This is a genomic window from Kaistella sp. 97-N-M2 (assembly GCF_021513235.1).
In the GTDB taxonomy this organism is placed as follows: domain Bacteria; phylum Bacteroidota; class Bacteroidia; order Flavobacteriales; family Weeksellaceae; genus Kaistella.
This window is the reverse complement of the sequence record NZ_CP090976.1, coordinates 1,498,557-1,556,227: the sequence shown is the minus strand read 5'-3', so window position 1 is coordinate 1,556,227 and position 57,671 is coordinate 1,498,557. Positions and strand designations below refer to the sequence as shown.

Genomic DNA, 57,671 nt, shown 5'->3' with positions numbered 1-57,671 from the left:
ATTTTTGTACGATCTCCATCGGTTCCAGTTTTTCCAAACGCGACTGCTTCACAAAACGGTCGTTGTTCACATCGCCATCATCGGTTAGATGCCCGGCGTCGGTAATATTTCGGACGTAGCGAACGTTGTAGCCCAAATGCACCAAAGTGCGGTAAATGAAATCGAAAGACATAAAAGTCCGCACATTTCCGAGGTGAACATTGCTGTAAACCGTCGGTCCACAAACGTACATCCCGACGCTGTTTTCGTGAATGGGTTTGAAGATTTCTTTTTCTCCGGAAAGGGAATTGTATAATTTAAGATTCATTTTTGGATGTTTGAGATATGTCGGATGAGGGATGAATATGGGTTTTAATCCAGTTTGGTGTGACTTCCAACGTAATGCAGGAATTCCTGACGCGTAATTGGATTGGTGCGGAAAATCCCGCTGAGTTCGGCGGTAATTGTGGAACTTGCGGTATCTTTAATTCCACGACAATTCACGCACAAATGTTTTGCATCGATGATGCAGGCAACATCTTTTGTGCCGAGCGCAGATTTTAAGGCATCGACGATCTGCATTGTCAATCTTTCCTGCACCTGAGGGCGTCTGGCGTAATGATCGACGAGTCTGTTGATCTTTGAAAGGCCAATTACTTCCCCGTTCGAAATATACGCAACATGCGCTCGGCCGATAATAGGCAGGAAATGATGTTCGCAGAAAGAATAAACAGTAATGTCTTTTTCGACCAACATTTGGCGGTATTTGTACTTATTGGAGAAGGTTGAAATCCCGGGTTTATTTTCGGGAAGAAGACCACCAAAAATCTCATTCACGTACATCCGCGCGACGCGTTTTGGGGAATCTTTCAGGGAATCGTCTTCCATATCCAGACCCAGAGTTTGCATGATCTGGTGAAAATGGTGGGTGATAATTTCTATCTTTTCGTGCGGAGATTTTTCGAAAGCATCGTCGCGCAAAGGAGTATGGTCCTTGCCGGTAAACACATCGTCGTCGTTATCGATATCGTGATTCATAGTATATGGTAATGAAGCCACAAAATTAACGATTTAATTTTTATATCAAGGACGTATTGGGTTGGATGTTTTGGGGAGGTAATTTGAGTCCTCACCCTAAATCCCTCTCCAAGGGAGAGGGACGTTGATTAGGAAAAATATTGAGGTTTTTGTTTTGTATTTGAGGGACTGGTTTTCACGAAAAATCCCGCTCGGGAGCGGGATTCGATAAGAAATTTATAACTTTTTAGAAACCACCGCTGCCCGCGAAAGTGAAAGTTGCAGTTAATCCGGCTCTTATGGTAGAAAGAGGAAAGGCTGTGGAGATCTTATATTTCGTCATGAGTTGGTCGTAGAAAAAGCGAAGATTAAAATTTTGCGACATGTTATAATCTGCGGAAAATTTAAAGCTCATCATTCTTTGTCCGCCCGTAATCTGCGAGTCGTTTTGCAAAATATTGGTAATTCTTGTCTGGCTGTCTCTCAGGGAAAAGTCGCCGCGAATATTTAAGTCGCTTTTGATGGTTCGGGATTTTCCTTTGAAATTCATCTTCATTTTCAAATCCTTCAGAATATATCCAAAACCAACGATGTATTCGTTGCCGGAATCTTCCGTTAAAGTCTGATTAACCAACCCCAGCATAAACAACCTGTCGCGGTTATATTGGGCACGGAACTGCATATTGTTTCGCATCGTAACATCTGCCCCGATCAGTGGTGCAAAAGCTTCTACATAGCCCACCTGGGAGAACGTATAAGGATTGAAATCGTTCCCAAAAGTATCGGCTGCAGGCGCAGATGGATTATTCTGTTTGTTGTAATAATCAACGCTGGACTGAATTCCGGTAGCGGTATACGTTGAGGAATACCCGTGAAGAATATCAAATTTGGAAAACTGGCTGTTAATTAAAGGAATGTTCTTCAAGCCCGAATACGTCACGCGCCAGTTTGGAAGTGGGAATCCGGATTTTTTCGGATCTGAAAGCCGTCCATTTGGCGATCTTCCTTCAACGGCCGCCTGAAAGGCCGGAATCAAAACATACGCATCGGCTAAACCGCGGCCACTTGCAAAATCGGCTTCATTATAAACTCCGCCAGATTGGCGATAAATCTGTTTCGCATTCTCATACATCGTATCGTAAATGCTTTTTCCGTCTTTAAAAGCTGTATTAAACGTCCAGGTAGTTTTGGAATAACTGATTAAATCTGTACCAAAAGAGTTCTGGAAACCGTTTGCCGGGTTCGAATCTGCATCTACATTATAGCCGCCCTGAATAAAATTGCTGTTATAATTTTTCAGGAAATTCACATCAATCCGGAAATCGTTGATTGGCGCGATCTGTACATTTGCGAGGAAGTTTTGGTTTTTCATCTGCGAGTAAGGATCGTTCATATAGGTTGAATTAGATACCCACCCGTTTTCGATGATCGTTCTGCGGATATCTGCCTGCGAGCCTAAAAGGAAACCGTAGGTTGGTCCGCCCAAAGTTTGCCCGTAACCATACCAGTTTGGTGCGGAAAGCAAGCCCGGCAGCACCGTACCATTATTTTCGTTGTAGGAAACATCGATCTGCTTGATGGACGTTAAAGCGTAGGCAATTCCCTGCACAGGATTTAACTTATTTTTGAATTTATAGCTTTTGAAACTTTTCTTTTTACCCTTTTTCTGCCAGGCTAAATTATAGGCGTTGTTAAGGGAATCAATTTCCTGCTTGCGTTTTTGCATGGTGGTATTGATCTTCTGGAAATATTTGAACTTACTAAAGAACTTAGGCACATCCACCGCCGCGGTGGCCACCACATTATTCGTGTTTTGGCCAATATTTCCTAAACTTTCAGCCTGGTTTGTATCGGGATTTACAAAATTGGTCTGCACGGTACTTCTGGCATTCCAGTTATAAGTAAAACCGTAGCCGAGTTCTGCATTAATAAAATCTAAATACGGCAAATACTCGAACGGAAATTTGTAGTTTAACTGAACCCTGTGGTTATAAAGAACAGGTCTTCCGGCGCGGAACGGATTCGCAAAGATGGATTTATTGTTCAGATCATACACATTCAGGTTATCATTCAGCGTTCGCATTGCCGAATTAATTTCAAGTTTTAAAGATTTAGTAAAATTAAAGCCAAGACCGTATTGCCAACCGAAATAGAAATTTCTGTTTTTAATAACGTCGAAATCCTGTCCCGTGTTTCCATTAAGAATAGACTCAATGTTTCGGAACTGAAGCTCGTTATAATTTCGGTCGATTTCTGTACGGAAGGAAACCCTTGTTGGAACAGGATTAAAGTTTACCTCTTTCACCCATCTTAGATATTTGTAAGATTTTGCCGTGTCGCTCACCAATTTATTAAAGGGACGAATAACAAACGGTTTGAAAGAATAGTTGTAATCTGCATAACCGCGTAAATACTGGCGGTAATTTTTCTTGGTATAAACGTCTCGGAAGTAGTCGTCGTTGTAAACCGCAGTCACAGAAACGTTTTCAATATCGTAGAATTTTGGCTTACGGTTCGGGTTCATTCTTTCTTTTCGCATATTTACTACGCCCAAACTTCTCTGTTGCGTATATGTTCTCGCAACTTTTTTCAGTTCCTCTTTGTTCGGCGCCTCATCAAAAGTAACATCGTTATCCAAGGGATTGTATTTTGGATCTTCTATGGTTTGCGTGTAGGAATAATTCACGGGAATCTTCATCCCAATTTTTTCCGGTAAAAATTTATCCACGTTCACCGTCGTATTGATGTTGAATGCTGAAAGTGCCGACTGCGCTCTTTCCGCGGGCTTTTCGGTAATTCCCCCAAAACCGATGGTCGAATAAGATCCGTTCGCATTCACCAAAGCGAAATCTCCAAGGTTGAAATTCACACTCGCGTTTCCTGCGTAACCGCCTTTATTTTCAATTTCCGACAGACGGATTTCATTAACCCAAAGGACTAAATCTTTCGAATTGATCTGATCTTTGTTTCGAACCCCCAACATTATGGTGGTCACATTGCCTAAACTTGGACGACCTTTAATGTAAATTTTCTTGTTCGGATCCAGCGCGGCGTATTCGGAATCTTCGGTACGTTCATCGATTTCGATCACCGAATTTTGATCTCTTCTCAATTTCGCATCTACAAATTTTTGAATTTCCAGATTCACCGTGTTTTCCGACGGCCAAATCTCCAGCGGAGAAGTTGCATTTTTCGGTGTATATTTTAAAGAAGTTTCATATTCGTAATAGTTATCGGTCGCATCGCTTCCGAAACGGATAAAGAATTTCGCATCCGGATCCAGACTGTTGCTTTGCGCACCCGCTCTTACATCTTCTGCATGGACAAAAAGTTCTAAATTTTTGTAACGACGCATGTCCAAAGCTACATTTTTGAAAACCCCTTTTGAAGTTTTTGCCTCAATAGGCGCGGTTTTAATGTAAAGTGAGGCTTCGTTTTGTCGCTGTGCGCCCGCATTTCCGCTTAAAATTTGTCGGTCGATTCCCGGAGGCAGCACATACGGCGGCTGGCTGAGTCCGTTTTCTTCCAGATTTACACTTCCCACATCAACAAATTGATTGTCGGCAGGATTTACACCTTCTGTATCGGTAATGTTTGTGGCGATATCTTTTGTATATTTTCTCCAGTCGCTGCGTACCAGATCTAAAGTTCCGAAACGAATGGTGGAGGCCTGATCGAACCCTGTTAAAAGCATTCTTGCAAACCGAACGTTGTTCAAAATGGAAAGGTCTTTCACGCCGCCTTCATTAGCGCCCTGATCGAATTGGGTTACAGGAACGCGGAACAAATACCACTTGTTTTTTCCGGCCTGTCCGTTCTGGAATTTCACATCCACTTCTTTCTCATCAACGATAAATTTCTGACCTAAAGCTAAACTAGCTTTATCTAAATTAATGGTGTACTGCGTATAGTTCTCGCTTTGATCTAAGTTATAATCTCTGTTAACATCTTCTGCATCCGGCGTTTGGGTGGCGACTTCCAAAGTATTGCTCTGGGAATTGCCTTCGGGACCGCGGAAATATTTATAACGTTCTGTCAGCGAGGAAGCCTGAGTGCCTTGAAACTGATCCGAGAGATAGAATACAAAGTCGTCGGAAGCCGGATCCTCTACGTTTTTAACCGGATTAACGAAGTTGGTCCCGAATTTTGCTGCTTCTCCCGCCGCATCCAAACCGTCATAGCCTAAATCCTGCGCGGTTCTTTCTTCGTTCTCCGTAGAAAAAGCATATAAAATTGGAAACTGGTTCGGCTGTGTGCCCCAATTTGTTGTCGTCGTATTGGCGGGAACATTAGGCGTTGGCAAGCCGTTTTCGTACTGTAGTTTTCCGTCTTTCAGCACATCTTCGCTCACGTTTCCTAACTGGAGCAATAATTTCGGATTCGCTCCAAGATTATTTCCGTCCGCATAAGGATCCATCATCCAAAATTCAACATATTCGATATTGGAGTTAATAAAATTGGAAACCGAAATCGGGCGCATAATTCCACCCCATCTGTCCTGTGTAGATTCGGTGTTTTGGTTTACGTTGTAAGGTCCTCTTTCTGCGGGAAAATAACTGATGTCGAACGTATTCGTAAATAACTGCTCGCCTGCAACAAAATCCCGCGAATTGTATAATTCTTTGGTTTGAACTCTTCTGGATGCGTGGTTGGAAACTGCCTGCGCATTAATTCCATTCGGTGCTTTACCGCCGATGCCATAGAATCGAGGGTCGATATTGTACCAGGTCATCAACCCTCTGCCGTTTCCAAAAGCAAGATCATCGTTGAGATTTGCATTGGAGAAGTAAGGCTCCGGATTTTTCTCCGGTTTTGAAGCAAGACTCCACATCGCGGGTTCCTTTAACGAAATTTTCGACGTAGTTTGTTCGAAATCATCAATATAAGACTGGTTACCAATGCCGTTGCTTTGTCCCGGAATCAGATACGCGCCTTCCGCCATAAAATTAAGATTAGACGGTGCTTCGGTATTGACGAGCGGAATTTTATCGGTTAACCGCGTCAGGAACGGCAATTCGTTATTGTATAAAATATTGAATCCTGCCATCGTATTGTTCACCGCTTCCTGCCCAAAATTCACTTTCTGCGTTAAAGGCGTTTCTGCATAATTCACCACGGTTCCGCCAACCGTTAGATGTTCATTAAACCTGCGTTCTAAATTTAAACCTAAAAATCTTTTTCGTTGGGTATTGAAGGTTAGCTGATTTTCCAAAGAAATATTAATGGCCTGACCCGATTGCTTCACGGTTTCGTTAATAATATTTACGGTACCAAGCATATAATCTACGGTATAATCAATGCCTTCCTGAAGCTGAACGCCATTCGCCGTCACTTTCACTGACCCTTGTGGAACATTGATGGCTCCTAAAGAAATGCCGCTTCCCTGCGATCCTTTAAAGCGACCCTCGAGTGTGTATCCCAAAGCCAGCCTGTTTTCGGAGGCTACATTTTTAAATTTGTCGTAAAGATCATTGAAAACATATTTCGGATCACTGCTGCCCAAGACGTTTTGCAGATACGCGCCAAAAGGTTTTGCCTTTGTAAAGATGATTTTTCCGTTCTCCGGATCCACTGTTATCCCCGGCACAAAATCGAAAATTCCGTCGCCGGTGGTGTTTCCGTTCTGCTGCAAATCGTTGTTCATGTTCAGCCGATCCCAGTTGAACAGTTTCAGGAGGTTTATATCCTGAACCGGCGTATTCGGCAGATAATTTACTTTTCCGTTTGTAGGATCACGCAAATAAACATTTAGTAAAAAACCGTCGCTATTAATTTGGTTGGAGTTTAAAGAATAAATATTCTTCATCATCAAATCCCACATCGGGGTGGTTGTGGTGGTTTTGATATTAGATTTCAGCAATTTCGTAATCAGGACAGGACTTTCCTCGGAAAACTCCCCTACTTTATATACTTTGTTATCGCCGTTCAACGTAAAAGTGTACGCAATGGATAAAAGTTGATTATCATTTAAACGTTGATTAAGGGAGATATAACCCAATTGCGGATGATAGGTAAATTCGTTTTGATTTAATTTTCGGGCTTTTCGGTTAAAAATAAACTGTTCCCCGTCCGTATAAGTTTCCGGTGAACCGTTCGCGTTTGGAAAAGATTGCCCGTTGATCGCGTTATACGCCGTATTAACGTCCCGAATTGACGCTCCCAAATTTACAATCCCCTGATAAAGACCATTTTGAGAATTATCGGGATAACCCGAAGTTCCCTCGCCTAAATCGCGAATCCCCAAAATCCCTTTCTGATCCTGAAGATTCCCCGAACCCTGATCTAAAACCCAGGCTTCAATTCGCGTAATGTTGACTCTGGAATTAATTTGTGGATAATTTAAAAGCGATTTGTCGTAATTATCCAAAAAGTAGTGTCCGATGTAGTAATGCTGATTATCCTCGTAGTCGATCGCATTCAATTTAAAGGTGTTCATGACCCCGCCGCCTTGCGCGATAATGTTTCTGGATTCGCCCTGCTGCTGGGAAAAGACCAAAGTTCCGTAGGTTTTTCCGAGTTGAAATTCAGTTTTCAACCCGAAAAGCGATTCGGAACCCCGAATTAAACTTGTTGAAAGTGGCATATTCACGTTTCCGAACTCGACTCTTTTAATAATTTTATCTTCGCCGCCCGTGGTTTTATCGGCTAAACCTTTGCTTTGCAAATCTTTCCACGTTCCTTTTGCCTGCCAAACCAAATTCATTCTGTTTTCGAAAGCGAAACCGCTTTGGGTATCGTAATTTGCTTTTAGCTGTAGATTTTCGCCCACTTTCCCGAGCAATCCGAGTTGAATTCTCTGTTGAATGTCGATGGCAAAACTCGTTCGGTTCTGCGGTAAAATTAAAGGGTTATCTATTTTTTGGTAAAGACCGCCAATATCGAAGGAGGCGAAACCCTGCGGAATTATTTCAATTTTATTGCCGCCAAAGAGGGATTCGAAAAGCTTGTTTTTTATGTTAACACTGGGAAGTAAGCCTTTTTTAATGGCATCACTTTGGTCTTTTCGGTACCCTAAATTATTGGTAGAAGATTTTTCCTTGTAATATGCACTTAACTGATTGTTTAGCATGTACTGGTTATATTCCGCGGAAGTCATGGAAACGGGATTTCCCACGACCATATTGCCAATTTTGGGATACAAAAAATACATTCCGCTGGCAACATCGTAAAACGCTTCATATCTTGTAGGATTCGGAAGCGAGTAATCTTCTCTGATGGAAGTGCTGTCCTGCGGAATTACCTGTGCAAAAATTCCTGTGGTAGATAAACACAGAAAAATTAAGACTAAAAAAATATGCTGAAAAAAATTATTCTTCTCCAAATGTTAAATGTTTTTTAAGATTTGCTTCACTAACTCTTCGACAGAAAATTCCGGATTTTGTTTTAAAATTCGGTCTGCAATCTTCTCGCTCATCTTTTTTGGAATGCCCAAAACTTCTAAAGCAGATAACGACTCTTCTTTTATTTTATTATTTGCAAATGTAGAAATATTTTCTGCCGAATTCTTGAATTTTTGGACTTTATCCCGCAGATCAACGATGATCCTTTCGGCTGTTTTGGTGCCTATTCCCTTCACCTTCTGAAGCATTAAACTGTTGTTGGAAAGGATTGCAGAAGCGATCTCTTCTAGGCTCACAGAGGAGAGCATAATAATGGCAGACACGGGTCCAACGCCGTTAACACTTATTAACAGATTAAACATTTCTTTTTCTAAAATTGTGTTAAAACCAAAAAGCAAATGCGCGTCTTCGCGGATGATTTGCTGTATATTGAGAAAGGTTGGTGTACCCGGCGATAATTTCTCCGATGTCTGCAAACTGATGCCCACAAAATAGCCCACGCCGTTCACGTCGACAATCACAGAAGTCGGGTTGAGTTCCTGCACAATACCTTTCAGAGAATAAATCATTTTTACTGTTTTTTTGAAAGAGCCAAAGTTAATAATTTGAATGAAACAAAAAAAACAGTCTTTTCAGACTGTCTTTGTAATAAATACTGCTTTTTTTTAAGATTTGAAGGGTAATTCCTGCCATCGCATTTATAATCAGAAATAACTGTAGATACGGTTTTATCTAATCTTTTCCCCTTCTCTGCGCATCCAAAACGGCGATTGTTGCCAAATTCACTATTTCGTCGACGCTGGCACGCATCTGTAAAACGTGGACCGGCTTTTTTAAGCCCATTAAGATAGGCCCGACCACCTGCGCGATTTTCAAGCCGCGAATGATCTTATAGGAAATATTGGCGCTCTCCAGATTCGGGAAGACAAAAACATTGGCCGGCGTTGTCCCGAGTTTTGAAAAAGGATAGTCGGAAAGGTGATCTGCATTTAAAGCAAAATCGGGTTGAATTTCGCCATCCACAATCATATTCGGAAATTTCTCGTGGAGCACCGCAACTGCCTTCTGTACTTTTTTGGAGGTTTCGGAAATTCCTGCGAAATTCTCAAAAGAAAGCATCGCAACACGCGGTTCTACGGCAAAGGTTTTTACCGTCATTTCCGACATTCTCGCAATATTCACCAGATCTTCCGAGGTGGGATTTTGATTGATTGACGTATCTGCAAAAAACAGGGGTTTTTTACCCGTCATAATCATCATCATCGAGGCGATTTTTTCCACGCCTTTTTCCTTTTCGATGATTTTTAAAATTGGCTTAAGCGTAGACGAATAATTTTTAGAGAACCCCACAATCAAAGCATCGGTATCGCCATGATGAAGCATTAAAGGACCAAAATAATCTCGCTGGCGAACATATCTTTTTGCTTTGTACTCGTTCATTCCCTTTCTCTGGCGAAGTTTCCAAAGTGTTTCGCGGTATTTTACGCGGTTGTCTTCCTGATCATCATCCATTGGATCAACAATAGGCACATCCAGTTCAATCCCGAATTTTTTCATCTGTTCCTGCACGTATTTTTTTCTCCCAACAAAATGGGTTGCGCAATGCCCTCTTCATAAAGAATTTGAGCCGCTTTTAGAACATTATATTCTTCTGCATTTCCCAGGGTTACGCGCTTCGGGTTGGATCGCGCTCTGTTCTGCATCATGCGGATCAACTTCTCGTCCCGACCCATCCGGTCGAGCAAGGCGTTTTCATAATCTTCGAAATTTTCGATGGGTTTACCGGCGATTCCACTTTCCATGGCAGCTTTTGCCACAGCGATGGAAACTTTGGTGATCAGGCGGTTATCGAACGGTTTTGGAATAAAATATTCTCTGCTGAAGTTTAAATTTTTAAGATTGTACGCCAAAATTACAGCTTCCGGCACGGGTTCTTTTGCCAAATCGGCGATTGCTTTTACCGCAGCGAGTTTCATGGCTTCGTTAATTCCGGTCGCCTGTACATCGAGTGCACCACGGAAAATATACGGAAAGCCAAGAACGTTGTTCACCTGATTAGGATAATCGCTTCTGCCTGTTGCCATAATAGTATCCGGGCGCGTTTCCATGGCGAGTTCGTAATTAATTTCAGGATCTGGATTGGCCAACCCGAAGACAACGGGATTTTCTGCCATGCTCAAAAGCATTTCGGCAGTCATCACATCGGCTTTGGAAAGTCCAATAAAAACATCGGCGCCGTCTAAAGCTTCAGCCAGGGTCTCCATGTCAGTTTCTGCGATAAAATCGAGTTTTTCCGGCGTAAGATTTTCTCTGTTCTGATTGATGATGCCTTTGGAATCGCACATCAAAACATTTTCTTTTTTTAAACCCAGTTCCAGATAGAGTTTCGTACAGGCGATGGCTGCGGCTCCGGCGCCATTAACGACTACTTTTACGTCCTCAATCTTCTTGCCGGCAATTTCTAAAGCATTAATCAAAGCAGCTGCAGAAATAATGGCGGTTCCGTGTTGATCATCGTGCATCAAAGGAATATCGAGCTCTTCTTTTAATCTTTGTTCAATGTAGAATGCTTCGGGCGCTTTGATGTCTTCTAAATTAATTCCACCAAAAGTAGGCGCGATTCCTTTTACAATTTCAATGAATTTATCGGGATCTTTTTCATTGATTTCAATATCAAAAACATTGATGTCGGCGAAAATTTTAAATAAAAGTCCTTTTCCTTCCATCACCGGTTTCGATGCTTCTGCGCCGATGTCTCCTAAACCTAAAACTGCAGTACCATTAGAAATAACGGCAACTAAATTTCCTTTTCCGGTATATTCGTAAGCTAATTTAGGATCTCTTTCAATTTCCAGACACGGTATGGCAACACCCGGCGAATATGCTAATGACAGGTCCCTCTGAGAGGAATGTGGTTTGGAGGGAATGACTTCGATTTTTCCTTTTGGTTCGATACTGTGATAATCCAGAGCGGCCTGTTTAAAATTCTTTTCGTCTCTGTTCGTTTTGCTTGACATAATTTTCTATTTGATGATAAGTGAAAAGTTTTTTAAACTTTTTAAATACCTGTTAATGAATTTTTGAATTAATTTAAATTCAAAATATATTTTTTGTGATAATCTACAAGACTTTCAATAGGTTTCTGCACAACTTTTCCAATTTTTAGGTTGAGTTCCGCTGCGGCAGACCGCAGAATATCTTCGTAAATAAAAGCGATGTACCCGATAAAATTAATTTCGGTTTCACCGGCTTCCGGATAAGGAAGCACCTGATAATCTAGGAAATTCTTTAATTCGTCGAACACCATATTCTGAAAGTACGGATGTTTTTTGCGCTCCGCTATAAATTTATTAAACTCGCCTAAATAGGCATTTGCCCGCGGATTATGATACATTCTTCGAATCGCTTCTTCGATGGTAAGGTTATAAGTGGCGCGGAAATCATTTTCTAAATCCTGCGGAAGTTTTTTCATAAAAAACCGTCGCAAAAGATGCTTACCCAAAGCGCTGCCACTGCCTTCGTCGCCGATTAGAAAACCCAGCGAAGGCAAATCAATGCGTATTTTATCGCCGTCGAAAAAACAGGAATTGGAGCCCGTTCCGAGGATGCAGACGATGGCGGGTTTGCCGTTATATGCCGCATAAGCCGCAGCGGTCATATCTTCTTTGATGGAAACAGCGGCGTGTGGAAAGGTTTGTTTAAATTCGTTTTTCACTTTTAGCGCATTATCGGGAGTGCCGCAGCCTGAACCGTAAAAAAACACCTGTTCGATGTGATTTTTCAGGAAAAAAAGTTCCGGATTTTTATCGATTTCCTGCAAAATAAAATCGGGGTTGATGATATTTGGATTGAAGCCCAGAGTGGTGGTTTTCAAATGAATTTTCCCGGAGTTTTCCAGTATCACCCAATCACATTTTGTGGAGCCGCCGTCGACAATGGCAATCATATTTTGTTGAATTTAATGCGCTAAAATATCAATTTAATTTTAAACGCTTTGTTTTTGGTAACACAATTTTTTTGCGCACCGGCCCGGAAAAGTATGAAGCTAAAAAAAAGCAATCCGTCAATGAATTGCTTATTTATTATTGAGCGCGATCTTAATCGACCTCCATTACTTCGAGAATTTCGGGAGCGTGTTGTTTTATGGTATTTTCCACGCCTAATTTCATCGTAGAAAAACTCATGGGGCAGCCGTTGCAGTTACCTTGCAACTTTACGTATACAATTTGGTCTTTTACATCGACCAATTCGATATCCCCGCCATCCTTGTTAAGAAAGGGACGAATACTCTCCAGCGCATAAAGAACTCTGGTAACGGTTTCTTCGTGTTTTATTTCTGTTTTCATTATATTTTTATGATGTCACGATCCATTTGTAGATCTTCAACCGGTCTATTTCTTTGTAGAGCAACCCGCCATCGTCGTTATTTTTACGGCTTCGGTGGGCGGAAGCAATTTGTTTCTTTCTACCAAACTTTCGATCATATTCTGTGCGGTTTTAATATAAATGGCTTCAATTTGCGAACCTTCCTGCAAAACTGCCGGCCGGCCAACATCACCCGCCTCTCTGATGCTTTGGATGAGGGGAATTTCGCCCAACACAGGAATTCCTAAATCTTCTGCCAAATATTGCGCGCCCTGATTTCCGAAAATGTAGTATTTATTATCCGGCAATTCTTCCGGAGTAAAGTACGACATATTTTCAATTAAACCCAATACCGGAATATTGATACTTTCCATCTGGAACATTGCAATTCCCTTTCGGACATCGGCGAGCGCAATGTGCTGCGGTGTGCTGACGATGACCGCTCCGGTAACCGGAACTTCCTGAATGATGGACAAATGAATGTCACCCGTACCCGGTGGTAAATCGACCAGAAGAAAATCCAGCTCGCCCCACGCAGCATCGCGAATCATTTGATTTAAAGCTTTACTGGCCATAGGTCCGCGCCATACCACTGCCTGGTTGGCTCCGGAGAAATAGCCGATGGACAGCATTTTCACGCCGTAATTTTCCACAGGTTTCATTAAACTTTTGCCCTCTACTTCTACAGAAACCGGTTTTACACCAACAGTATCAAACATCGTCGGAATTGACGGTCCATAAATATCGGCATCTAAAATACCCACTTTGAAACCCATATTGGCCAAAGTTACTGCAAGATTTGCTGCCACGGTCGATTTGCCCACACCGCCTTTTCCAGACGCAACGGCAATAATATTTTGGATTCCCTTAATCTGTTTTCCTTTGATCTGGCTTTGCTGAACGACTGAAGGTTCCGGCGAAGCGATCTTCAATTTCAGCACGATTTCTTCACCAAATTCAGAGGCAAAAGCCTGTTTCATGGCAGCTTCGAGCTTTTTCTTTTCGTGCATCGCGGGCGAATGCGCGGTCATATCGATATAAACATCATTTCCCATCACCTGGAAATTGTGTACCAAATCGTCTACTTCTATTTCTTTTAAAAAGGCCTGAACTTTTTCTTTCGTCAACATAATTTCTTGTAATAAATTGAGTTACAAATTTAGGCAATTTTTTACTATTTAGAATGAGTAAACTTTATGAGATATATTTGGTCGCAGCAACCGGCGGCGAAAAAAAGAGGGATTTGCAGTGGGATATTAAATTTTTTAATTTAATCCTAAAATGGGCAGCTGCCTGATAAATAATTGGAAACAATAGCCGAATTTCTAGCGATTTTGGTAAGGAACGTTACATAAAAATTAAAATTTGGCAAAAAAGTTGCTTCAATACCTTCGCTTGAAAAACAGGTAAACATTTTATAACCAACATTTTAAATTTAATTATTATGAAAAATTCAATTTTAGCCCTTCTTATGGTAGGTGCACTTGTAAGTTGCAAAAAGAACGAAACCACCGTTGTCTCCGATTCTACCGACAGCTTAAATATGGCTGCACCCGTAGATTCAACCATGATGACGAATGATTCTACTTCAGTCTCCAGTGACATGAGCAGTATGAGCGATCAGGACAAAACATTTGCAAACGACGCCGCAAAAGGTGGGATGATGGAGGTAATGATGGGCGAGCTGGCAGAAAGCAATGGAACAAATGCGAAAGTGAAAGCTTTAGGTAAGATGATGAAAGAAGACCACTCCAAAGCGAACAGCGAATTGAAGACTTGGGCCGCCAGTGCTAATTATACATTACCGACTGCGATGGAAGCAGATCAACAAAAAATGTATGATGATCTGAAAGCGAAAAAAGGTGCCGATTTCGATAAGAGTTATACCGACATGATGGTTACAGATCACAAAAAGGATATCGCAGCTTTTAAAAATCAGGCTTCCGACGGAACAACTGCAGACTTGAAAGCCTTTGCAAGCAAAACGGTGCCGACATTAGAGCACCATTTAACCGCGTCTCAGGAAGCGCAGAATGCAGTAAAATAAGCTGCTGAAATTTATAAAAATTAAATCCCGCTTTTCGGCGGGATTTTTTTTGAACTTTTCTTGAAAGTCACTTGCTGCCTTATCAATTTGGGATAATTATTTCTTAATGAATTTTACAAAATTTGTTACTGTACCTGAAGAAGTAAGTCTTAGTAAGTAAATTCCGGCTGGTAGTGTGGACGCTTCGATTTTTTTACCTGAAAGAACTTTTTTCCAAATGATTTCCCCGCTAGGTCGATGATTTCATAGGTTTGAAAATTGATGTCGGATTCGATAGTAATAAAGTCCGTTACAGGATTCGGAAAAAATTTCAGGACCGCTATGCTCTGGGTGGGATCGCTCACCGCCAGTACGCAGGCAGGGGGATTTGTAATAGGACCTTCGGAATAATCGTAATAAACGGTATCTTCTGTTACGATATTAAAATGTTGATAAACAGGAGGAATTTGAGGATATATACAATTATCAAAAGTTACTGATCCAACGAAAAAAGCAGAATTTCCGCTGTACCAACCTTCACAAACCGGCGTCATTTGCGGTCCGGAGTAAATATCCAACGCTAATTCCGGATCGTACGAATTACTGAAGGAACACACGTTGGCCCACGTTGGTGGTTTTTTAAAATAAACAGTTTTGTGTGGAAATGGCCCAAAATAATATTTTTTGGTAAAAATCGGTGAAAATTCGCCGGATAGATTTTTCAGCATCGCTTTAACTGTAGTAACTGCTGAAATGCTCAGGTCGAGATTGTACATCACCGAAGACGAATTCACCGTTGGATCTGTACCATCGGTCGTGTAATAAATGGTGCCCTGGCCGGAAATATGGGCTGTATAAGGATCTGGCCCGAAGGAATACGTATAAGTGTCGAAAGTAATCTGGGAGCTGTACCATTGAAAAATCGGGAGCAATAATAATAGTAAAAGTTTTTTCATCATGTATTCTTTTGATAATTAAAGATATAGAAAAAACTTAAAAAGGGAAAATAAAATTATTTGCTTACAGTTTTTGCATAGTCCGCTCCACTTTTTACAGGTTTTAACAGCACCTAACCCGGAAGTGCGCCGGGATTACATGTCGCCGCCATGATTTTCGAGCTGTCCTTCCCATTTGGAAACGGAAGACGTTGCTAAGGCATTTCCCAAAACATTCGTCATACTTCTGCCCATATCGCAAAAATGATCAATCGGCAAAATTAAGGCAATCCCCTCGGGCGGAATGCCAAACATGGTACAGGTTGCGACAATAATTACCAAACTTGCACGCGGAACACCGGCAATTCCTTTAGAGGTCAGCATTAAGACTAAAAGCATGGTGATCTGTTGGCCCAGCGTCATATCGATGCCGTAGATCTGAGCGATAAATATTGAGGCGAAAGTCATGTACATCATACTTCCGTCCAGATTAAAAGAATATCCTAAGGGTAAGATGAAGGAGACAATTCTGTTATTACACCCAAATCTTTCCAGTTCTTCGACGAGTTTCGGGAACACTGCTTCGGAACTTGTTGTGGAAAAAGCGATGAGCAAAGGTTCTTTAATTCTTCTTAATAATTCAAACAAACGGTTGCCTAAAATTAAATAACCAACCAGACAGAGAACGAGCCACAAAACGCCCAGTGCGAAGAAGAAGTCGCGCAGGTAAATGGCGTATACTTTGAAGATTTCGAAACCATTTGTGGCTACAACGGCTGCAATGGCGCCTAAAACTCCAAATGGTGCGAACCACATGATGTAGCCTACCATTTTCAGGATGGCGTGGGCACAAATATCCAAAGCTCGTACGATGGGTTTTGTGTATTCTTCGCCCATATTGGCCAGGGCAACACCAAACATGATGGAGAAAACCACGATCTGCAGCACTTCGTTGGTGGCGAAGGCTTCAAATAAACTTTTCGGAATTATATGTTTTACAAAATCTTCGAGGGAAAATCCTTTGGATGTTTTTAAAAGTTCGTCGGCGGAGGAAGCATCCTGAATGGGAAGTTGGGTAACGTGCCCCGGCTCTAGCCAGTTCACAAAAATTAACCCGATAAAAAGGGAAACCAGGGAAGCGGTAATAAACCAAAGCATGGCTTTGGTGCCTACCCTGCCAATCATTTTCATATCGCTCATTTTGGCGATGCCCACCACCAGAGTGGTAAAAACAAGTGGAGCAATAATCATCTGCACCAACCGGATGAATATGGTGCCTAACAATTTGATGTTATTGGCAAATCCTTCGGAACTTTCGGGATATTGAAGATGAACGACGCCGCCCATGATTACACCTAAAACTAAGGCAATGATGATAAAAATGAACAGTTTGTTTTGACCTTTCATGGAAATTTTTTATAAGTAAGAGGTACAAATATAGTTTTTTTTGGCAAAAATTGGCGATAAACAGCACTTCGGACAAGCGATTGAAATGGAAATCCTTTTTTGCGCGGCAAAGCGGGGGCAAAAAGATTGCAATGGAAAGCGCGGTGCCGAAAAATGGCGGCTGCCGGTCCGTGGGGTTTTTTCGGCATGGCCCCAAGAAAAAAACCTCTGAAAAATCAGAGGTTTCGTAAGTATTTTGTAAAAAATTAGGCCTGCAAATATCTTGCATAGGCGTAACCTTCTTTGCCGTCGGAAGTTCTTACTTTCCACCAGTCATCGGAAGTCTGCTCTACCAAAGAAACGGAATCGCCTTTTGCCGCCTTGCCTACGATAGCAGCGTCGGTGGAGGGTTCCTGTCTGATATTGAGGTTAGAATCTTCGGTGGCCACTTTTAGGGACGCACCGGAAGACAATCCTGCAACCTGTACATCTACGTTTATATCGGAGGCAGAATACGTAGAATCGATGGCGCCTAAAGCATTCCACACGGCATCTTTGGCTGATGTGGAAGCTGCATTTCCTGAAACATACAGAATTCCGTCCTGCTCGGTTACCTGAAGGTTTGAAACTCCGGCGGATTGTGCTGCAGAAATTACTCCTGCATATTTATTTTGTAAGTCGCTCATTTTAATTATTTTACAGTGTAGTTATAATTTACTTTTCCAGCTTTTACAGCGTCTACAGACATTTTAATTTGTCTTGCCTGCTCCGGAGAAACGTTTCCGGTTAGCGTTAATTCACCATTCACTACTTCAACTTTTACCGACGGAAAATCTTTTACCGCATCCTGAACTTTTTGCTGAACCATTGGATCTACGGCAGAAGCGGTATCTACAACAACGGGAGCTGCGATGGTCGACATATCCATAACATCTTTTACGCCGGGAATTGCTTTTAAGGAAGTAATCATATTATCTTTTGAAGCCTGATCGGCGAAAGTACCGCTCAAATGGGCTGTTCCGTCTTTTACTTCGACAGAAGCATTTGGATTAGCAGTTACAACCGTTGTAGCCTGTGTTTGAAGTTCTGCATCAGAAACTTTCTTTTTACAAGCGATAGAACCGAAAGACACGGCAAGTGCCAAAGCCGCCATTGCAATTGTTTTTTTCATAGTCGAATTTATTATTGTTAAAAATTATAAAGTCAAATTTAATAAAAAAATACCCGCTTCAAACCTTTAACAATGATAAACTTTTCTTAAAATTTTTAAGAAATCTGCCTTAAATTCAAGAATTAAAGTGCTGAATGTTATAAAGAATCCGCTGTATTTTCGATGGTCCGAAAGGTTAAATTGATGCGCGGCGTGAAAATCTTTTTAGTAGGCGGCAGGCGATGAAGCCAAAATTTTTGGGTTTCGCCTTTCATGACGAGCAAACTTCCGGGGGCCAGATAAAGTTCTACTTTTTCTTTTGTGATTTTGTGTTTAAAAGAAAACTTTCTTTCCGCGCCAAAACTTAAGGACGCGATGGCACCATTTTCTTTCAGGTCTTTTTCGCCGTCGCTGTGGTAGGCCATCCCTTCATTTCCGTCGTGATAAAGATTCAGAAGACAGGAATTAAATTTTTCGCCCGTTTTTGCTTCGGTCAGGTTTTTCAGCAACAAAAGTTCTGTCGTCCAGGGAAGCGCTTTTTTGGTGGAATTGGAATAGGTGTATTCGAAAGTTTCGTCGCCATACCAGGCAACTTTTCGTTTTGTAATGATCTTTTTGCCGAAGATTACGGCTTCATCATTTCGCCACGCGACGCTTTCTAATAATATTTCGTAGAACGCACGGGCGTCTTTGCCGTTTAAGATTTGGCCATAATAATTCACGGTTCCGTCCTGTGGCAATAAGTTGAGTGTTGGGTCTGCAATATTTTCGAATAGTTCCATGGGCGCGATTAAAAAGTCAAAGTTCTGTTTTTTTTTATAAATTCGTCTCAAATTATTTCTATGAAAAAATCCTTCACCTTCATGTTCCTGCTTTTGATGATGTTTACATGGGCTCAAAAGACCGCGGACAACACTTTTATTAAAGAAAATTACACAAAAAAAGAGGTCTACATTCCGATGCGGGACGGCGTGAAATTGTTTACGTCGATTTACATTCCGAACGATATTTCGAAAAATAAAAAATATCCATTTTTGATGCAGCGCACCTGTTACAGCGTGGCACCTTACGGCGAAAATGAATTCCGCAACGGCCTGGGACCGAACCCGTATCTCATGAAGGACGAATATATTTTTGTTTATCAGGATGTCCGCGGTAGATATATGAGCGAAGGAACATTCACGAACATGACGCCGCAGGTAGATCACAAGACTAAAAAAGATGTAGATGAAAGCACCGATACCTACGACACGATTGAATGGCTATTGAAAAACATTGATAACAACAACAAAAAAGTCGGGCAATACGGAACGTCGTACCCCGGATTTTATACGGCTGCGGGAATTCTGTCTGATCATCCGGCCTTGGTAGCATCCTCACCACAGGCTCCGATTTCCGATTTCTGGAATGACGATTTTCTGCACAACGGCAAGTTTATGTTGGGTTATTTCCGAACTTTTCCTGTATTTGGTGTACAGAAAACAAAACCAGAAAAAGACGGCTGGTTTATGGATTCGTTCATCAAACCGACTTCGGATGATGGTCTGAAATTTTACCGTGAAATGGGAACCTTAAAGGATGGCTACGAAAAATATTATAAAAATAATTTCTTCATGACGGAAATTATGAACCATCCAAACTACGATGAGTACTGGCAAAAACGGAGCTTGCTTCCACATCTTAAAAATGTAAAACATGCGGTAATGACCGTGGGCGGCTGGTTTGACGCGGAAGATCTTTCCGGACCTTTAAACATCTACAAAACCATTGAAAAAACAAGTCCGAAAGCGAAGAATACAATCGTGATGGGACCCTTTTCTCACGGAGCCTGGGCGCGCGAAACCGGAAAGGCTTTTCATAACGACATTTATTTTGGCGACAGTATTGCAACGTATTACCAAAAAAATCTGGAGACAAAATTCTTTAACCATTATTTAAAAGGCGACACAAAAACAGACGCCGGAATTCCGGAAGCAGTGATGTTTGATACCGGAAGTATGCAATGGCGGGAGTTCGCACAATATCCACCAAAAAACGCGCAGAAAGTCAGCTTCTATTTGGCGGACGGAACCTTAAAGAATGCTTCTTCCAACAGCGTTTCGGAATATTACAGCGATCCTTCGAATCCTGTTTTGAGTTCCGCCAATCTGAAAGATTTTAATGGTTTCACACCGAGAAATTACATGAGCGAAGATCAAAGATTTGCGGAAGGAAGGCCTGATGTAGTCACGTTTACGACCGATGCTTTAACGGAAGACCTGACTTTTGGCGGAGAGATTTTAGCGAAATTAAACATCGCTTCCACATCCACCGATGCGGATTTTGCCGTAAAGCTGATCGATGTTTATCCGGAAGATTTCGTACCGAAAGAGAAAAAAGACGGCGTGATCTACAGCAATTACCACCAGATGGTGCGCAGCGAAATTATGCCGGCGAGATTCAGAAATTCGCGCGAAAAACCCGAAGCGTTGGTGCCGAATCAAAAAACGGCAGTTACTTTCAGATTGCAGGATGTGATGCACACTTTTAAAAAAGGGCATAAAATCCAGATCCAAATTTCGAGCACGTGGTTTCCGCTTTTCGCTGTGAATCCACAGAAATTTATGGACAATCCGAACTTTGCTACGAAAGAAGATTACACGAAAGCGTTCATAAAAATTTTCGGAGACAGTTCTCTGGAAGTTGATGTTTTGAAATAAGTGACGAATGATTAATGAAAAATTACAATTTTTCTGATCGCTGAAAAAGACGATATAAAAATCCTTTCAAAATTTTTGAAAGGATTTTTGTTTTTATTTAACTGTCTATTATTTACTGGCCTTTAGAAATGTGGTAATACGCCAACATTTTGTAGTAGAGTTTCGCCGCTAGGAACGCAGTTGGCTTCGGCATCGGCGAATCCATTAATTCTACAATATCAAACGCAACTACGTTGCATTTTTCGAAGACTTTTTTCAATAATTCTAAAGTGGGATACCATTGTAAACCTCCTGGTTCTGGTGTTCCGGTTGATGGCGCGATAGAGGGATCGAACGCATCTAAATCGATGGTAATATAAACATTACCGGAAACTTTTTCCAGAACATCATCAATCCAGTCTTCTTTTTTAGCGATTTCATGTGCCCAGAAACATTGCTCTTTGTTCACATGTTCCATTTCTTCGATGTCGCAGGACCGGATTCCGACCTGCACCAAATTGTGTTTTTTGCTCGCTTCGTACACTGCACACGCATGATTGGACGTGGACCCGTGAAAATCCGGACGCAAATCCGTGTGAGCGTCGAGCTGCAAAACGGTCAGGTTTTCGAATTTTTCTCCCACCGCACGAATGGAGCCGATGGAAACGGAATGTTCGCCGCCAAAAAGCGTGAATAATTTACCTTCGTTGCTCAAAAGCTCTTTTGTTTTTTGATAAACTGCTTCCGTCATGGCTTCCGGCGAAGATTTTTCGGTAATGTCGCCGCCAATGTAAACGCCCTCCAAATACGGCTCGGTATTGGTTTCGATGTCGTAAAGTTCCATATTTTCGGAAGCATCTAAAAAAAGTTCCGGGCCCTTGTCCGCGCCCTTTCCCCAGGTTGAAGTGCCGTCGTAGGGAACAGTGACGAGCATTACTTTGGAGTTTTCGAGGGTTGCATTTTCTTCGGGAATGCCGGCGTAAGTTTGCATATCTGTTTAAATTTTAAGTTTGAATTGAGATGTTCAAAGATAAGAAAATGCCGGGATTTTTACGAGTTGCCCGCCGTTCGTCCGTGCAATATTCCGTTTCAAAAGCTTAATTTTACAAAAAGAAAAAAATGCTTTTAAAAGCCGTACTCTTCGACATGGACGGAGTTATTGTCGATACAGAACCACTCCACCGCAAAGCGTATTTCCAGATGTTTAAAGATCTGGGCATACCCGTTTCCGAAGAATTATATGAAACTTTTACGGGTGCTGCTACGAAAAAAGTATGCGAGACGCTGATCAATCTCTATCATTTAGACAAAAGCGTAGATGACCTCGCGAAAATTAAACGCAAATATTTTAAATACTATTTTTACAATGATCCCGATTTCCATCTGATTGCCGGCGTGAAAGAGTCGATTGAAAAATACTTTGAAGACGGCATTAAACTCGTTTTGGCCTCTTCGGCAAGCATGACGACGATTGACATGGTGTTTGAAAAATTTGAGTTGGAAAAGTATTTTGTGGGAAAAATAAGTGGTGATGAATTAAAGGAATCCAAACCCAATCCGGAGATTTTTCTGCTCGCTGCGCAGATTGCACAGGAACCGAAAGAAAACTGTTTCGTCGTAGAAGATTCTACAAATGGAATTTTGGCAGCTTATGCGGCGGGAATTTTTTGCGTGGCGTACAAAAGTGAACATTCCGTGGGGCAGAATTATGACAAAGCGAATCTGGTGATTTCTGATTTCAAAGAAATGGCGCCCGAAAATATGCGTAAGTATTTTGAAATTTTTACTCTTCGTCCTTTCGGGAGAAGAAACTTCCTGAACTTCCAGCCCCGGTTGAAACGGCATCCTTTTTCTTTTGAAAAAAAGAAAAAGATACAGTGGAAAACGGGTACTCAAAAGAAAAGGAGCAACTTCATCTGGTGCTCCTTTAAATATTTTAGTTTTTCTAATAGCCGAGAATTTTCAAGACTTCCTCCGCTTTCTGCTCCTCGCGGAACACTTTATACGTAAAATTTCCTTCGTCATCTTTATCGATCAAAATATGTTTCGGCTGCGGCATCAAACAGTGATGAACGCCACCGTACCCACCAATGGTCTCCTGATAGGCGCCCGTGTGGAAAAAACCGATGTATAAAGGTTTGGTTTCGCTGAAAACGGGCAGATAAATGGCATTCGTATGCTGCTCGGAATTGTAATAATCGTCGGAGTCGCACGTAAGTCCGCCAAGGAAAACGCGCTCATAAGTATCTTCCCAGCGGTTGAGGGGCAACATGATAAATTTGCGCGAAATCGCCCACGTATCGGGCAGTGTGGTCATAAATGAGGAGTCGATCATGTTCCACTTTTCGCGGTCGTTCTGGCGTTTTTGCGAGATGATCTTATACAGATGACCGCCACTTTCGCCCACTGTGAAACTACCAAATTCGGTATAGATATTCGGCTCTTCTACGCCTTCTTCTTCACAGAATTTTTTAATCTGAGAAACGATCTCGTTCACCATATACTGGTAATCATAATCGAAATTTAAAGAGGTTTTAATGGGAAAACCGCCGCCAATATTGAGGGAATCCACTTCGGGTGCGATCTTTTTCAGACGCGCGTAAACACGCAGACATTTATAAAGTTCGTTCCAGTAATACGCTGTGTCTTTAATTCCGGTGTTGATGAAAAAATGCAACATTTTGAGCCTTGCATTCGGATGTTCTGCAATTTTCTGGCTGTAGTAAGGAATGATGTCTTTGTACCCGATTCCTAATCTGGACGTATAAAATTCAAATTTTGGCTCTTCTTCCGACGCAATCCTGATTCCGATATTAAACGTGGTATCAATGCTTTCGGTGAGCTTATCGAGTTCGCGGTAATTATCGAGGACGGGAATAATATTTTGGAAACCGTTATTAATGAGATCTGAGATTTTTGCCAGATAATCGTCGGTTTTGAAACCGTTGCAAATCACCTCAACATCCTTTCCGTATTTTCCTTTTTCATAAAGCGCCTTTACAATATCCATATCATAGGCAGAGGAAGTTTCCAGGGAAATATCGTTTTTCAACGCCTCTTCCACCACAAAGGCAAACTGACTCGATTTCGTGCAGTAGCAGTATTTATAACCTTTTTTGTAATCGTGTTTTTCGATCGCTTCTTTAAACCAGCCTTTTGCGCGCTGAATATTCATCGAAATTTTGGGCAGATAATTAAATTTCAAAGGCGTACCAAACTGTTCGATCACCTCCAGCAAAGGAATATCGTGAAACTGCAACGTATTTTCCGCAACGTTAAATTCTTCGGTGGGGAAATACAGGGTTTGGTCGATGAGCTCTGAATATTTAATTTTCATTTTAAGGAATAGTATTTATAAGGTTTGAAGTGCAAATTTGAGAAAAAAAAGTGGTTTTACGCCTGCTATTTCGCCAAACTTCTGCATCCGTCATTTGCTACGGTATAATGCGAAGATCGCTTCGGAATCAATTTAATTCGACACAAAAACCACAAGATCACCGGAATCAAACCGAATTTCGACCTTTTCATCATTAGCAATATTACGCGTTCCGATCCGGTGTGTGGCTTCTAAATTTTCATGATGCAAAGGCCATTTTAAGCCTTTTGTAACAATATTTCCGGCAACCGGAAAGGGATAAAGAGAAATTGTTTTTCCTTTCGCCTGCTCTAAAACGAGTTCTTTCGGCGCGAAAAAATAGGTGGAATATTCATCAAAAAAAGTGAGGTTCATTTTATCTTTAAAAAGATAGGCTACCGTAAGATTTCCGAGAAAATGATCCATTTCGCCACCACTTCCGCCATAAATATTAACTTTTGCAAAACCGCGCTCGGCAATGATTTCCAGTGATTTCTGGAAATCGGTTTTATTTTGATCCGGGGTGTAAATGAATTTTTCTGCGTAGATGCTTTCATCCCTGCCCGAATGCGAATCGAAATCGCCGGAGATAAAATCGAGTTTTTCGAGCGGAAAATTTTTGTCTTTCAAATAATGAAACGCCCCGTCGGAACAGGCGATGAGTGAATAACCGTCGGTTTCGGGAAGGTTGATGGGCGGAATTCCGTTGATGAAAAGAAGCGCTTTACCGAGCATTGGGATTCCAGTATTCTTCCGCTTCATTATTTAAGTGCGAAACGTAGCGCGCCAAAACAAAAAGATAATCCGAAAGCCGATTAAGATACTTGATGAGTTCCGGACGAACTTCCTCCGATTCGTTGAGGAAAACCAAACTGCGTTCCGCGCGTCGGCAGACGGTTCGGCAAATATGAAGCGATGTCGCGGCCCTTCCGCCACCCGGAAGAATAAAGTATTGAAGCGGTTTTAATTCTTTTTCAAAATCATCCATCCATTTTTCGAGGTCTTCAATCTCCACTTCGGAAATCATCAAAGCCAGGCGCGATTTTCCGTTGGCTAACGTCAGTTTTTCCGTTGGCGTCGCAGATTCCGAACCCACCGTAAAAAGATCAAACTGAATCTTTTTAAGTTGCGTTAAAATTGTCGTGTCCGTAATTTCGCATTTCGCAAAACCGATAAAAGAATTCAGTTCATCGATGGTTCCGTAAGATTCGACGCGCGACGACGCTTTCGACACGCGCGTTCCGCCGTAGAGCGCGGTTTCGCCTTTGTCGCCGGTTTTCGTATATATTTTCATTAGATTGATGCTTGACGTAAATTTAAGGATTTTATTAGACTTCGAAGCCGGCATCTGTCCAAACGTCGTTCCCGGCGGTATGTAATTTTAATTTTTTTTAATTTTTTTTGTAATAATTTTCGGGTTGAAGCATCCAATGAGCAGAATATTCTAAAAGTTAAATTCAATAATTTTAAAAATTCAACGCGAATGAAAAATTTAAAAAACAGAAACACCATAACTTTCCGCGCAAAAATTCTTGTTCCCAATGAATTCCACATTTGAAGAACTCTACAAGGAGTTTTCGCCAAGGATTTACAAACTTTGCCTGAGTTACTCTGGCGACCGGCTTTTCGCGGACGACCTTCATCAGGAAACCTGGATCGCGGTCTGGAACAGTTTACCCAAATTCCGCAATGAAAGCAAAATTGGAACCTGGATTTATAGAATCGCGATTAACACGTGCTTAACCGGAATCAAAAAGCAGACGAAGAAGAGTGATCATTCCGAGGAAATCTTAGCCAGACTCGTGCACGAAGAAAGCCACGATTCGACGAAAGAAATTAATCTTTTGTACGAATCCATCAGCAAACTTAAGGAGAACGAAAGAATCATCATCACGCTGGTTTTAGAAGAAAAATCCTACGAAGAAATCGCAGAAATAACCGGAATTACCGAAAATAATCTGCGTGTAAAAATCCACCGAATTAAAAAAGAACTCAAAGAAATTTACACCAATCATGGAAGAATTTAGCGACCTGGAGAATCTTTGGAAACACTCGGAAACCCAAGTGCCCACCAACAAGACAGACTTTTTAAAAATTAAAAACAACCGAAACAAAATGAAAAATACGTATATCAAAGGAGCGATTATGCTTTTTATTACCGGAACTATTATCCTTGTAACCATGACCTATCTGGACGCGCCGCTTAAAACGACCGCGGTGATTTCCGCAATGATTGCGCTCAGCGCCATCTGCTTTCTGCAGGCTGTTCTGATGCTTTTCACCGCCGGAAAAATTTCAGCAATTGACGAAATTCAAACTCCGGCCACACATTTGAAACAGTGGCAAAACTTTCGCATCTTTCAGCTGAAACAAAGGCGTTGGAATATGCCCGTTTATTTCCTGCTTCTGGCAGTAAGTCTGGGCGTCTATTTTTTAGAAATCCTGAAAAACGTGGATCTTTGGAAGATGATTTTGGCCTTCGTCGTTACCTACGCCTGGATGCTTTTTGCGTATTTCTATCTCGGCAGAAAAAGCCTCAAAAAAGAGGATGCACGCATCAATTGTATTATTGCCGAACTGAAAAGTCTGGAAAATCAGTTTCATTAAAACCAAAAAGTGGGATCGCGAAAAACGGTCCCTTTTTTTATTATTGAATTTCGGCTAAAACAATTTTCCACAACGCTTTATTAAAACTGCGGAAAAAATTAATGTGGCCGATTTCCTTTTTTGGAGATTCTGCAGTTTTAATTTCGCGATAGGTTTTCTTCGCATTCGGATACACACTGTTCATAAGACTTTCCATGCCTTTCATCGTCACCCAAGGATCGTCTTCGGCATACACGATGAATGTTTTCTGCCTTAAATTTTTCGAATAATCATTTTCAATTTTTTCATAAAGTCGACTCGTCGATTTTTTATTTAAAATTAAAGTCCGCCAATCGCAGGCAACCCCTTTTGGTAAAGATTCGCCTAAACCAAAGCGGTGTGCGGGAAAATATCCAAATAAAAGATTCGTCAGCGGAACGGCAAGTCCGAAACCCAACACCGCGGTCGCCGCAACTTTAAAATTGAGATTTCCCACAAATGCATCCTGCGTGGCCACGAAAATAAATTTCTCAAAAATCAAAGCATCTTCATTCATTCCGAGTATTAAAGCGCCAACGGAATGTCCTACGCAATATTTTTGATGATTTTGATAGTTTTCCTGAATAAAATCCGTGAGTGCTTTAAAATCTTCGGTACCCCAACTTCTCATGGATGCTTTAAAACCTTTCATTTGCTTCGGCTTGGATTCGCCGATGCCGCGGTAATCGTAGGTAATAACAGTGAAGCCGTTTTCGGCAAAATATTTAGCAAAAGAAAAATAGATTTGCTGTTTAACGCCCGTGGCGGAATTGATGAGCAGCAATTTTTGCTTTGAAATTTGAGGTTCAAAAATTTTAACTGCGATGGAAGCGGGACCGGAAGTTTTTAGAAATAATTCTTGCATTCTAGATCAGTTTCCTCCAAAATAAAAACAGAGAAAACTATGCTTTAAAAATAAGAGATTTTGTATAACCGGTGCGAAATTTCGATATGTGGAAAATAGGAATTATTCCGGTGAGAAATCCTTTAGAAACGGCAAACCACTTTGCGACCCGCGGTTTTTTGCAACTTTCAGCGAAACATCATTGCCAAATTGTACGCATTCGTCCACCGAATTGCCATGGCACAAAGCTACCGCGAAACCCGACGTAAAAGCATCGCCCATTCCCATTTTGTGCAGCATAGAATCGTGATCGTTGCGGTAATATTTCATTTCCGAGCCGTTGAAATAGGTGGTGGAATTGGAATCGTCGCGCACAAAAAGTTTATTCGGATATTTTCTGAGGATATCCTCGCGCTGTTCGTCGCCAAAAACAATGGAAAGTTCGTTGCTTTTTGCAACGATAAAGCTGGCGTTCTGAATAATTTTCGGCGAGAGTTTTTTTGCCGGTGAAGCGTAAATACCCACTTTTTTGCCGTTGTTCAGCGCCAAATCAAACGTGAAATCCACCACTTCCATGGGAATTTCCAACTGAATAAGAACAAGATCGACTGTCGGAAAAAGTTTTTCCGCCTCAGACACGTGCGAAACCGTCATGCAGTAATTCGACGCGGGCACGACAACAATTGTATTGACGCCGTGCGCGGAAGTTACATACGCGGTTCCTGTTGCCGTTTCTTCGTTTTCGGCCACGTAACCAACGTTCACACCTTCATCAACCAGGTTCCGAAGGATTTGCTGGCCGTAAGGATCCATACCCACACAGCCGATAAAATACACACTTGCGCCCAGACGCGCCGTGCCAACGGCCTGGTTTGCACCTTTACCCCCAAAAAAACTTTCGGATTTCTCTGCCATCACGGTTTCATTGGGTTTTGGAAGATGTTCCGTATTCAGCACCAAATCGATGCTGGAACTGCCTACCACAATAATTTTGGGTTGCTCCGAAGTGATATTCATTATTTCTAAAGGTTTTGGCTTTATTACTATTTTCGTCTAAATACAAAGACGCGAAAAATCGCGCCTTCGGGGATTGTTGCTGAACAAATTTATCCTTTTAATTAGAGACCGAAAAATTTTTTAACTTTAATTAACTTCCGATTTCAATAAATTCTGTCAGTAATTTTATGGGCTGATTGTCGATGCCAAAACCGATGTAACTGGCATAAAAACCTTCGCCATAACCGGTTTCAAAGGCAAATAAATTTCCGGGTTTCTCTTCATCGGGTTTCAAAAAGGCAAACTGATCGATTGCGCCGTTTTCATCAAAAAAATGATCGTGAAAAAACTCTTCGTAAATACCCATGAATTCGGCACCTTTCCGATGAAACAATCTTTTTTCCAGATGATTGAGGCAATCCTGCGTTTCGAAATCCATCAGACAGCCCATGCCACTTTCGACGGGATAACCGAAAATTTCTTCGCCTTTCAATTCTTCAATATTTTGATCTTCCGTGGTGGCCAGTTTCCATTCTACAATTTCCTCCTCGCCGAAAACAACTTCTACATAAGCGATACAGTTGCTGTCCCGTTCTTTGTGCACCAAAACAGGAAATTCACCCTGCGGAAAATGGATTTTGAATTCCTTCATATCATTTGTAATCAAAGGATCGCAGGCGATTAATCTTCCGGTGGGAAGAATTATTTTTCCGGCTTCGAAAGTTTCGATCAAAGGATTTTCGACAAAGTTTTTGCTAAAAAGTTTTTTAATATTTTCCAGGTGTTCCATAGGAGTGTTCAAAAAGTAAAGATAATTGAAAAAAGGCTACAAAAACATTGTTTTTCGGAGCCTTTTTTTTCGAATTTTGATATTTTGTGCGTTTAAAGCGCCTTCAGTTTTTCTTCCAGAAGTACAATTTTTTCCTGCGCGTCTTTCTGTTTTTTGCGTTCTACCTCAACTACTTCGGGTTTTGCGTTGGCGACAAATTTTTCGTTGGACAATTTTTTGTCTACGGAAATTAAGAAACCTTTCAAATATTTAATTTCTTCTTCTGTTTTTTCTTTTTCTTCCGCGAGGTCGAGTTTTTCACTCAAAGGAATTGAAATTTCCGTTCCACCAAGAAGAAAAGAAAAAGTGGGTTTATCGGTTTTTTCTTCAAAGTGAATTTGAGAAATATTTGCAAGTTTTTTTACTAAATTTTCATTGTCGAATTTCGGGGCGTTTGTGAAAACTTCTACTTCTTCGCGTGGGGAAATCCCTTTGCTTTGCCGGTAATTCCGTACACCGGAAATTAATTCTTTTGTGGTTTCGAAACTTTTAATAACAGATGCATCAAAGCTTTCGCCTTTGCGCTGCTGCGTGATCACCAACGCATTATTCGGGGTTCTTTCCGCAATATTCTGCCATAATTCTTCCGTTAAAAAAGGCATAAACGGATGCAGCAATTTCATTAATTCCTCGAAACAGACAAGGGTTCGGTCGTACACTTCCTGCGAAATCGGTTCGCCATAATTGGGTTTAACGGCTTCGAGATACCAGGAACAGAAATCGTCCCAAATCAATTTATAAAGCAAATGCAGCGCGTCGGAAATCCGGAATTTCTCGAACTGATCGGCAATTTCGACGATGGTTTTATCCATTTGGTTTCCAAACCAGTCGATGGCCTGCTTATCGGAACCGTTGGCTTTGATGGTTTCGTCTTTCTGCCAGCCTTGCGTTAATTTATAGGCGTTCCAGATTTTGGTGGCGAAATTTCTGCCCTGTAACATTAATTCTTCGTCGAAAAGCAGATCGTTTCCGGCGGCGGAACTCAGTAAACTTCCCACACGAACGCCATCGGCACCATATTTTTCTATGAGTTCAATCGGATCCGGAGAATTCCCCAACTGCTTCGACATTTTACGGCGCTGTTTATCGCGAACGATTCCGGTGAAATAAACGTTCTTGAAGGGAACTTCATTTCGGTATTCCAAACCTGCCATGATCATACGCGCGACCCAAAAGAAAATAATATCGGGCGCGGTTACCAAATCGGACGTTGGATAATAATAGTTGATTTCCTTATTATCGGGCTCTGTAATTCCATCAAAAACCGACATTGGCCATAACCAGGAAGAAAACCACGTGTCGAGCGCATCCTCATCCTGACGCAGACTGGAGATTTGAAGACTTGAGTTTTGAGACTTTTCTTTCGCTAAATCCAACGCTTCTTCGATTGTTTCGGCAACCACAAAATCGTTTTCGCCGTCTCCATAATAGAAAGCCGGGATTTGCTGTCCCCACCAAAGCTGGCGCGATATATTCCAGTCGCGGATGTTTTCCATCCAGTGTTTATAAGTGTTTTTAAATTTTTCGGGGTGAAATTTTACCTCATCATTCATCACGACATCCAAAGCAGGTTTTGCGATATCTGCCATTTTCAAAAACCACTGCACCGAAACTTTCGGTTCGATCACCGCACCGGTTCTTTCCGATGTTCCGACTTTATTAACGTAATCTTCTGCTTTTAGAAGAAGATCTTTTTCTTCCAATTCTTTTGCGATCTGCTTCCGAACGTCGAATCTGTTTTTTCCGGCGTAGTGCAAACCGTGTTCATTCAAATTAGCATCATCATCCAAAGAATCGATCATTTGCAAATGATGGCGCTTTCCGATTTCATAATCATTCGTGTCGTGCGCCGGTGTAATTTTCAACGCCCCGGTTCCAAATTCGATATCCACATAATCATCCTGAATAATTGGAACTACCCTATTAACGATGGGAACAATTACATTTTTTCCGCGTAAATGCGCGTAACGCTCGTCATTGGGATTGATACAAACCGCCGTATCGCCGAAAACAGTTTCGGGGCGCGTTGTGGCAACAGAAAGAAATTCTTCTGTGCCTTCAATCTTATATTTTAAATAATAGAGTTTACCGTTTTGCTCCTTGAAAATAACCTCTTCATCGGAAATGTTGGTTTTGGCTTCCGGATCCCAGTTGACCATTCGGTAACCTCTGTAGATAAGACCTTTATTATATAGATCAACAAAAGATTTTATAACCTGGGAAGAAAGTTTTGGTTCCAGCGTAAAGCGCGTTCGTTCCCAATCGCAAGAGCAGCCTAATTTTTTCAACTGTTCCAGGATTGTTCCGCCATATTTGTCGGTCCAGTCCCATGCGTGTTTCAAGAATTCTTCGCGGGAAAGATCTGCTTTGTTGATGCCTTCAGATTTCAGTTTAGCCACCACTTTTGCTTCTGTTGCAATGGATGCGTGATCGGTGCCGGGAACCCAGCAGGCGTTGAAACCCTGCATTCTGGCGCGTCGCACTAATACATCCTGAATGGTGTTGTTCAGCATGTGACCCATGTGAAGAATTCCCGTGACGTTTGGTGGCGGAATTACAATGGTATAAGGCGGTTTATCGTTGGGTTCGGAATGGAAATAGTTGTTTTTCAGCCAGTATTGGTACCATTTATTTTCTGTTTCCTGAGGATTATATTTTTCTGAAATCTGCATAAAGTCTTTTCTTGGGCTTAATAGGTGCAAAAATAGGTAAATTAAAAAAAGATATCTCCATATTGAAATAATTTTTAACTTTGCTTTTCAAACTTTATCAAACCATCAATTAAAAACAATTAAAAATATGAAAAAGATTTTCGCCGGTTTATTTTTAACCGCCTCTTTCGCATTAGCTTCTGCGCAAACAATTTCTTTTGATAAGACTACTTTTGACTATGGAACTGTGAAAACAGGCGCAGACGGACACCGCGTTTTCGTAGTAAAGAATACAGGAGACAAGCCCCTGATTATTTCTAAAGTTCAGGCATCTTGCGGATGTACTACACCGGAATGGAGTCAGGATCCGATTATGCCGGGGAAAACCGCTGATATTAAAGTTGGGTACAACACTACTATCGTAGGACCTTTCACCAAAATTATCGAAGTTTACTCTAACGATCCGGAGAACAGCAGATCTGTAATTAACATCAAAGGAACCGTAGACGGCGCCGCTGCAATGTCCGCAGCTGACGCTAAAAGAGAAGAAAAAGCAATGCCTGCGGCAAAGATTGAAGCTGCAAGCACCGTAAAATCTAAAAAAGTTGCCAAAAAAGCTGCTTTGTAAAGAGAATACTTTCTTAAAATAAATGACTAAATCACTTCTTTATTGAGGTGATTTTTTTATTTTTAAGCAAAATAAAAATGATGAATGTAGATTTCAGCGACGAGTACAGAATTGAGGGAAAATTTTCGATTAAAGACGCGCCCCACGAATACAAGGGCAAACTGGAGAAAAGCGAGGGCAAAAAAATGTTGAAGGACGAGATAGATAAACTCCGCGATCTGCAGGAAAAATTATATGCAGACGGCAGTAAATCTTTGTTGATCGTGCTGCAGGCGATGGATGCAGCGGGCAAAGACTCATTGATCGAGCATGTTTTCGGTGGCGTGAATCCACAAGGCTGCGAAGTCCATAGTTTTAAAACACCGAGTTCCAAAGAATATGGTCACGATTTTTTGTGGCGGCATTACGTGGCACTTCCGGAGAAAGGGAAAATAGGAATCTTCAACCGAAGCCATTACGAAAGTGTTTTGGTCTGCAAGGTGCATCCGGCCTATAATTTAAACGAAAAAGTCTGGGATTCTGTAGATGATTTTGATGCGGAATTCTGGGCAAACCGATATGAAAGCATCCGGGATTTTGAAAAACACCTGGCAGCGAACGGAACAACCATTGTAAAAATATTTTTAAATGTTTCGCAGGAAGAACAGAAGAAAAGATTTCTGGACCGCATTAACGAACCGGATAAGAACTGGAAATTTGCAGCCGGCGATCTCACCGAGCGCGCACTGTGGCCAAAGTACATGGAAGCTTACGAAGAAGCCATCAACGAAACCTCCAAAGAATATGCGCCGTGGTACGTTATTCCGGCCGATCACAAATGGTTTGCGCGCGTGACTGCGATCCAGATTATTATTGAGGCGCTGGAAAAAATGGATCTGAAATTTCCGACCCTTTTCGAAAAAGAGATGGAAGGTCTGGATGATGCGAAAAAAGAACTGGAAAGCGAGTAAAGGAAAGTGTTTGAGTGCTTGAATGTTTGAGTGTTTGAGTGTTTGAGTGTTTGAATTTTTGTAAATATTTAAACGTCAATCTTCAATTAAAAACCACAAGAAAAACTGTAAGCCGGATTCTGTAAATTGGCCGAAACCAAAATGCCTGTTATTTATCTGCGTTTTACATTGCTGCAAAACTTGAGCTGTTTACCCCTCGGTTTTTGGAGCGAGCCACTCCTATCCTGAAAAATTCGGGAAATCCGATATACTTAACATTGCACCGCAAAGAGTTTACCTGGTTTCACTATAAATTAATATACATACTTTCTGTTGCACTTGTCCTGATCTCGCGACCGACGGGCGTTACCCGCTTTGCTGCTCTTTGGTGTCCGGACTTTCCTACCTCCGCCGAAACGGAAATCAACAGGCCGTTTTTCTTGTGGCCGACAAAGATACGTAAAGTTGAAAATTAACCTCTTTATTTTTTTGGAAAGAATTTTGCTGTGGAGAGAACTTAATTTAGCACTAAATTTAAACAATGAATTATTACGAAACGATAATGGCTGTCCTCGACAAGTGGTACAGAGGGTTTGCGCTGGCAACACCCAGAATCGCCGTCGGGGTTTTAGTCTTCCTGCTTTTTCTGGCACTGAGTTCTTTTTTGAGTAAAGTCGCAGTTAAGATCTTCCACCGGTTTTTCCCGAAAAGCAAAAATAAATCCGTTGTTACTCTCATTAAAGTTTTTAAATTCCTCATCATCCTTTCCGGCGCATTTATCTCTATGGAGATTATGGGTCTGGGCGGTTTTGTTTTGAAGTTTATCGGAAGTTTGGGTGTTGCGGGGGTAATTGCCGGGGTGGCATTGAAGGATTTGGTTTCCTCAATGTTTTCCGGGGCGCTGATTAGTGTGGATAAAGCGTTTGCGGTCGGAGATTATATCACAATCAAAGATATTTCGGGTACCGTAGAAAGTATCGATTTTCTTACCACGAAAATAATTACAGACGAAGGTAAGAAAGTTCACGTGCCGAACCAGTTGGTTTTCAGCGCGCCGTTTACAAACTATTCCGCTTCCGGGCAGCGAAAAGTATTTCTGGATATTCAGATTTCCAACAATCAGGATCTGGAAAAAGTAAGCGAATTGATTTTGAGTGAAATCAGAACGTTTGATTTTGCAGATCACGTGGAAGATGCACAGGTGTTTATCCAGAAACAGTCTTTCGGCGTTTTCTATATGCAGGCCAGATTTTTTATGAAAACCGGCGCAAGCATTAACAAAGTAAAAACAGATGCTTTGATGCGTTTGAAAAGCAAACTTGAAAGCGGAGGCGTGCAGCTGGCCACACAGGCGGATCTCGCATCACAGGTGGTGAACCAAATTGGACCTGGATAATTACATATCTTTCGGTTTGAATTTGTACCAGTAACTAGCCCGGATCGCAACGGCATCCTTTTTTGCCGTTGCAAACGGTAAAAAAGATACAGTGGAGAGCCGGATGAAGCTCCTAAAAAAATAGAAAAGAGGATGCATTACTCAGGCATCCTCTTTATTTTTAATTGTTAATATCGTTATTTCCGAATCAGGAGTTTTTCGGAGAGTTGCTCCCCACCTTTCGTTACGATTTTTAAAATGTAATTTCCATTGGTGAGTTTCTCTACATTAATTTTTCCTTTACCGGATACGTTTCCGGAATTCACCACTCTTCCCGATGCATCATAAATCGTGAACGCTGCGCTTTGTGACCTGCCCATTTTTATATTCACCTCATGTTTTGCGGGATTTGGATAGATGCCAATACTTTTCGCGTTGCTTTCAACTGTGGCTAAAGTTTTTTTGACGGAAAAGAAAGAGGCATTCAACGCAAAATAAATATTATCAACCGCTTTTACCATAATTCTTGCGGAAGCAATATTTTCGTTGGGCAGATTTACAGTCGCAGAGCCATTATTTGGAACAGCCGCTGCCAAAATAACGTCGAAATTGGCCCCGTTATCTTTCGATAAAAGGATGCTTACATTTTGCGTGTTTATGGGCGCGACGGCGGTTCCAGCTACATCCCAGGTTACGGTAAGCGGATCTGCGGCATCATATTCAACATTTGTGGGCTGTGAGGTTACGACGAAAGGACCGTCGTTTGTAACCGATACGGTCATCTGGTCTCTTGCCGCCTGGTTTCCGGTTACTTTATCATCATTTACCAAAAGGGAGAAATTTAAAGTTCTCGCCACAGAGGGTGTTACCTCCCACTTTGGAACCAGATTGTTGGCTAAAATAAAATTCATGGAAGGAAAATATCGTGAAGGAGACACTGTTGGCGTCAAGGAACGGTAGACCGGCCCTGCAGTGGCAGTTGCAACGGGCGGCTGTGTATTAACCTGGTTATCCAGCTGTTCCCACAAGTAAGATATAGGGTCGTTATCCGGATCCGTACCAGTGCCCGTTAAAACGAATGCGGTTCCTTTGGGAATGCTGTAATCCAAACCTGCATCTGCGGTCGGAACCTGATTGTTATTAGGAACCTTCACAGAACAGTCGGTGGCTCTGCGGATCACGGTGTACATTTCGTTGACGCTGGCGGAATGAAAGTACGCATCGCTGTTAGCCTGTACATTGTTTACACCACAAATTCCTGCGTAGGCCATAATGGTGCTTCCACTTCCCACTTCGTAAGCGGTGGAATTGTTTGCATTTCCGTTGCAGGAACCGGTGCTTGCCCGAAAGGTGTGATTTGCCCCGAACTGATGGCCCATTTCGTGCGCCACATAATCGATATCAAAGGGATCGTTGACGGGTGCGCCCGAACCTGTAACACCTCGTGCTTTGCTTGCTGTACAAAGTACTCCCAGTCCGGCCAAACCGCCACTGTTTGTTCCAAACACATGGCCAATGTCGTAGTTGGCGACACCTATCACCGCATTTGTATTGGTTTGATTTTGCGTGATCATCGCACTCGGATTGCCGTTCGTATAGGGATCTGTAGCCGCGTCCGTATACACGATCAGATCATTGTTCGGAATCATCACCATTGTTACGGAGATGGTTTTTTCGTATACTCCATTTACTCTCGTCATGGTAACCGCCATCGCACCAAGGGCTTTCGGCACGGTTCCCCCGTGAAAAGCAGTGTATTCTCCCGTGGCCGAGAGGGCAAGTCGGTACGTCCGGAACTGGCCGTCCGAAACCAACGGAGCTTTACCAGCCAGATCTTCGGCAGTCTGTTCTTTTAGACCTTCGACATCGCAGGAAAAAAGACGGTCATTTGCAGGTAAATCGTTTCTTTTATAAAGAATATATTGCGAATTATCGTTCGTGTATTTGTCGAGATAACTCACCTCCCATCCGTCGAAATACATCACGCTGATTCCTTCTTCGGGCGTCACGCTGAAACGGATGGAATTTTGGGGATTGTCTTTTTGCCATCCTACATAGGAGCGAATATCGGCATATTTAGCCTGAAGTTCCGCGGTCATTACAGGTGCTTCCTGCACTTGGTATTCGCGATATTTTCCGTCCGCCGACGGAAAGGTAACAAGATGGCTTTTATCGCCGGAGAACCTTTGCGGAACACGGGACAAATCATTTTTAATTTTTTCTAAATTAACCTGATATACCGCACTTTTCTGGGGTTTTACCCAACGCTGAGTCAGATTTTCCGTAGGAACATTTGTAGATTTTGTCCAGTAATTTTGTCCGAAACCCATGATCGCAAGGAGCAGGGTCGAAAGAGTAAAGATTTTTGTTTTCATCGTTTTAGTTATTTAAGGATTGTACTGTAATTTTTTGTGTGGAAACCTTGCTCAATAATTTTAGAAGAATGCTTGGGGAACTTCGGTCTGTTTTTGCGCGTTGAGGATTATTCAAATTTTTAACCTTCACAAACAGTGTATTGTTTTCTACGTAAATACCGGAGACTTCAACATCATTTGTGCTTTTAAGTTCCGGTTTAAAAATAAGATATGATTCCGTGTCATTCACTGTAGGGATGGGGGCTAATCGAACGCCGCCCGACTTCTGATGAATAACTGAAAATATATTATCCATCTCTTCCTGCGTCTGTATAATACGGAATTTTCCGGAGATGAGATCATATGGATAATGATTGATGTCCTCAAATTCGATGGACGTTTTAGGCGTGTTTAAAATCTGCGCCGCACAACCGGAGAGCGATATGATCAGCAGAGCGATAAGATATTTCATGGAATTTTAATGTGCAGTAAAGGTAATAAATTGCAGAATACGTAAAAACAATTTTAGCAATAAATTAAAATAGAATCAATAAAGTCATTAAATTATTCAGCTAAAAAATTTGAAATCCTTACTAAATTTCGCACTTTTTTAAATTTTCCAGGTTTGTTGTCGTTTTTTAGATGCTCTGCCAACTTATTAAATTCATATCGTACAACAAAATTGTTATTCGGGCACCTCCAAAAGGTTACATCTTTTCAGGAAAATAGAAAAAAGCGGTTCGCCAATTTTTTGCAGAATTCTTCGAAAGAAAGCAACAAAAAACCGCCTCACAAGTGAAACGGTTTTTACAATTTTCTTTTAAATTTTTAGTGTCCTAAAACTTCTTTTACCTTGTTGGCGGCTTCTTCCAAAGTGATCACCGAGTGAACCGGTAGACCGGAATCATCAATCAATTGCTTGGCTTCAACGGCATTCGTTCCCTGTAACCTCACGATCAATGGAACGGGAAGACTTCCCATGGCTTTGTATGCATCTACAATACCTTGCGCAACACGGTCGCAACGAACAATTCCACCAAAAATATTGATTAAAATTGCTTTTACGTTCGGATCTTTTAAAATGATTCCGAAAGCTTTCTGAACTCTTTCTGCATCGGCTGTACCACCAACGTCCAGGAAGTTGGCAGGGTTTCCGCCGGATAATTTAATGATATCCATGGTCGCCATTGCCAAACCTGCGCCGTTTACCATACAGGCAACGTCGCCGTCTAATTTCACGAAATTCAAACCTGCAGCATCCGCTTCAACATCTGTTGGATCTTCTTCTCTTGTATCTCGTAATTCTGCCAGATCTTTGTGACGGAATAAAGCGTTACCATCCAAGGAAACCTTCGCGTCTACGGCAATAATTTTGTTATCTGAAGTTTTCAAAACCGGGTTGATTTCGAAAAGTGAGGCATCAATTCCGACGTAAGCACTGTATAAATTCGTAATAAACTTCACGAAATCTTTGAATGCGGCGCCTTCCAAGCCTAAATTAAAAGCGATTTTTCTGGCTTGAAAACCCTGTAATCCTACGCCCGGATCGATGGTTTCGTTATGAATTAAATGCGGCGTTACTTCCGCAACGTGCTCAATGTCCATCCCACCTTCGGTAGAATAAACGATCATGTTTTTCCTTTGTGCTCGGTCTAAAAGGATAGAAACATAAAACTCTTTGGTTTCGGTTTCTCCCGGATAATATACATCTTCTGCCACCAAAACGAAGTTTACCTTCTTCCCTTCCGCAGAAGTTTGTGGAGTTACCAACTGCATGCCGATGATGTTGCCGGCATTTTCTTTAAGTTTTTCCATGTTTGGAGAAAACTTTACGCCGCCGCCTTTACCACGTCCACCAGCGTGAACCTGCGCTTTTACAACCCAGCCTTCGTTACCGTTCAGTTCGGTTAACTTTTTTGCTGCATCTACTGCCTCATCAACATTATTTGCCGTAAAACCACGCTGAATGGTTACGCCGTATTTTGCCAAAATTTCTTTCGATTGGTACTCGTGAAGATTCATATTATTTTAATTAGATTTTTATTTTTTTTAAAGATTTACAAATTTAAGAAAATTTGAAGGATAATGATTGAAACGTAACCATAATTTGGCGGAATTTCGCTGCAGGAACTCAAAAATCACTTGATTTGCTTTGATTTCTTTTCGTAAAAAGTGGTTGCAATCCCGATGAGGATAATGCCGCTCCCTATCATTTGAATGGAAGTAATTTTTTCGTTCACGAAAAGCGCGGCTAAGACTGTGGCAAAAATAGCCTGACTTAAAAGGCTTAAGGAAACTCTGGTCGGCCGCATTTTTTGCGTGGCGTAACTGATGAGCAGCCAGGCGATCAACTGGCAGACAATTCCCTGAACGAAAAGTGAGAGCCAGGCTTTTTCGGAAAAACCCACAAAACTTTCACCGAAAAACACATTCACCGCAAATAAAAATATTGTACTGGTGATCATGCTGTACGTCATAAACGGAATGACTCCGATTTTTTCCAAAACTCTTTTGCTCACCAAAATATAAATGGCGTAAAGCAAGCCAGACAGCAGCGCGAGGAAAAAGGCAAGATCGAGTTTTAAGCCCATAATGGTGTCGACACCCACAAAAACGATCATTCCGGTTAAGGCAATGGCGGTCCCAAGCCAAAAACTATTGCGTGGGCGATATCCGAGGAAGGCGAAGGAAAAAATCCCAACCCAGATGGGGGAAAGATTGGTTAACAAAGTGGCCTGTGTAGCCGATGATTTCTGAATGGAAACATTCCACACCGCAATGTCGCAGGCGAAGAGCAAACCACAGAGCAAGACCGGCCGTAAAATCGCCGGATTTTCGAGCCGCATTTTATTTTTACAAACCGCGACGGGTACAATGATCGCTGTGGCAATTGCCATTCGGTAAAAGGCCGAAATTAAACCCGAGGTGAGATTCATCTTCACGATAACCGGAAAGATGGAGATGCATAAAATGCCGAGAAATAAAGCGATTCTGGGTCTGGTCATTTCAGTAGAGTCTTCCGACTTCTTTACAAATCTCTAAATATTCGGGCGGAATTTTACCGAAAAATCCGTCTTCAAAATACTCATCGGAATGCGGGATATAAATGCTGTAACTTTTTCCGAGGGGAATAATTGGAATAAAGAAAAGCTCAAAATATTTTTTATAGACCGTGATGAGGGCGTTCACCTCCAAACCATTTTTCCGGAGTTTGCGCTGTTCTTTGCCCACGGGTTTTTTGTTAAATCCGAAAAAGAAGAACATTAAACCTTATTTTTTACGAAATACCAAATCAACATCGCCCAGGAAACAATCATCAACAGGCCGCCGAGCGGCGTGAGAGGTCCCACAATTTTCGTCGGAATGGCCGCAACTTCGCTGAAAGCCAAGAGATAAATCGTCACGGAGAAAATAAATGTTCCCGCAATCATTAAAATTGAGATCCATTTTTCGGAGGGCGTTTCAAATTTCAAAATGTAGCCGACCACCAATAAAAACAGAGCGGAATACATCTGATATCTTACGCCAGTTTCAAAACTCGCAAGTTTCTCCACGGAAATTACTTTTTTTAAAGCGTGCGCGCCGAAAGCGCCTAAAATAACGGAAACCAATCCGTAAATCGCGCCAATGATTAATGTTGCATTTTTCATTTTATAATTCTCCTTTTTGATACATGATGACTAATTTCCCTACCACACTTAAAATGCCCAGAATAATAAACATCCAGGAAAATTTTTTGGAACCTGCGAATTTCGGGTCGTTGGTGGTTTTAAGAAAGATACCGAAAACCATGATGGCGACGGCTAAGATGATTCCGAACATTTATTTATTTCTTAGATGGTTAAATTCATTAATAACTTCATGATGCGTTACGGTTTTGTCTTTAAAATACGTTACAAAATGATTTTTCTCCTCTTCCGTCGCGCCAAGCTGATTCAAAATATTAAACAGATGCATTTTCATGTGACCTTTTTGAATACCAGTAGTCACCAGGGAACGCAGAGCGCCGAAATTTTGGGCCAAACCCGAAACGGCTAAAATGCTCATGAGCTCCTGCGCAGAAGGCTTTCCTAAAAGTGCCAACGAGAATTTCACCAGTGGATGAAGATTGGTTAAACCACCGACAACGCCCACGGAAATCGGCAAATCGATCCAGAATCTAAAAATTCCGTTATTGATCGTGCAATGCGTTAGACTTGAATATTTTCCGTCTTTTGCCGCGTACGCATGAGCGCAGGCTTCGGTCGCGCGAAAATCGTTTCCGGTTGCGATCACAACGGCATCAACACCGTTCATAATTCCTTTGTTATGTGTGGTGGCGCGGAAAGGTTCGATTTCGGCAATTGTAACGGCACGTTTGAATTTGGTTGCGAATTCCTCGTTGGAAATGCCGCTGTCGTCCTTCAGATCCTCGATTTTACAGGAAACTTCCGCGCGCACAATACAGTCCGGCGTAAAGTTGGACAAAATGTTCATCACGATCTGTAAAGAATCTTTTTCTTCCTGCGTGAATTCTTCGTCTTTTTGAACCTCTTCAACCAAGGTTTTTCCAAACTGCTCCAAACACGAATTAATGAAATTCGCGCCCATGGAATCCACCGTGTCGAAACTGGCTTTCAGCTGAAAATAATTTTCGAGATCGACGGTTTTGTCGATCAGACGGATGTTTAAGATTCCGCCGCCGCGGTTGCGCATGTTTTTCGTTACGGCTTCGGTTGCTTCAAATAATCTTTTCTTTAATTTGAAATTGAAAAAATGCAGTATTTTATGAGGTTCCACGGCCATTATAAAATGGGTGTGACCTAATTTCTTCGTGTTGATGATGGTTGTTTTGAACCCGCCTTTATCGATCCAGAATTTCGCAGCCTTCGAAGCCGCCGCGACTACGGAACTTTCTTCTACGGCCATAGGCAGCGCAAATAATTTTCCGTCGATAAGGAAATTCGGGGCAATGCTGTAAGGCATATAAAAGTTGGAAATGGTGTTTTCGGAAAATTCTTCGTGAAGTTTTTGCAAAGTTTCGTCGCCGTTCCAATATTGCTGAAGAACCTGTTCGTAACTGCGGTCATCACTCAGATATTCTTTAATAAGCCAATCGATTTTTCTTTGTTTTGAAAGTTTAGAAAAACCTTCAACCGGACTGTGATTCATAGAAACAAAATTTGAAATGTAAAGATAGCAAATTCAGGGGGATGTTTAATGTTGATGATCATTTCTAAAAATCAAAAAAATCACCGAGACTTTGGTGATTTCTAAAATGTTTTTGTAGCTAAAAACTAATAACGTTTTGCACAAAAGATTCTTAATTGATTATGATTTGTCCGTTTGCATCATAATTAAAAGTCCATTCTTGCGTCTTTCTCGAGATTAATTCATCAAATCTATACACTTCTTCCCTGTAACTTCTAAAATTATTTTTGGAAAGTGAGCGGTTCATCCAAAAGTGTAAATCTCTTGAACGGATTGCCCGAATTATCATAATTTTCAAACTGTCGAATGCGTTTGTTTTCCGTTTTAACCCCATCATGAAGTTCAAAGTATTCTGTCCTTGTTAAATTTCCTGTAACATCATAATAAAATCTTTCAGAATAAGTTTCGATATAATCATTGGGATCAGTTGGATCATATAGTGCATTGGGAAAAGTGGTCTTTATTTCGTCTAGAAGACCATTTTTATAATAGTAAAATTCTTTTTTATACCTATAAGAACTAAATCTATCTGGCACTTCTTTTTCCGCAATCAAATTCGAAGAACTTAAAGTAAAATACTTACTATTTTTTGGGACGGTAAATTCGGTGGAATTATAAAAATCTTCTACGGTTACTTTATCATTATCATAAAGGACTGAAGTATATATTTTATCTGTAAATGATGCGTTAAAACCTGTTGATCCGGAGATTGAAAGAAATCCTCCGTTTTTTTTCGTCACTCTTTTTTGGCTGTCATATTCGAACATGAAATTAACTTCAGCTAAATTTTGGATCCGCAGATCCGGGTAAAGATAACCGGTTTTAACTTTAGTAGTTAATGTTTCTTCTCTACCATTGTTTCGGGTTCTGCGTCTCTACTGCAAGAAATCATAAATATCGAAAAAAGAAGAACTTGAAAAAGGTATTTTATTTTCATAAAAAGTATTTTAATTAAAATCAAATATAATATTTTCTGCAACTCCAATTTCACAGGAAAAATTCATGTTTCTGAATAATAAAAAACCGTGTCAAGGTTTTGAGCCTTGACACGGTTATATACGTATATTTTTTAGATTAATTTTGGGTTACGCTTCTAACTGCGTTCCCAAAAACTCCCATTCCTGCAAAGCCAAATCTAAATCTGCTTTCTTTGTATTGTAAACTTCTAAAGTTTCTTCGGAAGGATTTTCTTTGGTGAAGGTGGCTTCCATTTCCTCGATCTTTAATTCGAGGTCAGAAATCCGCTCTTCTACTTTTTTAATTTTATTTTGAATATTCTTTTGATCTTTCGAAACCATAACAGGCGCTTTTTCCACGGGTTTTGCAACTTCTTTTTCGACGACGGGTTCGTTCCGAAGTTCCTGTAACTTGGATTTCTCTGCAGAGATCTCGCGAATGCTTTCTTTTTGACGGAATTCTAAGTATTCATTCACATCACCCAGAAATTCTTTCATTCGCCCATCCCGGAATTCGAAAATTTTATCGCTCAAGCCCTGTAAAAATTCCCGGTCGTGAGAAATAACGATTAATGTTCCTTCAAATTTCTGCAAAGCCAGTTTAATAATTTCCTTGGACTGAATATCCAGGTGATTCGTGGGCTCATCCATAATCAACGTATTGAAAGGACGAAGCAATAATTTACACAAAGCCAAACGGTTTCTTTCGCCACCCGAAAGTACTTTTGTTTTCTTCGTCACATCATCGCCCTGAAAAAGGAAACTTCCCAACAAATCGCGTACTCTTGGGCGCGTTTCTTCGGTTGCCGCATCTTCAGCTTCTTCTAAAACGGTTTTATTCGGCGTTAAAACTTCTTCCTGGTTCTGCGCAAAATAACCGATGTTAACGTTGTGCCCCAGATTCCATTCGCCGGAATAATCGGTGATTTCTCCGGAAAGGATTTTTGCAATTGTTGTTTTGCCCTGCCCGTTTTGCCCCAGTAAAGCAATGCGCTGTCCCCTTTCGATAAAGAAATCAACCTCATCAAAAACCTGTTTTTTACCGTATGCTTTTCCTAAGTTTTTGGCTTCGAAAATAACTTTTCCCGGAGTTACCGCGGGCTGGAAACGGATATTGAATTTGGAAACATCGTCGGTATCCACTTCAATTCTTTCCAGTTTATCTAATTTTTTGATCAAAGATTGCGCAAACGAAGATTTGGTGGCAGAAGCCCGGAAACGGTTGATGTTATCTTCCATTTGCTTGATCTCGACATCCTGATTTTTCTTGGCCTGAATTTGTTTTTCTTTCCTTTCCGAACTCAATTCCAGATATTTGGTGTAATTGGCTTTGTAATCGTCGACTTTTTTGTTGTTAATGTCGAAAGTCCGGTTGCAAACAGAGGTCATAAATTGCTTATCGTGACTTACCAAAACAATAGCACCGGGATATTCTTTTAAAAATGATTCCAGCCAAATGATGGATTCCATATCCAGGTGATTGGTCGGCTCATCCAACAACATGAGATCATTTTTCTGCAAAAGCAGTTTCGCCAGCTCAATCCGCATTCTCCATCCACCGGAAAATTCGTCGGTAATCTTGTGAAAATCATCAGCCTTGAAACCTAATCCTAGCAAAACTTTTTCGACATCGCCTTCCAAATTGTACGCGTCATGATGCATTAACAGATCATTCAGTTCCGTCATACGGTGAATTAAATTTTCGTAGTAATCGCTTTCATAATCGGTTCTCGTCACCATTTGATGGTTTACGTCTTCCAGTTCGTTCTTCATCGCATTAATGGCTTCGAATGCCTGAAGGGTTTCATTCCAAACGGTACGGCCTTTTACGAAATCCAAATCCTGTTTTAAAAACCCAATGGTTACGGCGCCTTCCTGAACAATACTGCCTTCGTAAAAATTAATTTCGCCCGTAAGCATTTTTAACAAAGTAGATTTACCCGCTCCATTTTTCCCCACCAAACCGATTTTATCATCTTTTTTGATGGTAAAGTTGACGTTTTGAAAAAGGTAATTTCCTGAATGATGAAGACCTAAATTTTGAACCGAAATCATATTTTTGAATGCTAATTGATAAGTGAATTTTCGAGGTGCAAAAGTAGTGAAACTAATTGAATTGCAGACTATCTTGCGGGCAGAGTTGATCTTATTTCAACATAAATAATTACCTTTAGAAACCTTAAAAAATTGAAAATGAAAAGACTGCTCGGACTTATAACGCTGCTCTTTTTTACTTCGAACCAAAGTCAGGTTCTGAAAGTGATGACGTATAATATTCGCCTTTCGTTAGAATCGGATCAGGAAAATTCCTGGGAAAACCGAAAAACCGAAGCGATACAGCTCTTGGATTATTACCATCCGGATTTTTTCGGCGTGCAGGAAGCGCTGCCGGAGCAGATGAATGACATCAAAAGCGGTCTTAAAAATTATAATTTTGTGGGCGTGGGCCGGGACGACGGACAAAACAAAGGCGAATATTCCGCAATATTTTATGAAATGGCAAAAATTGAAGTCTTAAAATCCGGTACTTTTTGGCTCAGCGAAACTCCGGATATTCCGTCGAAAGGTTGGGATGCGGCTTACAACAGGGTTTGCACGTATGCTTTATTTAAATTGAAAAAAGACGGCAAGAAATTCTGGGCATTCAATGTTCATTTCGATCATGTGGGAAATGTAGCGCGCGTAAATTCATCCAAATTAATTTTAGAGAAAATAAAAAAATTCAACACGCAAGATCTTCCGGTGGTTTTAACAGGCGACTTTAATTTAACGGATGATTCCGAACCGATTAAAATAATTTCGAAAAACCTCATCAACACTTACTATCATTCCGCGCAGAAACCGTACGGTCCGAATGGCACTTTTACCGCTTTCGATATTAAAACCATCCCGACGCAGAGAATCGATTATATTTTTGTAAAAAAGTTTGAAACGGAAACCTTTCGAACAATTAACGACCGGCGCGAGAACCTTCTTTATCCGTCGGATCACTTTCCACTTCTTGTAACGCTGCGTTTTAATAAATAAAAAAAAGAATCCATCATGACTGATGGATTCTAAAACACAAATGATGAAAAAAATTTATTCCTTCGCCTTTAACAGCATTAGAATACCGCAAAGAAATATATTATTTATGAAATGACAAAATTTATTGGATTTTATTTCATCAATTCTCTTCATTGAGATTGCTAATCAGCTTAATAAAATGCTATACTATAAAAAATTATACCAAGTTTCTGTGTAATTTCACTGTCGAACTTGCAAATCGTAATTATTCGGTTGGACGGAAAACCAAACCACTTTCATCAAAATAATCCAGGGTAATTCGGTCGCCATCGTTCACATTTCCGGCCAGGATTTCTTTCGATAATTTGTTCAAAACCTCCTGTTGCAAAACTCTTTTTAAAGGTCTTGCACCAAAACTTGGGTCGTAACCTTTGTCTGTAATATATTGTATGGCATCATCTGTTGCAGTCATGATTATTCCACGTTTTTCTAGCATTTGGTTAAATCCGCGAAGTTGGTAATGTACAATTTTGCCGATTTCTTTTTTGTTTAAAGGCTGGAATAAAACAGTTTCGTCGATACGATTTAAAAATTCGGGCCTCAAGGTCTGCTTCAACAGCGCAAAAACCTCATCTTTGGTCTTATCTACGACTTGTGCTACATTATCGTCGGTAATTGTTTCGAAATTTTCCTGAATCAAATGCGATCCCAAATTGGACGTCATGATGATAATTGAATTTTTGAAATTCACCAGTCGGCCTTTGTTATCCGTTAAACGGCCATCATCCAAAACCTGTAGTAAAGTATTGAATACATCCGGATGCGCTTTTTCAATTTCATCCAAAAGAACCACAGAATATGGTCTTCTGCGAACCGCTTCCGTTAACTGTCCGCCTTCGTCGTAACCCACATATCCGGGAGGCGCACCAACAAGTCGCGACACGGCGTGCCTTTCTTGGTATTCGCTCATGTCGATTCTGGTCATGTTATTTTCATCATTAAAGAGATATTCTGCGAGGGCTTTCGCCAACTCAGTTTTACCCACACCGGTTGTTCCCAGGAAAAGGAAACTTCCGATCGGTTTTTTCTCGTCGTTCAGTCCCGCGCGGTTTCGTCGGATGGCATCGGCGACGGAGGTAATGGCTTCTTCCTGCCCCACCACTCTTTTGTGGAGTTCGTCTTCGAGGTGCAATAATTTTTCGCGTTCAGACTGAATCAGTTTTGTAACGGGAATTCCGGTCCATTTGGAAATAACTTCGGAAATATTTTCGGCGGTAACTTCCTCCTTAATCAATTCATTTTGATGGTTTTGCATTTCGAGTTCGAGTTTCTGCAAATCATCTTCTTTCTCTTTAATTTTCCCGTACTGAATTTCCGCAACTTTAGCGTAATCGCCTATTCTGGAGGCCCGTTCGGCTTCGAGTTTTAAGGCTTCAATATCTTTTTTAATGGATGTTAAATCCTCAGATTTTTGTTTTTCTTTCAGCCATTTCGCATTGATTTCGTTGCGCTGTTCGGAAACTTTGGAAATATCTTCCTTTAAATGACTCACTTTAATATCATTTCCTTCTCGTGAAATGGCGGCGAGCTCAATTTCCATCTGCATAAGTTTCCGATCCAAAACGTCGAGTTCTTCAGGTTTCGAATTGATTTCCATACGTAATTTAGCGGAAGCTTCATCAATCAAATCGATGGCTTTGTCTGGTAAAAACCGATCCGAAATATAACGTTGAGACTGCTCCACCGCGGCGATAATTGCTTCGTCTTTGATGCGGACTTTGTGGTGAGCTTCGTATTTATCTTTAATTCCACGTAAAATAGAAATCGCCGATTCTGTGTCGGGCTCTTCCACCATCACTTTTTGGAAACGTCTTTCTAGGGCTTTGTCTTTTTCGAAATATTTTTGATATTCGTTTAAGGTTGTCGCACCAATTGCCCGGAGTTCGCCACGCGCCAGAGCTGGTTTCAGAATATTGGCGGCATCCATGGCGCCTTCGCCGCCACCGGCACCTACAAGCGTATGAATCTCGTCGATGAAAAGAATAATCTGCCCTTCGGATTTTGTTACTTCGTTGATGACGGATTTCAACCGTTCTTCGAACTCGCCTTTATATTTTGCGCCGGCAATCAAAGCGCCCATGTCCAAGGAATACAAGGTTTTGTCCTGCAGATTTTCGGGAATATCACCGGAAATGATGCGGTGCGCAATCCCTTCTGCAATCGCAGTTTTACCCACGCCGGGTTCTCCAATTAAAATCGGGTTATTTTTAGTTCTTCGCGAAAGAATCTGCAGCACCCGTCGAATTTCTTCATCGCGTCCAATTACAGGATCGAGTTTGCCCTCCGCGGCGAGGACGTTGAAGTTTTTTGCATATTTATTTAAACTTTGGTAAGTTTCTTCAGAACTTGCGGAAGTGGCTTTGGAACCTTTACGCAATTCGTTGATGGCGGTTTCGAGACCTTTTTTCGTTACGCCCATATCTTTCAGCATTTTCGAAACGACGGAATTCACTTCTAAAAGGGACAGCCAAAGATGTTCGATCGTAACAAATTCATCACCCATTTTTTTTGCGATATTGGGAGCATCCAGCAAAACTTTGTTTGCAGTTTGGGAAAGATAAATATTGCCGCCCTCCACTTTTGGCAGTTTTTCTAAATTTTCTCTGTTTCTCTCTCTTACCAAAGTAATTTCAGCTTCAGATTTTTTCATTAAAAATGTAGAAATGTTTTCATCTACCTGAAAAATTCCTTCGAGTACATGTTGCGGTTCAATGCTTTGGTTGCCAAATTCCATGGCAATCTGTTGCGCTTTTTGGATGGCTTCCTGTGACTTTACGGTATATTGATTTAAGTTCATAATGTATGTTTTAATATTTGAGAAACGGCGGAATTCACCGCAATCGATGAACTCCGTCTGCTTCTATTCAATTATTCTATAATTCTTCAAGACAACACGCAAAAAGTATTCTTTTATGAAAAATATTAATTAAATGGTCAAAATTTCCGAATTATTCATCAAATATATTGAAGATCAAGACAATATTTCCGAATTCATATCTTTTTTTTAAAATTTTCCCTAAACTTTTTTTGGAAAGAACTCTAAAAACTAGGCGCCTCTTTATTAGATTTTAAAAAATAAGTATATTTGTTGAACACCCCTTTAATGAGATTTTAAAACAATATGCATCATTTTCATTCTTTAAAAACAAACAGAGTCGTACGGGAAACCAACGATTGTGTACATATATCCTTTGAAATTCCGGAAAATCTACGACACGAATTTTCCTACAAACAGGGCCAATATCTAAATGTTCGTTTTCTTTTAGGAGATGAAGACCTCCGCCGGAGCTACTCGATCATCAACGCGCCAAGCGAAGGAAGTTCGGACCTCGAGATATTGGTGAAACATCTTGAAGACGGCAAAGTTTCCACTTATCTGAATACAGCATTAAAACAGGGAGACTTCGTAGAAGTAATGGCGCCCGCCGGGCATTTCTACACGCACTATCATCTTTCCAACGAAAAAACTTACATCGGCCTTGCGGCCGGCAGCGGAATTTCGCCCGTTTTATCGAATATTAAGGAAGCGCTGTATCAGGAACCAAAAAGTTCAGCCTATTTATTTTTCAGCAACAAAAGCCTGAACGAGATCATTTTCAAGAAAGAGATCGATGCTTTAGTAGAAAAATTTGACGGAAGATTAAAAGTCTTTTATCTGCTTTCGCGGGAGAAACATTTTGAAGATGAACTTTTTGAAGGAAGAATTTCTGCGCAGAAACTGGACTTATTATTTGAAAGATTTCCCGAAATTCCCGCAAAAGAAGCCACTTACTTTATTTGCGGACCATCGGATATGATTAAAGGAATTTCTGATTACTTAAAAAAAGACCAAAAAGTTCCGTCGCTGCAGATTATGTACGAATATTATTCTGCGCCCGACGATGATAGCAACACCGAAATGAGCGACGAATTTAAGGCCATTCCGAATTTAGAAAGCATGGTAACGCTGATTATTGATGATGATGAATATTCTTTTCACCTTAATTCAAAGAAAAACAGTATTTTAGATCAGGCGTTGAAGGATAAACTTCCAGTTCCGTTTGCCTGCAAAGGCGGCGTTTGCTGCACCTGCAAAGCTCAGGTAATGGATGGTGAAGTGTTTATGGAAAAAAATTTCGCCCTCACCGACGATGAGGTAGCGCGGGGTTTTGTACTTACCTGCCAGTGCCACCCGACAACCAACGTGGTGATGCTGAATTACGATGTTTAAATAATATCAAAGAAAAAATTAACAACATGAACACCTGGAAATTTGCTTCGTTAGTTGAAGTCGACAAAGTTTTTAAGATCGACGGACTGAACATCTGGAATTTTTACTGGCATTGTTGCGACCGTAAGATCGAAGTCATCAGCCCGTTTGAAGGAAATATTTATTTCTTTAATGAGTATGAGATTAAAACCCCGGAAAAAACAGTCACTTTTGTGGCAGGAGAATTTTCCGATGGTCAAATTGGTGTCTATTTAAAAGAAGAAAGTACAATAACGAGTAAATCTTAAAGGAATTTTTTACGAAAAACCTTTACAAAAAACAAGAAAAATGGATCAGGAAAAATTTTTAGAATACGTACAGGCAGAAAATAAAGTGGAACCGAAAGATGTAATGCCCGATGATTACAGAAAGTTGTTGGTTCGCCAAATTTCGCAACACGCCCATTCCGAAATTGTAGGAATGTTGCCGGAGGCGAACTGGATTTCCCGCGCGCCTACGCTACGCCGAAAAATGGCACTTTTGGCCAAAATTCAGGACGAAGCCGGACATGGACTTTATTTATATGCCGCTACCGAAACTTTGAACAACGGAGAAATCGCTTCAGACCGCGACTCTACGTACAATGATATGCTATCCGGCAAAGCCAAATATTCCAGCATTTTCAATTACCCTGCACTTTCCTGGGCAGATATTGGCGCCATTGGTTGGCTGGTTGACGGCGCGGCGATTATGAATCAGGTAATGTTGATGGGAAATTCTTACGGTCCTTATTCCAGAGCGATGGTGAGAATTTGTAAGGAAGAATCTTTTCACCAGAGACAGGGCTATGAAATACTAATGACGCTCTGCCGCGGCACAAAAGAACAGAAAGATCTGGCGCAGGAAGCCCTGAACCGGTTCTGGTGGCCGGCGCTAATGATGTTTGGCCCGAATGATGCCGATTCGCCGAATTCTCAAAAATCGATGAATTACAGAGTAAAAAGAGAAAGCAATGATGATCTTCGCCAGAGGTTTGTCGATGTTACCGTTTCTCAGGCGGAATTTTTAGGTCTGAAAGTGCCGGATGAAAATTTGAAGTGGAATGAAATAACACAACACTACGATTTCGGCGAGTTGCCCTGGGGTGAGTTTATGGAGGTTTTGAAAGGCAATGGCCCCTGTAACAAAAAACGTTTGGAAACCAAACGAAAAGCGCAACGCGATCATGCCTGGGTAAAAGATGCGGCACTGGCATTTGCCTCTAACACGAAAGAACAAAATACCTTTAATTAATCTATTTACTTATATAAAATGACAAATTGGGACGGACGCTTCGATGGTGAGGAACCATTATATCACCGTATTTTTCAGCGGGTTTCTGTGGAAAATAATTACGAAACGATTTCCCCCAAAGACTTTGTACTACACGGCTTTTCTGTGGATGAAGGTGTACGCAGAAACAAAGGACGAACCGGAGCGAAAAATGCGCCGGATGTAATTCGAAAAAATATTTCTAATTTTCCCGTCGTTAATGCTGAATTCGCTTTAAAAGATTTTGGCAATATTTCCTGCGAAGATGGAAATTTGGAAAAATCGCAGATCTTACTCGCTGAAAAAGTGAGAGAAACTTTAACTAAAGGTGCGAAATCTGTTTTGTTTGGCGGTGGACATGAGGTAATGTTCGGTCATTATTCGGGAATTAGAAAGGCTTTTCCTGAACAAAGAATAGGAATCATCAATTTTGACGCGCATTTTGACAACCGGGAAATAGAGCCGGGGACAGGCGCAACTTCCGGAACCGGTTTTAGGCAGATCGCTGCTTCAGAAAAAATTCATTCTCTTCATATCGGAATTCAAAGAAATTCAAATACCTTAAAACTGTTTGATACTGCGCACCATTTCGGCATGAAATATATTTTAGCGGAAGAAATTTTCTTTGAAAACCTTCCTGCTATATATGAAAAACTCGACAATTTTTTAGAAACGGTCGATATTTTATACATTACCATTTGTATGGACGTTTTCAACGCCGCGATTGCACCCGGCGTTTCCGCCCCAGCCTATAACGGAATTTTTGCGGATGCTGCTTTCATGCACCTTTACAAACACCTTCTCCAGTCAGATAAACACATAGCTTTAGATGTGGCCGAAGTTAATCCTGAAATTGATACTTCTCAGCAAACCGCAAGACTTGCCGCTGCATTAATTAATGAGTGGTTCATGCAGTAGTTTTCTTTTTATAAATTTTCATCAATTTTTTCCATGGATAACTCCCCATCAAAAAAATGAGGAAACATCAGTCGTGCGCGAAAGTGACAAAACCTGATGAATACTGATGAATTTGAACAATAGACATTATAATTGCTGTTACCTAACAAATAATTTAACAAAAATGTTGTTTTATTAAATTATTTTTATAATTTAGTACCATTACAAATTTTTGTTTAACTAAATTTATTTTCTTATGAGAACAAAATTACCTTTACTGATGCTGGCGCTACTGCCGCTGGCTTCTTTCGGCCAAAGTGCCAAATCCAAAGTTTCTTCGCAGCCATTAAGTGCGAAGAGTACAGCTGCAGCGATCGCGACGCCGACCAGCCATCTGCCCTCTGCGTACTGTATGCCGGCTTTAGATTGTAGTGATGATGACATGATTACCAATGTCAATTTTGGCGGAATTAACAACACCACGGCCTGTAGTCCGGGGGGCTACGGCGACTACACCGCGATGATGAATACCTCGCCGATACTGGCGGGACAGTCCTATCCTATCGCCGTTACAGTGGGCACAGGGTGGCCCTATGAAAATGTGTCTGTTTGGGTAGACTACAATATGAATGATACGTTTGATGCGAGCGAATTCACGTATATTGGAAACGCGAATGGAAACGCCACAGGTCTGGTCATTAACGGAAATATCGCGATACCAGCGGGCACAGCGAACGGAACATACAAAATGAGAGTTCGGGTTGCTGCAGATTCAGCGCAGCCTACTGATGCTGCTGCTGCCTGTGATGAAACCCAAGGTTTTGGAGAAACGGAAGATTACAGTTTAATGGTCGGCGTAGCTGCACCAACAGGATGTTTAACTGCTCCTAATGGCGCTTATCCAACTGCTGCATTTACCCCAACCTGTAACGGCGCACCGGCAACGATTACAACCGCAGGATATGCAGGTGAATATTCTACTGTAAACGTGACGATGGGCACGGCCTATACTTTTACGGTTTCTAAACCCGCTTACTTTATTACAATTGGAGACAGTGCAGGAGCAACAGTTTTAGCCTCCGGAACCGGAAGCGTAGTCTGGACTGCGACTATGACTGGAGTTGTAAGATTCTACGCACACACCGACAGTGCCTGTGGAAGTGGAACCAGCGCAACCCTTCATACAAGATCCGTTCAATGCGGAACTCCACCTACTGAGCCTGATTATGGTTGCGATCAAACCTATACAGGTACATGGTCTCAGGCAAACGCAGTAACAAAAAGTTTGAATTATGCCGTTGCTAATGACTTCTTCGTACCAAAAGAATTCTCCAGCTACAAGCTTCAAACAATGACTGCTTCATTTGTGCGTCAGTCTGCAACAGTTGACACTACAGATCTACAATCATTCGACGTTGTACTTATGAGCGACAGCGGAAGTGGAACACCGGGAACTGCAATCAAAACCTGGAATGGAGTTATTCCAACCGTAACTGTTGGAGCAGCGAATTTCGCTGGATTCCCAACTTACGACGCAGTAATTAATCTTGGCGATTATGAACTAACAGGAAATCCAGCCGCAGATACCAGATACTGGCTTTCTCTTCAATCTACTTCTGCCTCTGCAAGCAGCTATTTCTGGATCGGCTATAACTATACAACCGGTTGGATTACTGCGCCAAACTATCAGTCTTCTGACAACGGTGTTACTTATGCAGTAATTGCAAGTAGTACGGATCCAAATGCGCGATACGACAGCGTTTGGTCTTTAAATGCAGAATGCGTTACAGCAGCGGTATCCGAAGCAGTAAATAAAAATGTTTCTTTCTATCCGAACCCTGTTAAAGATTACTTGAACATCAATTCTAAAACAGCAATTGAAACCGTTCACGTTTATAACCTTGCAGGTCAAAAAATGCAGATTTCTGCCAAAGTAGTTAATGGTAAAGTAGACATGAGCAAACTTGCTCCAGGTGTTTACATCATCAGTACTATTCTTGAAGGAGGTGTGAATGAATCATTTAAAGTAATTAAAAAATAATTATCAGATTATTCATTAAGAGGTAGCCCGATGTACATTCGGGCTATCTTTTTTATTTATAGGCGGAACGAAGTTAGTCTGCCGGCAGCATAATGCGTAAAATATGGACTGTAGATGATTATTTTTCTTAAAATTAATCTTATCTTAGCATATAAGATGGTGAAGGAACTTATTTTCAAGTGGTTAATAAACCGATCTCTACAGACTTAATTATCACTAAAAAAACGGCAAATCATAAAGAATTTTATATATTTGCACCAATTAACAATTAACTAAAATAAATTACTATGTCAGACATTGCATCAAGAGTAAAAGCTATTATCGCTGATAAACTCGACGTTGAGGAAACAGAAGTAACTCCAGAAGCTAGCTTCACTAACGATTTAGGGGCTGATTCTTTGGATACTGTAGAATTAATCATGGAATTCGAAAAAGAATTTAACATTCAAATCCCAGATGATCAAGCAGAGAAAATTACCACTGTAGGACACGCTATCGCTTATATCGAAGAAGTAGTGAACAAATAACGATCAACAAAAAAAATTTATGGAATTAAAAAGAGTAGTTGTTACCGGTTTCGGCGCTATCACACCTGTTGGAAATAATGCCAAAGATTACTGGGAAAGCCTCGTGAGAGGCGAGAGCGGTGCCGCTCCTATTACTCTTTTTGATGCCACAAATTTTAAAACCAAATTTGCCTGTGAAGTCAAAAATTTCGATCCGCTGAACTATTTCGATAAGAAAGAGTCCAAAAAGATGGATCGAAACACTCAGTTTGGCGTTGTTGCTGCCAGAGAAGCTGTAGCACATTCCAGAATTATGGAGGACAACGTGGATAAAAACAGAGTTGGCGTAATTTGGGGTTCCGGAATTGGTGGTTTATCCACTTTTGAGCAGGAAGTTTTAGGGTGGGCAAATACCGATGTTCCCCGATTTAATCCCTTCTTTATTCCGAAGATGATTGCCGATATTACAGGCGGTCATATTTCCATAGAATACGGATTTCATGGTCCTAATTATACCACCGTGTCAGCGTGCGCTTCTTCAGCCAACGCTCTAATTGATGGCAAAATGCTCATCCAGCTCGGAAAAGCCGACGTTATTGTTTGTGGAGGTTCCGAAGCTGCAGTTACGGCAAGTGGAGTTGGTGGATTTAATGCGATGATGGCGCTTTCAACAAGAAATGAAGATCCCAAAACAGCCTCACGCCCGTTCGATAAAGACCGTGACGGTTTTGTTTTAGGCGAAGGTGCAGGAACGATTATTTTGGAAGAGTACGAACACGCCATAAAACGTGGTGCTACTATTTACGCAGAATTAAAGGGTGGTGGAATGAGCGCAGATGCTTACCATATGACGGCGCCACATCCTGAAGGTTTAGGTGCCTATCTCGTAATGAAAAATTGTCTCGAAGACGCAGGAGTAACGGCCGACGAAGTAGATCACATTAACATGCATGGGACTTCTACTCCATTGGGAGACATCGCCGAATCCAACGCGATTTCCCGCTTATTGGGCGAACATGCTTTCGATATTCAAATAAATTCGACCAAATCCATTACCGGTCACCTTTTAGGTGCAGCAGGTGTTATTGAAGCTATTGCAGTATTGCACACCATTACACACAGTATTGTTCCGCCGACCATTAACCATTTCACCGATGACGAAAAGATAGACAGCCGTCTAAATTTCACCTTCAATCATGCTGTTAAAAAAGAAGTTAATATTGGCATGAGCAACACTTTCGGTTTTGGTGGCCACAATGCCTGTGTTCTCTTTACCAAAATCTAAGACAAAACGGATGGAGTTAAAGAAATACCTTTCTCACTTCCTCAGCAACAGAAAAAAGAATCTCTCGGAAAAAGATTATTTTTTGACCACCGAAATCAGTAAAATTACTGGTTGCGAAGTTCAAAACATCAATCTTTACCGCGAAGCATTTTCTCTAAAAACCTCTTCCCGAAACAAACAGATTAAAAATTACGAAAGACTTGAATTTCTGGGTGATTCTGTTTTGGGAGCGATTATTTCGTGTCATCTTTTCGCCACTTATCCGGAAGCGAACGAAGGATATTTAACGCAGATGAAATCGAAGATCGTCAACCGCAAAAACCTAAATAAGTTAGGTACAGAACTGAATTTAACGCAGTTTCTGCAAAATGAATCGCCAACAACCTTAAGCGAAAATATCGCCGGAAATCTGCTGGAATCCTTAATTGGCGCACTTTATCTCGACGTGGATTATGAAACCTGCAAGAAAGTTGTTTTGGAAAGGCTTTTAACACCGTCGGAAATCAATAAACTTGAAAACAAGATTGTGAGCTACAAAGGCTTACTGCTGGAATGGAGCCAGAAAAAGAAAGTCAACATCAGGTACGAAACGTGCGAAGAAACGCAGGCCAATAAAAACCTGGTTTTCCGAAGCTACGTTTGGCTGGATAACGAAAAAATATCCAACGCGACGGAAACTTCCAAAAAGAAAGCCGAAGAAAAAGCCGCCCAAAGAGCCTTTTATATTTTAAATAAAAAACAAAGCATCATTGAAATCTCAAAAGATAC

Annotated in this window: 50 protein-coding genes, 1 other RNA gene and 2 pseudogenes (3 of these 53 running past the window's edge); 19 read left to right on the top strand and 34 right to left on the bottom strand. The window is 41.2% G+C overall.

The window, feature by feature from the left end; genetic code table 11:
* The 8 genes and pseudogenes from cysS to L0B70_RS07365 form a co-directional block, all read right to left on the bottom strand.
* Positions 1 to 307, bottom strand: the beginning of a protein-coding gene (gene cysS, locus L0B70_RS07400; protein WP_235141188.1) for a cysteine--tRNA ligase. 1,163 nt of this gene lie to the left of the window's left edge; only the first 307 of its 1,470 coding nucleotides appear in the window; its start codon is at positions 305 to 307; its stop codon lies beyond the left edge, outside the window.
* A gap of 44 nt (positions 308 to 351) precedes the next feature.
* Positions 352 to 1,017, bottom strand: a complete 666-nt coding sequence (gene folE, locus L0B70_RS07395; RefSeq protein ID WP_235141187.1) for a GTP cyclohydrolase I FolE — start codon at positions 1,015 to 1,017, stop codon at positions 352 to 354.
* 226 nt (positions 1,018 to 1,243) lie between these two features.
* Positions 1,244 to 8,317, bottom strand: a complete 7,074-nt coding sequence (gene sprA / locus L0B70_RS07390; protein ID WP_407929687.1) for a cell surface protein SprA — start codon at positions 8,315 to 8,317, stop codon at positions 1,244 to 1,246.
* A 3-nt stretch (positions 8,318 to 8,320) separates the two neighbouring features.
* On the bottom strand, positions 8,321 to 8,905 hold the full coding sequence (gene ruvA / locus L0B70_RS07385) for a Holliday junction branch migration protein RuvA (protein WP_235141186.1): 585 nt from the start codon (positions 8,903 to 8,905) through the stop codon (positions 8,321 to 8,323).
* A gap of 163 nt (positions 8,906 to 9,068) precedes the next feature.
* A pseudogene (locus tag L0B70_RS07380) lies at positions 9,069 to 11,353 on the bottom strand (NADP-dependent malic enzyme).
* 68 nt (positions 11,354 to 11,421) lie between these two features.
* The gene (locus L0B70_RS07375) at positions 11,422 to 12,282 is read right to left on the bottom strand and encodes a BadF/BadG/BcrA/BcrD ATPase family protein (protein ID WP_235141185.1); all 861 of its coding nucleotides are present in this window, start codon (positions 12,280 to 12,282) and stop codon (positions 11,422 to 11,424) included.
* A gap of 151 nt (positions 12,283 to 12,433) precedes the next feature.
* Positions 12,434 to 12,682 carry a NifU family protein gene (locus L0B70_RS07370; RefSeq protein WP_235141184.1) on the bottom strand — a complete coding sequence of 83 codons (249 nt, stop codon included), beginning with the start codon at positions 12,680 to 12,682 and terminating at the stop codon, positions 12,434 to 12,436.
* Positions 12,683 to 12,727: 45 nt separating this feature from the next.
* Entirely contained in the window at positions 12,728 to 13,831 is a 1,104-nt protein-coding gene (locus L0B70_RS07365) for an Mrp/NBP35 family ATP-binding protein (protein ID WP_235141183.1), read from the bottom strand.
* A gap of 314 nt (positions 13,832 to 14,145) precedes the next feature.
* Between L0B70_RS07365 and L0B70_RS07360 the strand changes: the two genes are divergently transcribed.
* Entirely contained in the window at positions 14,146 to 14,748 is a 603-nt protein-coding gene (locus L0B70_RS07360; RefSeq protein WP_235141182.1) for a DUF4142 domain-containing protein, read from the top strand.
* Between the two features lie 96 nt (positions 14,749 to 14,844).
* Here the strand turns inward: L0B70_RS07360 and L0B70_RS13535 are convergent, their stop codons facing one another.
* The 3 genes from L0B70_RS13535 to L0B70_RS07350 all read right to left on the bottom strand — a co-directional run bounded on the left by L0B70_RS13535 (position 14,845) and on the right by L0B70_RS07350 (position 17,069).
* Positions 14,845 to 14,937: a T9SS type A sorting domain-containing protein gene (locus L0B70_RS13535; RefSeq protein ID WP_407929703.1), complete on the bottom strand. Its 93-nt coding sequence runs from the start codon at positions 14,935 to 14,937 to the stop codon at positions 14,845 to 14,847.
* Complete coding sequence (locus L0B70_RS07355; RefSeq protein WP_235141181.1) at positions 14,898 to 15,686, bottom strand: chitobiase/beta-hexosaminidase C-terminal domain-containing protein; 789 nt, start codon at positions 15,684 to 15,686, stop codon at positions 14,898 to 14,900. Before L0B70_RS07355 ends, L0B70_RS13535 begins: the two co-directional genes overlap by 40 nt.
* Before the next feature lie 132 nt (positions 15,687 to 15,818).
* Positions 15,819 to 17,069, bottom strand: a complete 1,251-nt coding sequence (locus L0B70_RS07350; RefSeq protein ID WP_235141180.1) for a dicarboxylate/amino acid:cation symporter — start codon at positions 17,067 to 17,069, stop codon at positions 15,819 to 15,821.
* Between the two features lie 40 nt (positions 17,070 to 17,109).
* Between L0B70_RS07350 and L0B70_RS07345 the strand changes: the two genes are divergently transcribed.
* On the top strand, positions 17,110 to 17,280 hold the full coding sequence (locus L0B70_RS07345) for a hypothetical protein (RefSeq protein ID WP_235141179.1): 171 nt from the start codon (positions 17,110 to 17,112) through the stop codon (positions 17,278 to 17,280).
* 34 nt (positions 17,281 to 17,314) lie between these two features.
* Here L0B70_RS07345 and L0B70_RS07340 read toward each other — a convergent pair whose 3' ends face one another.
* The 3 genes from L0B70_RS07340 to L0B70_RS07330 all read right to left on the bottom strand — a co-directional run bounded on the left by L0B70_RS07340 (position 17,315) and on the right by L0B70_RS07330 (position 18,980).
* A complete protein-coding gene (locus L0B70_RS07340; protein WP_235141178.1) occupies positions 17,315 to 17,734 on the bottom strand; it encodes an SH3 domain-containing protein in 420 nt (139 codons plus the stop codon).
* Between the two features lie 5 nt (positions 17,735 to 17,739).
* Positions 17,740 to 18,219 (bottom strand): BON domain-containing protein, encoded by a 480-nt coding sequence (locus tag L0B70_RS07335; protein ID WP_235141177.1) that lies wholly within the window; start codon positions 18,217 to 18,219, stop codon positions 17,740 to 17,742.
* Between the two features lie 137 nt (positions 18,220 to 18,356).
* Positions 18,357 to 18,980 (bottom strand): alpha-ketoglutarate-dependent dioxygenase AlkB, encoded by a 624-nt coding sequence (locus L0B70_RS07330; RefSeq protein WP_235141176.1) that lies wholly within the window; start codon positions 18,978 to 18,980, stop codon positions 18,357 to 18,359.
* Between the two features lie 60 nt (positions 18,981 to 19,040).
* Between L0B70_RS07330 and L0B70_RS07325 the strand changes: the two genes are divergently transcribed.
* The gene (locus L0B70_RS07325; RefSeq protein ID WP_235141175.1) at positions 19,041 to 20,897 is read left to right on the top strand and encodes a CocE/NonD family hydrolase; all 1,857 of its coding nucleotides are present in this window, start codon (positions 19,041 to 19,043) and stop codon (positions 20,895 to 20,897) included.
* 112 nt (positions 20,898 to 21,009) lie between these two features.
* Here the strand turns inward: L0B70_RS07325 and speB are convergent, their stop codons facing one another.
* Entirely contained in the window at positions 21,010 to 21,867 is an 858-nt protein-coding gene (gene speB / locus L0B70_RS07320; RefSeq protein ID WP_235141174.1) for an agmatinase, read from the bottom strand.
* Positions 21,868 to 21,995: 128 nt separating this feature from the next.
* Between speB and L0B70_RS07315 the strand changes: the two are divergent.
* Positions 21,996 to 22,652 (top strand): annotated as a pseudogene (locus L0B70_RS07315) (HAD family hydrolase); the annotation flags it as partial.
* A gap of 169 nt (positions 22,653 to 22,821) precedes the next feature.
* On the opposite strand, the gene L0B70_RS07310 reads toward L0B70_RS07315, so the two are convergent.
* From L0B70_RS07310 to L0B70_RS07300, 3 genes are all read right to left on the bottom strand, one after another.
* Entirely contained in the window at positions 22,822 to 24,213 is a 1,392-nt protein-coding gene (locus tag L0B70_RS07310) for an arginine decarboxylase (protein WP_235141173.1), read from the bottom strand.
* Between the two features lie 132 nt (positions 24,214 to 24,345).
* On the bottom strand, positions 24,346 to 24,993 hold the full coding sequence (locus L0B70_RS07305) for a thiamine diphosphokinase (protein ID WP_235141172.1): 648 nt from the start codon (positions 24,991 to 24,993) through the stop codon (positions 24,346 to 24,348).
* Positions 24,956 to 25,525, bottom strand: coding sequence for a cob(I)yrinic acid a,c-diamide adenosyltransferase (locus L0B70_RS07300; RefSeq protein ID WP_235141171.1), 570 nt, complete (start codon positions 25,523 to 25,525; stop codon positions 24,956 to 24,958). Before L0B70_RS07300 ends, L0B70_RS07305 begins: the two co-directional genes overlap by 38 nt.
* Before the next feature lie 247 nt (positions 25,526 to 25,772).
* On the opposite strand from L0B70_RS07300, the gene L0B70_RS07295 reads away from it, so the two are divergent.
* Together L0B70_RS07295 and L0B70_RS07290 are read left to right on the top strand one after the other, a co-directional pair.
* Positions 25,773 to 26,258 (top strand): RNA polymerase sigma factor, encoded by a 486-nt coding sequence (locus tag L0B70_RS07295; RefSeq protein ID WP_235141170.1) that lies wholly within the window; start codon positions 25,773 to 25,775, stop codon positions 26,256 to 26,258.
* Complete coding sequence (locus L0B70_RS07290) at positions 26,245 to 26,838, top strand: hypothetical protein (protein WP_235141169.1); 594 nt, start codon at positions 26,245 to 26,247, stop codon at positions 26,836 to 26,838. The genes L0B70_RS07295 and L0B70_RS07290 overlap by 14 nt, the downstream gene beginning before the upstream one ends.
* A gap of 40 nt (positions 26,839 to 26,878) precedes the next feature.
* On the opposite strand, the gene L0B70_RS07285 is transcribed toward L0B70_RS07290, so the two are convergent.
* From L0B70_RS07285 to L0B70_RS07270, 4 genes are all read right to left on the bottom strand, one after another.
* The gene (locus L0B70_RS07285; RefSeq protein WP_235141168.1) at positions 26,879 to 27,721 is read right to left on the bottom strand and encodes an alpha/beta fold hydrolase; all 843 of its coding nucleotides are present in this window, start codon (positions 27,719 to 27,721) and stop codon (positions 26,879 to 26,881) included.
* A gap of 102 nt (positions 27,722 to 27,823) precedes the next feature.
* Entirely contained in the window at positions 27,824 to 28,717 is an 894-nt protein-coding gene (locus L0B70_RS07280; RefSeq protein ID WP_235141167.1) for a ribokinase, read from the bottom strand.
* A 130-nt stretch (positions 28,718 to 28,847) separates the two neighbouring features.
* Entirely contained in the window at positions 28,848 to 29,486 is a 639-nt protein-coding gene (locus L0B70_RS07275) for a DUF4241 domain-containing protein (protein ID WP_235141166.1), read from the bottom strand.
* 92 nt (positions 29,487 to 29,578) lie between these two features.
* Entirely contained in the window at positions 29,579 to 32,197 is a 2,619-nt protein-coding gene (locus L0B70_RS07270; protein WP_235141165.1) for a valine--tRNA ligase, read from the bottom strand.
* Between the two features lie 127 nt (positions 32,198 to 32,324).
* Between L0B70_RS07270 and L0B70_RS07265 the strand changes: the two genes are divergently transcribed.
* On the top strand, positions 32,325 to 32,804 hold the full coding sequence (locus tag L0B70_RS07265) for a DUF1573 domain-containing protein (RefSeq protein WP_235141164.1): 480 nt from the start codon (positions 32,325 to 32,327) through the stop codon (positions 32,802 to 32,804).
* A gap of 80 nt (positions 32,805 to 32,884) precedes the next feature.
* Positions 32,885 to 33,754, top strand: a complete 870-nt coding sequence (locus L0B70_RS07260) for a polyphosphate kinase 2 family protein (RefSeq protein ID WP_235143568.1) — start codon at positions 32,885 to 32,887, stop codon at positions 33,752 to 33,754.
* Positions 33,755 to 33,846: 92 nt separating this feature from the next.
* Here the strand turns inward: L0B70_RS07260 and rnpB are convergent.
* An RNA gene (gene rnpB, locus L0B70_RS07255) (RNase P RNA component class A) lies at positions 33,847 to 34,176 on the bottom strand.
* Between the two features lie 98 nt (positions 34,177 to 34,274).
* On the opposite strand from rnpB, the gene L0B70_RS07250 reads away from it, so the two are divergent.
* Entirely contained in the window at positions 34,275 to 35,129 is an 855-nt protein-coding gene (locus L0B70_RS07250; RefSeq protein WP_235141163.1) for a mechanosensitive ion channel family protein, read from the top strand.
* Positions 35,130 to 35,305: 176 nt separating this feature from the next.
* Here the strand turns inward: L0B70_RS07250 and L0B70_RS07245 are convergent, their stop codons facing one another.
* From L0B70_RS07245 to L0B70_RS07200, 10 genes are all read right to left on the bottom strand, one after another.
* Positions 35,306 to 37,483 carry a reprolysin-like metallopeptidase gene (locus tag L0B70_RS07245; protein WP_235141162.1) on the bottom strand — a complete coding sequence of 726 codons (2,178 nt, stop codon included), beginning with the start codon at positions 37,481 to 37,483 and terminating at the stop codon, positions 35,306 to 35,308.
* A 4-nt stretch (positions 37,484 to 37,487) separates the two neighbouring features.
* The gene (locus L0B70_RS07240; RefSeq protein ID WP_235141161.1) at positions 37,488 to 37,934 is read right to left on the bottom strand and encodes a hypothetical protein; all 447 of its coding nucleotides are present in this window, start codon (positions 37,932 to 37,934) and stop codon (positions 37,488 to 37,490) included.
* A 356-nt stretch (positions 37,935 to 38,290) separates the two neighbouring features.
* Positions 38,291 to 39,484 (bottom strand): ADP-forming succinate--CoA ligase subunit beta, encoded by a 1,194-nt coding sequence (gene sucC / locus L0B70_RS07235; RefSeq protein WP_235141160.1) that lies wholly within the window; start codon positions 39,482 to 39,484, stop codon positions 38,291 to 38,293.
* A 116-nt stretch (positions 39,485 to 39,600) separates the two neighbouring features.
* Positions 39,601 to 40,467 (bottom strand): DMT family transporter, encoded by an 867-nt coding sequence (locus tag L0B70_RS07230; RefSeq protein WP_235141159.1) that lies wholly within the window; start codon positions 40,465 to 40,467, stop codon positions 39,601 to 39,603.
* A gap of 1 nt (position 40,468) precedes the next feature.
* A complete protein-coding gene (locus tag L0B70_RS07225; protein WP_235141158.1) occupies positions 40,469 to 40,726 on the bottom strand; it encodes a zinc ribbon domain-containing protein in 258 nt (85 codons plus the stop codon).
* Positions 40,726 to 41,112: a DUF423 domain-containing protein gene (locus L0B70_RS07220; protein WP_235141157.1), complete on the bottom strand. Its 387-nt coding sequence runs from the start codon at positions 41,110 to 41,112 to the stop codon at positions 40,726 to 40,728. Before L0B70_RS07220 ends, L0B70_RS07225 begins: the two co-directional genes overlap by 1 nt.
* 1 nt (position 41,113) lies before the next feature.
* On the bottom strand, positions 41,114 to 41,284 hold the full coding sequence (locus L0B70_RS07215) for a hypothetical protein (RefSeq protein ID WP_235141156.1): 171 nt from the start codon (positions 41,282 to 41,284) through the stop codon (positions 41,114 to 41,116).
* A complete protein-coding gene (locus tag L0B70_RS07210) occupies positions 41,285 to 42,613 on the bottom strand; it encodes a hydroxymethylglutaryl-CoA reductase, degradative (RefSeq protein ID WP_235141155.1) in 1,329 nt (442 codons plus the stop codon).
* Positions 42,614 to 42,873: 260 nt separating this feature from the next.
* Entirely contained in the window at positions 42,874 to 43,419 is a 546-nt protein-coding gene (locus L0B70_RS07205; protein WP_235141154.1) for a hypothetical protein, read from the bottom strand.
* Positions 43,420 to 43,737: 318 nt separating this feature from the next.
* Positions 43,738 to 45,663 carry an ABC-F family ATP-binding cassette domain-containing protein gene (locus L0B70_RS07200; protein WP_235141153.1) on the bottom strand — a complete coding sequence of 642 codons (1,926 nt, stop codon included), beginning with the start codon at positions 45,661 to 45,663 and terminating at the stop codon, positions 43,738 to 43,740.
* A gap of 138 nt (positions 45,664 to 45,801) precedes the next feature.
* Between L0B70_RS07200 and L0B70_RS07195 the strand changes: the two genes are divergently transcribed.
* Positions 45,802 to 46,635: an endonuclease/exonuclease/phosphatase family protein gene (locus tag L0B70_RS07195; RefSeq protein WP_235141152.1), complete on the top strand. Its 834-nt coding sequence runs from the start codon at positions 45,802 to 45,804 to the stop codon at positions 46,633 to 46,635.
* 244 nt (positions 46,636 to 46,879) lie between these two features.
* Here L0B70_RS07195 and clpB read toward each other — a convergent pair whose 3' ends face one another.
* Positions 46,880 to 49,471 (bottom strand): ATP-dependent chaperone ClpB, encoded by a 2,592-nt coding sequence (clpB, locus tag L0B70_RS07190; RefSeq protein ID WP_235141151.1) that lies wholly within the window; start codon positions 49,469 to 49,471, stop codon positions 46,880 to 46,882.
* Between the two features lie 324 nt (positions 49,472 to 49,795).
* On the opposite strand from clpB, the gene L0B70_RS07185 reads away from it, so the two are divergent.
* Positions 49,796 to 50,884: an FAD-binding oxidoreductase gene (locus L0B70_RS07185; protein ID WP_235141150.1), complete on the top strand. Its 1,089-nt coding sequence runs from the start codon at positions 49,796 to 49,798 to the stop codon at positions 50,882 to 50,884.
* A gap of 26 nt (positions 50,885 to 50,910) precedes the next feature.
* Positions 50,911 to 51,171 (top strand): hypothetical protein, encoded by a 261-nt coding sequence (locus tag L0B70_RS07180; protein WP_235141149.1) that lies wholly within the window; start codon positions 50,911 to 50,913, stop codon positions 51,169 to 51,171.
* A gap of 40 nt (positions 51,172 to 51,211) precedes the next feature.
* Positions 51,212 to 52,156 (top strand): 1,2-phenylacetyl-CoA epoxidase subunit PaaA, encoded by a 945-nt coding sequence (gene paaA / locus L0B70_RS07175; protein ID WP_235141148.1) that lies wholly within the window; start codon positions 51,212 to 51,214, stop codon positions 52,154 to 52,156.
* An 18-nt stretch (positions 52,157 to 52,174) separates the two neighbouring features.
* Positions 52,175 to 53,092, top strand: coding sequence for a formimidoylglutamase (gene hutG / locus L0B70_RS07170; RefSeq protein WP_235141147.1), 918 nt, complete (start codon positions 52,175 to 52,177; stop codon positions 53,090 to 53,092).
* 235 nt (positions 53,093 to 53,327) lie between these two features.
* Complete coding sequence (locus L0B70_RS07165; protein ID WP_235141146.1) at positions 53,328 to 55,112, top strand: T9SS type A sorting domain-containing protein; 1,785 nt, start codon at positions 53,328 to 53,330, stop codon at positions 55,110 to 55,112.
* A gap of 287 nt (positions 55,113 to 55,399) precedes the next feature.
* Positions 55,400 to 55,639, top strand: coding sequence for an acyl carrier protein (locus L0B70_RS07160; protein ID WP_002976354.1), 240 nt, complete (start codon positions 55,400 to 55,402; stop codon positions 55,637 to 55,639).
* A gap of 19 nt (positions 55,640 to 55,658) precedes the next feature.
* On the top strand, positions 55,659 to 56,903 hold the full coding sequence (fabF, locus tag L0B70_RS07155) for a beta-ketoacyl-ACP synthase II (protein ID WP_235141145.1): 1,245 nt from the start codon (positions 55,659 to 55,661) through the stop codon (positions 56,901 to 56,903).
* A gap of 10 nt (positions 56,904 to 56,913) precedes the next feature.
* A protein-coding gene (gene rnc / locus L0B70_RS07150) for a ribonuclease III (protein ID WP_235141144.1) crosses the window boundary here: on the top strand, positions 56,914 to 57,671 show its 5' portion. Its footprint extends 7 nt past the window's final position; the window shows 758 of its 765 coding nt (coding positions 1–758); the start codon lies at positions 56,914 to 56,916; the stop codon falls past the right edge of the window.
* A protein-coding gene (locus L0B70_RS07145; protein ID WP_235141143.1) for an IPExxxVDY family protein crosses the window boundary here: on the top strand, positions 57,653 to 57,671 show its 5' end (the start). 455 nt of this gene lie beyond the right edge of the window; the window shows 19 of its 474 coding nt (coding positions 1–19); it begins with the start codon at positions 57,653 to 57,655; its stop codon lies off the right edge, out of view. The genes rnc and L0B70_RS07145 overlap by 26 nt, the downstream gene beginning before the upstream one ends.

Coding starts and splice junctions, on each gene's coding strand:
- folE (WP_235141187.1), bottom strand. CDS start 1,017: ATGAATCACGATATCGATAACGACGACGATGTGTTTACCGGCAAGGAC.
- ruvA (WP_235141186.1), bottom strand. CDS start 8,905: ATGATTTATTCTCTGAAAGGTATTGTGCAGGAACTCAACCCGACTTCT.
- L0B70_RS07375 (WP_235141185.1), bottom strand. CDS start 12,282: ATGATTGCCATTGTCGACGGCGGCTCCACAAAATGTGATTGGGTGATA.
- L0B70_RS07370 (WP_235141184.1), bottom strand. CDS start 12,682: ATGAAAACAGAAATAAAACACGAAGAAACCGTTACCAGAGTTCTTTAT.
- L0B70_RS07365 (WP_235141183.1), bottom strand. CDS start 13,831: ATGTTGACGAAAGAAAAAGTTCAGGCCTTTTTAAAAGAAATAGAAGTA.
- L0B70_RS07360 (WP_235141182.1), top strand. CDS start 14,146: ATGAAAAATTCAATTTTAGCCCTTCTTATGGTAGGTGCACTTGTAAGT.
- L0B70_RS07355 (WP_235141181.1), bottom strand. CDS start 15,686: ATGATGAAAAAACTTTTACTATTATTATTGCTCCCGATTTTTCAATGG.
- L0B70_RS07350 (WP_235141180.1), bottom strand. CDS start 17,069: ATGAAAGGTCAAAACAAACTGTTCATTTTTATCATCATTGCCTTAGTT.
- L0B70_RS07340 (WP_235141178.1), bottom strand. CDS start 17,734: ATGAGCGACTTACAAAATAAATATGCAGGAGTAATTTCTGCAGCACAA.
- L0B70_RS07335 (WP_235141177.1), bottom strand. CDS start 18,219: ATGAAAAAAACAATTGCAATGGCGGCTTTGGCACTTGCCGTGTCTTTC.
- L0B70_RS07330 (WP_235141176.1), bottom strand. CDS start 18,980: ATGGAACTATTCGAAAATATTGCAGACCCAACACTCAACTTATTGCCA.
- L0B70_RS07325 (WP_235141175.1), top strand. CDS start 19,041: ATGAAAAAATCCTTCACCTTCATGTTCCTGCTTTTGATGATGTTTACA.
- speB (WP_235141174.1), bottom strand. CDS start 21,867: ATGCAAACTTACGCCGGCATTCCCGAAGAAAATGCAACCCTCGAAAAC.
- L0B70_RS07310 (WP_235141173.1), bottom strand. CDS start 24,213: ATGAAAATTAAATATTCAGAGCTCATCGACCAAACCCTGTATTTCCCC.
- L0B70_RS07305 (WP_235141172.1), bottom strand. CDS start 24,993: ATGAAGCGGAAGAATACTGGAATCCCAATGCTCGGTAAAGCGCTTCTT.
- L0B70_RS07300 (WP_235141171.1), bottom strand. CDS start 25,525: ATGAAAATATATACGAAAACCGGCGACAAAGGCGAAACCGCGCTCTAC.
- L0B70_RS07295 (WP_235141170.1), top strand. CDS start 25,773: ATGAATTCCACATTTGAAGAACTCTACAAGGAGTTTTCGCCAAGGATT.
- L0B70_RS07290 (WP_235141169.1), top strand. CDS start 26,245: ATGGAAGAATTTAGCGACCTGGAGAATCTTTGGAAACACTCGGAAACC.
- L0B70_RS07285 (WP_235141168.1), bottom strand. CDS start 27,721: ATGCAAGAATTATTTCTAAAAACTTCCGGTCCCGCTTCCATCGCAGTT.
- L0B70_RS07280 (WP_235141167.1), bottom strand. CDS start 28,717: ATGAATATCACTTCGGAGCAACCCAAAATTATTGTGGTAGGCAGTTCC.
- L0B70_RS07275 (WP_235141166.1), bottom strand. CDS start 29,486: ATGGAACACCTGGAAAATATTAAAAAACTTTTTAGCAAAAACTTTGTC.
- L0B70_RS07270 (WP_235141165.1), bottom strand. CDS start 32,197: ATGCAGATTTCAGAAAAATATAATCCTCAGGAAACAGAAAATAAATGG.
- L0B70_RS07265 (WP_235141164.1), top strand. CDS start 32,325: ATGAAAAAGATTTTCGCCGGTTTATTTTTAACCGCCTCTTTCGCATTA.
- L0B70_RS07260 (WP_235143568.1), top strand. CDS start 32,885: ATGAATGTAGATTTCAGCGACGAGTACAGAATTGAGGGAAAATTTTCG.
- L0B70_RS07250 (WP_235141163.1), top strand. CDS start 34,275: ATGAATTATTACGAAACGATAATGGCTGTCCTCGACAAGTGGTACAGA.
- L0B70_RS07245 (WP_235141162.1), bottom strand. CDS start 37,483: ATGAAAACAAAAATCTTTACTCTTTCGACCCTGCTCCTTGCGATCATG.
- L0B70_RS07240 (WP_235141161.1), bottom strand. CDS start 37,934: ATGAAATATCTTATCGCTCTGCTGATCATATCGCTCTCCGGTTGTGCG.
- sucC (WP_235141160.1), bottom strand. CDS start 39,484: ATGAATCTTCACGAGTACCAATCGAAAGAAATTTTGGCAAAATACGGC.
- L0B70_RS07230 (WP_235141159.1), bottom strand. CDS start 40,467: ATGACCAGACCCAGAATCGCTTTATTTCTCGGCATTTTATGCATCTCC.
- L0B70_RS07225 (WP_235141158.1), bottom strand. CDS start 40,726: ATGTTCTTCTTTTTCGGATTTAACAAAAAACCCGTGGGCAAAGAACAG.
- L0B70_RS07220 (WP_235141157.1), bottom strand. CDS start 41,112: ATGAAAAATGCAACATTAATCATTGGCGCGATTTACGGATTGGTTTCC.
- L0B70_RS07215 (WP_235141156.1), bottom strand. CDS start 41,284: ATGTTCGGAATCATCTTAGCCGTCGCCATCATGGTTTTCGGTATCTTT.
- L0B70_RS07210 (WP_235141155.1), bottom strand. CDS start 42,613: ATGAATCACAGTCCGGTTGAAGGTTTTTCTAAACTTTCAAAACAAAGA.
- L0B70_RS07205 (WP_235141154.1), bottom strand. CDS start 43,419: ATGTTCGAATATGACAGCCAAAAAAGAGTGACGAAAAAAAACGGAGGA.
- L0B70_RS07200 (WP_235141153.1), bottom strand. CDS start 45,663: ATGATTTCGGTTCAAAATTTAGGTCTTCATCATTCAGGAAATTACCTT.
- L0B70_RS07195 (WP_235141152.1), top strand. CDS start 45,802: ATGAAAAGACTGCTCGGACTTATAACGCTGCTCTTTTTTACTTCGAAC.
- clpB (WP_235141151.1), bottom strand. CDS start 49,471: ATGAACTTAAATCAATATACCGTAAAGTCACAGGAAGCCATCCAAAAA.
- L0B70_RS07185 (WP_235141150.1), top strand. CDS start 49,796: ATGCATCATTTTCATTCTTTAAAAACAAACAGAGTCGTACGGGAAACC.
- L0B70_RS07180 (WP_235141149.1), top strand. CDS start 50,911: ATGAACACCTGGAAATTTGCTTCGTTAGTTGAAGTCGACAAAGTTTTT.
- paaA (WP_235141148.1), top strand. CDS start 51,212: ATGGATCAGGAAAAATTTTTAGAATACGTACAGGCAGAAAATAAAGTG.
- hutG (WP_235141147.1), top strand. CDS start 52,175: ATGACAAATTGGGACGGACGCTTCGATGGTGAGGAACCATTATATCAC.
- L0B70_RS07165 (WP_235141146.1), top strand. CDS start 53,328: ATGAGAACAAAATTACCTTTACTGATGCTGGCGCTACTGCCGCTGGCT.
- L0B70_RS07160 (WP_002976354.1), top strand. CDS start 55,400: ATGTCAGACATTGCATCAAGAGTAAAAGCTATTATCGCTGATAAACTC.
- fabF (WP_235141145.1), top strand. CDS start 55,659: ATGGAATTAAAAAGAGTAGTTGTTACCGGTTTCGGCGCTATCACACCT.